Genomic DNA, 57,671 nt, shown 5'->3' on the forward strand with positions numbered 1-57,671 from the left:
CCGGGCCGCCGTGGGCGGCAAGCAGATACACGGCATCGACCTGCTGCACTTCGACGACACCGGCCGGATCAAGGAGTTCACGGTCATGGTCCGGCCGCAGTCCGCCGTCCAGGCCCTGGGCGAGGCCGTCCTCGCCGGGCTGGTGGCGGACGGCCTGGTCCCGGCCCCCGCCGAGCGGTGAGGGGGCAGCGCGTCGTCGGAAAACCTCCATAAGCCCGCTCCGGATGTCGGTTTTCCCGGTCCTGGCGGCTGTGGCTGGATCTGGCGGAGGCGGTGGCCGGAAGGTGGCGGCGGTGCCAGTCGAGTGCGGCATCGCCGCGCCGCCAAGGGAGAGGTCCGTGAACGCCACACCCACGATGAACGAGCCGAGAGAACGGCAGGTGGCCACGCTTGTCATGGCGTGCCTCGGGATGTTCGTCGCCTATCTGCCAGTGACCACCGTCTCGGTGAGCCTGCCCGCCATCCAGAACGCCCTGCACGCGTCGACCACCCAGCTGACCTGGGTGCAGTCGGCGTTTCAGCTGCCCATGGCCGCGTTCATCCTCACCGCCGGGGTCTTCGGCGACGTACACGGCCGCAAGAAGGTGTATCTGGCCGGTCTGGTGCTGGCCGCCGCGGGAGGGGCCATCGCGCTGTCGGCCGATTCGGTCGAGGTGCTGTGGGCCGGGCAGGCGTGTGCCGGTCTGGGCGCGGCCGCGCTGCTGCCGTCGACGCTGGCGCTGATCAGCCATGCCGTGCCCGACCCGCGTCAACGCGCCACGTTCGTCGGGCTCTGGGCGGCGTCCCTGATGGCCGCGCTGGCCATCGGCCCCATGCTCGCCGGTGTGATCCTCGACCACACCACCTGGCGCTGGATCTATCTGCCCGCCATCCCGGTGGCGGTCCTCACCCTCCTGGTCGCGGCACCGCTCGTGACCGACTCGCGCGCTCCAGGTGGGCGCAGGCTGGACTGGCCCGGTCAGATCACCGCGGCGGTGACGATCACCGCGCTGGTCTACGGCGTCATCGAGGGCGGTGCCACGTCGTTCTCCGAGGGGCGGGTGCTCGCGGCCCTGTCGCTGGCGGCGCTCAGCGCGGTCGCCTTCGTCCTGGCCGAACGGCGCAGCGCCAGCCCGATGCTGGACCTGTCACTCTTCCGCAGCGCGGCCTTCAGCGCCACGACCCTGATCGCCATGATCACCTTCCTGGGACTGATCGGTTTCTTCTTCGTCCTCAGCCTCTACTTCGGCCTGGTGCAGCGCCTGGACACGCTGCACGCGGGGTACCGGATGCTGGTCGTCACCGTGGTCTGCCTGATCGTGGGTGCGCTGGCGGGACGTCTGATGCACCGGATCCCGCCACGCGTCATGATCACCACCGGTCTGCTGGCCACCGTGGGCGCGCTGCTCTCCTTGACCGCGATCGACGCCGGGACCGGCTTCGGCCCGCTGGCCTGGCGGCTGGCCCTGCTCGGCCTCGGCCTCGGCATGGTGATCACCCCCATGACCGCCACCGCGGTCGCGGCGGTGCCGCACCATCTGGCCGGTATGGCGTCGGCGGGCAACAACGCCTTCCGGCAGGTCGGCGGCGCGCTCGGACCGGCCGTACTGGGCACCCTGCTGACCACCAAGAGCACCGACACCCTGCCCGGCCATCTGCACGACGCGGGGGTCACCGGACCGGTGGTGGACCGGATCACCGACGCCGTGAACGCCGACGGCCTGGGAGCGGCGGCCCGGATGAACCTGGGCGCGGACACCGGCCGGGCCATGGGCGCGCTGGGCGAGGCGTTCCTCGACGGCCTCCAGCTGTGCCTGATGGTGGCCGGGGGCCTGGCCCTCCTCGCCGCGCTCGTCGGGGTCGTACTGCTGCGCACTCCGCCGCGCACGGCGCCTGTCACCGCCGAGCCTTCCGCCGAGTTCGAGCCGGTGTCGGAGGTGGAGCCGGTGTCGGTGTCCATGTCGGAACCGGAGCTGGTCGGTGCTCAGGCCCGGGGGCGGTCGGGCGCGGTCGGCTCGGCGGCGAGCGGTGGCGCATTCGCTCCTGACAGCGGTTCGGGATCCGTCCTGTACGGCCGGATACTCGGGACGGCCGGGGAGGCCGTCGAGGGAGCCACGCTGACGCTGATCTCCCTGGGCGGACGGCAGCTGGGCCGGGCCGTGGCGCGCTCCGGCGGCCACTACCGCCTGGACGCGCCGGGTGCGGGATCGTACGTACTGATCGCGGCGGCGGAGGGCCACCAACCGCAGGCCTCCACCGTGGTGGTGGGCGAGGAGCCGCTGTCCTACGACGCCCTGCTGTCCGTGATCAGCGGGCTGGTCGGCACGGTGGTCACGGCCGGGGACGAGGCGCCCGTGGAGGGCGCCACGGTGGCGGTGATGGACGTACGGGGAGAGGCGCTGGCCGCCGAAACGACCGACGCCGCCGGTGAGTTCGCGTTCGGCGAGCTGCCGGAGGGCGACGTCACGGTGGTGGTGAACGCGGCCGGACACCGGCCCGCCGCACTCCCGGTGCGGGTGTCGGGGGCCCGGCTCGTCCGGCTGAACGTGGCGCTGCGTACGGGCGCCATGCTGCGGGGCACCGTACGGGCGGGCGCCGACCGCGAACCGCTGGGCGACGCGCGCGTCACGCTCGTGGACACGGCGGGCGACGTCATCGGCACGGCGACCACCGGGCCGGACGGTGTCTATGCCTTCACCGACCTGGACGCGGGGGAGTACTCGCTGATCGCCAGCGGTTATCCGCCGGTCGCGGCGCCGCTGGCCGTGGACGGCCCGGGGCTCACGTACGACGTGGAGCTGGCCCACGCGGAGGGCTGAGCCCGGGGGCTGAGCGCACCGGCCCTCCGGTCAGCGCTCCGGTTCGTACGTGAGCTGCTTGACCTGACGCAGGACGAGAGACGACTCGACCGCCTGAACGCCGTCGAGGGCGCCGATCGTCCTGCTCAGGTAGGTGTACAGCTCGTCGGGGCTCCGGAATCCGGCGGCGACGACGATGTTGGCCTGGCCGGTGGCGGCGGACGCGAAGTGCACTTCCGGGTGCGCGGCCAGGCTGCGGCCGACCTCGTCGAGCGCGCGCGGCGCCACCGTGAGCCAGAGCATGGCGCTGACGTCCTGCCCGATCGACTCGCGGTCGTACTGCACGTCGAAGTACAGCACGCCCGTGGAACGCAGCGCTTCCAGCCGCCGCTTGACCGCCGACTCCGACTGCCCGGTGACCTTCTGCAGGTCGGTGAGGGTGGCCCGGCCGTCGCGGCGGAGCAGCGCGAGAAGCGCCTCGTCGGCCGCGTCCAGGGTGACGGGAGTGTCGAACGGCTCCGGAGCGGGCGGCCGCAGAGCGGACTCCTGCTCGGGGGTGAGCGCGTTGGCCTTGTTGAGCCAGCCCGCCGAGCCGCCGAAGAAGGGGTGCAGAAGACACTGGGCGGTCACGCTGACGATCTGCCGGGTGCGTTGCAACCGGCCGAAGAGCAGCTCGTCCCGCTCCTTGCGGCTGCGGGGCTTCATGCCGCAGACGACCTCGGTGCCACCGGAGATCAGGGTCACATGGAGGGTGTCGGAGCGTTTGGCGAGCGCGGCCGCGAGGTTTTCCGCCACGTCCGGCACACAGCGCAGCCGTACGATCCAGGTCTGGCGGCCGAGCCGGTTCTCGTCCGTCATGCCGAGCACCCGCACGTTGACGGTGTTGTGCAGCCGCCGGTACCGCCGCGCCACCGTCTGGTCGGAGACCCCGAGGACATCGGCGATCCGGCTGAACGGCGCGCGCCCGTCGAGCTGCAGCGCCTGCAGCACCTTCAGGTCGAGGGGGTCGAGCGCGGGGACCGCCCCTCCGCGTGCGGAGCCGCCCGAGATCCCGGGGTGGGACCGGTCACGCATCCCTGACCACCCCTCGTCATCCCGTCCGACACTCACGCTCACGCCGCGAGAATACGACACCTAGGTTTACGCTCCTCCCGACCGCCATCTGTCGGGAGGGAGCACCATGCGCACCGGGAACCCACCGCCATCCCTCGTGTACATCGTCGACGACGACGAGGAGCTGAGCGAGTCCCTGGCCTGGCTCCTGGAGTCGGTCGGCATCCGCTCCGAGCGCTTCCAGGACGCCCGGACCTTTCTGCGCTCCTACGACCGGGACCGGCCCGCCTGTCTGATCCTCGATGTGCGCATGCCAGAACTCAGCGGTTTCGACGTCCAGCAGCTGCTGAACGAGACGGGCGCCCCGCTGCCCGTGGTCTTCGTCTCCGCGCACGGCGACATCCGCATGTCGGTGCGCGCCATGCAGAACGGCGCCGTGGACTTCCTGGAGAAGCCGTACGACCCGCAGCACCTGCTCGACGTCGTGCAGGCCGCGCTGCGCACCGCGCGGGAGCGCTTCGAGCGGGACGCGGTCCAGCGCGAACTGCGCGGGAAACTGGACAGCCTGACCTCCCGCGAACGGGAAGTGCTGGAGCTGGCCGTCGACGGCATGCCGAACAAGCAGATCGCGGCGCGGCTCGGCATCAGCGCCAAGACCATCGACGTCCACCGCGCCCGGATCCGGGAGAAGACCGGCGCCCAGAGCATGGCCACGCTCGTGCGTGATGTGCTCAGGCTGGGGCTGCGGCCCGCCGCCGACCGATGAAAGGCGTCCCATGAGCACTGCCGACATGAGCACTGTCGAACCGGCCGACTTCCGGGCGCTGATGCAATCCCTCAAGTACTGCGTCCTGCTGCATGACGCCGACACCTACGAAATCCTCTGGGCGAACCGGGCGGCCTGCGATCTGCTCGGCTGGTCGGTGGACGAGCTGAAGCCGCTCAAGGCGCCGGACATGAGCAGGAACGCCCGCGAGTACAGCCGCGAACTCGGTCTCCGCTGGCTCGGGCGTGCCGTCGAGGACGGGGTCAGCGCCACCGAGTGGTGTTACCGGGCCAAGTCCGGCGAGGAGTTCCTCACCGAGGCCATCGCGATTCGCGTCGACCTGCCGGGGCGGACCGTGGTGATGGTGCAGTTCCGGGACATCGCCGAGGAGATGGCGGTCCGGCGCGATCTGTGCCGCACCGAGAGCAGGCTGCGCACGTTTCTGGGCAGTCTCGCCGAGGGCATCGTCGTCCTCGACGACGCGGGCCGGGTCGTCTTCGCCAGCGAGTCGGCCGTCCGGCAGCTCGGCGAGGGCCTGCGCGGGGCGGACTTCGCCGACTACTGCGTGGATGGGCCCATCCCGGCCGCCGAGGGGCGCTACCGCTTCGCCGCACCCGGTGGCGGGCCCGGTGAAGCACCCGGTGGCGTACCCCGCTGGTACGCGTCGACCTGCCAGCACATCGAGATCGAGAGCGATCTGCGCGGCCGGATGCTCCTCTTCTACGACATCACCGACCGGGTCCGCGCGGAGGAGGAACACCGCCGCGAAACCCAGCACCTCGACCACCTCGCCCGGTACAACGCCATGGGCGACATGGCGATGGCGATCGCCCACGAGGTGAGCCAGCCGCTCGCGGCCGCGTACAACTTCGTCGAGGGAGCGCGCGGCCGCCTCGGCGGCGGAGACGGCGACGCGTCCGTGGCCTGGGGGCTGGACAACGCCGCCCGGCAGATCGAGCGGGCCCGCCGGATCCTGGGCAGTTTGCGGAGCTACGTGGGCAGGCTGGAACAGTCCGAGCGGCTGACCGACCTGGGCGCCATCGTGCGCGACTGCGCGTACTTCATCGAGCTGCGGGCGCGGGAGCACTCGGTGGCCGTGTCGTTCGACCTCACCGACGAGCTGCTGCCGGTGCGCTGTGAGAACGTGCTGATCGGGCAGGTCATCATGAACCTCGCTTTCAACGCTGTTGACGAGATGGCGCGTTGCCCGGTGTCCGAGCGCAGGGTGTGCGTCGCCACGCGTCCGGCGGAGGACGGCGGTGCCGAAGTGTCCGTACGCGACTGGGGGCAGGGCCCGCCGCCCGGCGACCGGGTCTTCGACGGGGTGTTCACGTCCAAGGAGAACGGCAGCGGCATCGGCCTGGCGCTGAGCCACCGCATCATCACCCGCCACGGCGGCCGGATCGACGCCGGTCCGAACCAGCCGCACGGCGCGGTCTTCCGCTTCACGCTGCCGGAGGCCGAGGAGGTCGGGTAGGGGAAATCCCCTACCGGACGCCTCCGAATCCCCCATGGCAGAGGGCCCGTTGCCGGGCGTAGCGTCGTCGCCAGGCGGGGGAGGCAACCGCCGGGCTACGCGAGGAGCATCGTCCATGACGCAGTCGCTGGATTCCCCGGACACGACCACGGACATGACCCACATCGACGAAGTGCTGGCCGTGGTGGCCGAACGGCAGCCGGAATTCGAGGAGAAACGGCATGTCCCACGGGATGTGATCGACGCGTTCAAGAGCGCGGGCATCTACCGGGCGAGCACACCGAAGCGATTCGGTGGTGACGCCCTTCCACCCGCACGATTCCTCTCGCTCATCGAACGGATATCGGCCGTCGACGGCTCGGCGGGCTGGGTCGCCAGTTTCGGCTCGTCCCTCGTCTACCTGGCCGCGCTGCCACTGGAGACCCAGGCCGAGCTGTACGCCGACGGCCCCGATGTGGTCTTCGCCGGGGGACTCTTCCCGGTGCAACCCGCCGAGCGCGTCGAGGGCGGCTACCGGGTCAGCGGCCGGTGGAAGTTCGCCAGCGGCTGCACCGGCGCGGATGTCCTGGGCGTGGGCATCAAGGCCGGTGAGGACACCACCGGCCGACCGCTGACCGCCGTGCTGCGGCCCGGGCAGGTGCGGATCGCCGAGAACTGGGACGTCGTCGGCCTGCGCGGCACCGGCAGCCACGACCTGGTGGTGGACGGCGCGATCGTCCCCGAGGAGTGGACGTTCGTACGCGGTGGCGAACCCACCGTGGACGAGGCGCTGTACCACTATCCGACCGTCCCGTACGCCGCCCAGGTCCTGGCCGTCGTCGGCCTCGGCGTGGCGCGCGCCGCGCTCGACCAGGCCATCGCCGCCGGGGGCCGCGCGGGCTACACCGGCGCCCCGAAGCCCGCCGAACGCGCCACCTACCGCATCGCCGTCGGCCAGGCCGAAGCCCAACTCCGCTCCGCGCGCGCCTTCTTCTACGAGGCCACCGAGGAGACCTGGGACACGGTGCGGGCGGTCGGCCACGCGAGCGCCCGGCAGATCGCACTGCTACGGCTCGCCTCCACCCATCTCGCGAAGGCGTCCTTCGAGGTCGTCCGGGCCGCGTACCAGCTCAGCGGCATCGCCGCCATCGCCGACGGCAGCCCTATGCAGCGCTATCTCCGCGACGCCTCGGTGGTCCCGCAGCACGCCTTCCTCCAGGAGGGCATGTACGACGGCGCGGGGGCCGTGCTCATGGGCGTCCAGCCCTTCCCCGGCTTCCTGTAGAACACCAACTCCACCAGAAACAAAGGAACGTGCCCCATGGCGGATGCCACTCCCGCGCCCCTGCGCGTGCTCTTCTGTATCGGTGTCAACCAGAACTTCTTCGACCTGCCCACCGGCCAGGGAAAGATGGTCTGGGACGGCTTCATGACCATGCTCACCCGGCTGCGCGAGCTGCCCGGGGTGACCGTCCTCGGCACCATGGACGACGACCAGCACATGGTCGGCCCCTCCGGCTCCTGGCCGTGGACCTCGTACGTCCTCGCCGACGTGGCCGACCAGCCCACGGTCGCCGAGGCCTGCAACCTCTTCCGCACCGTCCAGGTCGGCGAGTACGGGCTGTGGCGCTACATGAAGATCGAGGCGCGCGTCGGCCGCCCGCTGCCGGAGCCGGAGGCCACCCGATGACCCCGGCCGCCGGACGTGTCGCCCTCGTCACGGGCGCGGCCCGTGGGCTCGGCGCCTGCATCGCGGGCCGGATGTACGCCGCGGGCTACCGCGTCGCCCTGACCGACCTGGACGAGGCGGCCGCCATCAAGGCCGCGGCGGACCTCGACCCGACCGGGCGGAAGGCCATCGGCCTCGGGCTCGACGTGCGCGACAAGGACGCCTTCGTCCGCGTCCGTGACCAGCTCGTCGAGCGCTGGGACACCGTCCACGTCCTGGTCAACAACGCCGGGCACTCCAAGGTCGAGCCACTGATGGAGATCACCCCCGACAGCTTCGGCTCGGTCATCTCGTCCAACCTCGACGGCACGTTCTTCGGCTGCCAGGTCTTCGGCGCCTACTTCGCCGGGCGCGGCCATGGACGGATCGTCAACATCGCCTCCCTCGCCGGTCAGAACGGCGGCTCGGGCACCGGTGGCCACTACGCGGCCGCCAAGGGCGCGGTGACCACCCTGACCAAGGTCTTCGCCCGCGAACTCGGCCCGCAGGGGGTGACGGTCAACGCGATCGCCCCAGGAGCGCAGGATCTGCCCATCGTGCGCGAGCTGATGCCGCCGGACCAGCTCGCCCGCATCGAGGAGTCGATTCCCGTGGGGCGGCTCGGGCGGCCCGAGTTCATCGCGGACATGGCCGTACTCCTCGCCGCGGAACACGCGGACACGGTCACCGGAGCGTGCTGGGACGCCAACGGCGGCCTGTACATGCGCTGATGGTCCGCAGGAGACGGAGAGGAGCGGCACCGCTGTGACCCCCAGTCGGATCCCCAGTCAGAACCCCAGCCAGGCCGATTTCCGGGAGGCGATGGCGCACCTCCCGGCGGCTGTCAACATCCTGACGACGGACGGCCCGAACGGCCGCTGCGGTATCACCGTGAGCGCCGTCTGCTCCGTCACCGACGACCCGCCGACCGTCCTGGTCTGCGTCAACCGGGGCAGCGCCATGCACGATGTGTTCCGGGCCAACGGCCGGGTCTGTGTGAACGTCCTCGGTGGCGAACAGCAGGACCTGGCCCTGCACTTCGCCGGTGCCACGAAGGTGTCCATGGCGGAGCGCTTCACCTGGGACATCTGGGACCCCACCCAGGAGGTCCCGGTCCTCAAGGACGCCCTGGTGACCGCGACCGGCACGATCACGCACACGGTCCCGATGGGCACCCACAGCGTGCTCTTCGCCACCATCGACCGCATCCGTACCCGGGCGGACGGCCAGAGCCTCGTCTACTTCAACCGTGCGTTCCACCGGCTCGGGCGCAGCGGGCCTGGCTCGGCCGAGCCCGACCCGGCGCCCGCAGCCGCCACCATCCGCCGGTAGCGATCTCCATGGAGATACTCCGGCCACGGATCCCGTGCAATGGGTGCTCCGGACCGCGGACCTGGTGGCGACGCGGGTCAGACGCCGCGTGCACCGGCTGTGCTGTACGCGGCGCGCCAGGCAGCCGGGGGAGTGTTGACCTGGCGTCGGAAGAACGCGGTGAAGTTGCCGACGTCCCGGAAGCCGAGGCGCCGGGCGCAACTGCGGACCGGCACATCGGTGTGGGCCAGCAGTCTCTTGGCTTCCAGCAGGATGCGCTGGTCGAGGAATTCCTTGGCGCCGGTACCGGCGGCGGCGTGCGTTGCCCGGGTGAGGGTGCGCACGTCGTAGCCGAGTGCCCGCGCGTAGTCGGCCACGTGGTGCCAGTCGGTGAAGTGCTCTTCGACGCTGGCCCGGTAGACGCGAAACACCTCGGCGCGGGGGCCGCCGGACCGTGTCGCGCCGGTTGCGGCAGGGGTGTCGGGGAGCGCGCGCAGGATCAGGGCCGCCAGCAGGTGGGAGAGCAGCGCGGGGGACGCCAGGCGTGGCGTGTGCACCGCCGCGCCGTGCTCGTGGCCGAGGTGGTCGGCCGCGAGCAGCGCGAGGGGCAGGCGTTGCCGGTCCAGCTGCCAGCACACCGGTGTGCTGGCCTCCGCGGTGGTGAAGCCGTGCAGAGCACCGGGCCGGAAGAGGATCAGCGGGCCGTCGCAGCCGTCGATGTCGCTCCAGCGGTGCACCATGCCCGGCCGGATCCACACGGCGCTGCCTTCCCCCAGCCGGTAGTCGTGAAAGTCCGCCTCATGGGCGCCGGCTCCGGAGCCGACCAGCGCGAACACATGGAAGTCGGGGCGTTGCGGCTGGACGCGACGCTGGTGGACGTCCATCGCACGCAGCGCGGCGAAGGTGAGCGTCTCCACCCCGTACGCCGATCCGACGGCGGGCAGGTAGCGCAGTTGCCGCACGGCGCCGTGTCCGTTTTCCACAAGGAATGCGTTCCTTTCCGCCAAGGGGCGGGCATGCCCCCGCCTACCGTCGGGGCTGCATCTTACGGACGGCGGGAGCCGCCTTCCGAAGCCCACAGGAAAGGCGCGATGATGACGGAAAAGACAAGGACGGTTCCCGTGGCGGGCGGGTCCCTCGATGTGCGCACGGGGGGCCACACGGGGCCGACGCTGGTGTTCGTCCACTATTGGGGCGGCTCCGCGGACACCTGGAACGGTGTGCTCGGACACCTGCCGCCCACACAGGCGACGGTCCGCTACGACCAGCGCGGCTGGGGCACCTCGCGGGCGCTGCCCGGGCCGTATCACCTCGACCAGCTCGCCGACGATCTCGCCCGGGTGGCCGGGACGCGGGTGCCGGGGCCGTTCGTCCTCGTCGGCCACTCGATGGGCGGCAAGGTGAGCCAGCTCGTCGCCGCCCGCAGGCCGTCCGGGCTGGTCGGCCTGGTGCTCGTCGCCCCCGCACCGCCGCAGCCGCCCGCCACGGTGACCGAGGAGTACCGGCAGGGCCTGTCACACGCTTACGACTCGGCCGAGACGGTGCGGCACGCCCTCGACCACGTCCTGACCGCCACACCACTGCCCGCGGCGGTGCGGGCCACCGCGGTGCGCGACAGCCTCGCCGCGGGGCCCGAGGCCCGGCAGGAGTGGCCCCTGCACAGCATCGCGCACGACATCACCCTCGCCGCGCACGACATCGAGGTCCCGGTGACGGTGCTGGCCGGGGAGAACGACCTCGTGGAGCCGCCGGGCGTCTTGCGTGACCACCTCCTGCCGCACATCCCGCACGCGACCCTGACGACGGTCCCTGACGTCGGCCATCTGCTGCCGGTGGAAGCCCCCGGAGCCGTCGCGACGGCTCTCGGGGACGGCCTGGCGGCCCTTCAGCACTGACCGATTGACCAGGAGTTTCGTGGGTAGGGGCGGAAGTGATGGCACGAAAGATGATCTCCACGCCGCCCACACCGCCCACCTCGTTCGCCCGTGAGGAGCAGTCCGGCGATATCGCCATCGTCGGGCTCAGTTGCCGGTTGCCGGGTGGCATCACGGCGCCCGAGGGGCTGTGGCCCGCACTCGCGGCCGGGCACGATCTGGTCGGTGAGATACCGGCGGACCGGTTCGACGCGCGCCGGTTCGTGGACACCGATCCACGGCGGCCGGGCAAGGCGTACTCGGCGGCGGGTGGATTCCTGGAGGACATCACCGGATTCGACGCCGCGTTCTTCGGGCTGTCGCCCCGCGAGGCGAGCCGGATGGACCCGCAGCAGCGGCTGTTGCTGGAGATGGCCAGGGAAGCCCTCGACGACGCGGGTATCGACCCGGGGACCCTCACCGGATCGGACTCCGGGGTCTACGTCGGGGTGAGCAACGCCAACTACGGCCAGCTGCAGTACGCCCGCCCGGAGGCGATCACGGCGTACACCATGGCGGGGGCGGCGCTCTGCAACACCGCCAACCGGATCTCGCACCTGTTCGACCTGCGGGGGCCGTCCATGGCGGTGGACACCGCCTGTTCCTCCTCCCTGGTCGCCCTGCACCAGGCCTGCGCACAACTGCGTGAGGGAAACGGCGGCGTGGCTCTCGCGTGCGGGATCAACCTGCTGCTGAGTCCGGGGGACTTCATCGGGTTCTCGAAGGCGTCCATGCTCTCCCGGAGCGGCCGTTGCCGCTCCTTCTCCGCGGATGCCGACGGATACGTGCGCGCCGAGGGCGGCGGGGTGGTGGTGCTCAAGCGCCTCGCCGACGCCAGGGCGGACGGGGACACCGTGCACGCCGTGGTCCTCGGCACCGGAACGGGCGCGGACGGGCGCACCCCCGGGCTCTCGCTGCCCAGCGCACAGGCCCAGGAGCAGCTGATGCGCCAGGTGCACCACCGTGCCGGGGTGCGCCCCGAGGACGTGTCGTACGTCGAGGCGCACGGCACCGGTACGCAGGCGGGCGACCCGATCGAGTGCCGGGCGCTGGGCCATGCGTTCGGCGCGGGACGGGAGACTCCGCTGCCCATCGGCTCGGTGAAGTCGAACCTGGGCCACCTGGAGTCCGGGGCGGGCATGGCCGGGCTGCTTAAGTGCGTACTGATGCTGCGCCACGGGGTGATTCCGGCGTCGCTGCACGCCGAACCGCTCAACCCCGCCATCGACTTCGCCACGCTGGGCCTGGAACCGGTGACCGCGCCACGGTCCTTGGCACCGGGGGCGCTGGCGGTCAACTCGTTCGGGTTCGGCGGGGCCAACGCACACGCCGTCCTCGGCCCGCCGCCCGTGCCCCCCGTACCCCCGTCGCCGTCGCCGGGGGTGACGTCCCTGCCGGTGGTGGTCTCGGCGGCCACTCCGCAGGCGCTCACCGAGGCGGTCACCCGTACCGCCGCCCGGCTCCGGGACACCACCGACGCGTTCTACGACATCGCCTTCACCAGCTGCCGTCGGCGCGGACACCACCGCGAACGGGCCGTCGTACTGGCGGACAGCGCCGACGGGGCCGCCGCGCTGCTGGAGACGATCGCCGAGGGCACTCCCGTGGGCGGGGGCGCGGCGGCGGCCGCGAGCCCGGGGCCGGTGGCGTTCGTGTACTCCGGCAACGGCGCCCAGTGGGCGGGCATGGGCGCGGAACTGCTGGACGCCGAACCGGTGTTCCGCGCGGCCGTCACCGAGGTGGACGCCGAACTGGCCGGGCATCTGGGCTGGTCGGTACTGGCGGAGCTGCGGTCCGCGGAGCCCGAGCTGCACCGGACGGAGATCGCCCAGCCGCTGCTGTTCGCGGTGCAGGTCGGGCTGACCGCGCTGCTGCGGGAGCGTGGCATCCGGCCCGCCGCGGTGGCGGGACACTCGGTGGGCGAAGTGGCCGCGGCACACGCCGGTGGGGCACTGGACCTGGCGGCCGCCTGTCGGGTCATCGCCGAACGCGGCCTCGCGCAGGCGGACACGGCGGGTGGCGGGCGGATGGCGGCGGTCGGGCTCTCCGCCGACGAGGCCGCCGCGCTGATCGCCGACCGGGGCCTGGGGGCGGACCTGGAGCTGGCGGGGGTGAACAGCCCCACCGATGTGACCCTGGCCGGGTCCGCCGAACAACTTTCCGCGCTCGGCGACGAGTTGCTGCGTCGCGGTGTGTTCTTCCGGGAACTGGATCTGGATTACGCCTTCCACAGCCGGTCCATGGACCCGATCCGGGACCGGCTGCACACCGGACTGGCCGGGCTGGCATCGCGGTCCGGCACCGCGGCGTTCGTCTCCACCGTCACCGGTGGCACGCTGCCGGGCACCGAGCTGGGCGCCGGATACTGGTGGCGCAACATCCGGGAGCCGGTGCTGTTCGGCCCCGCCGTCACCACGCTGGTGGCCGAGCACGGCTGCGGCACGATCGTGGAGATCGGCCCCCATCCGGTGCTGCTCGGCTATCTGCGCAGGCAGTGCGCCACCGCGGACCGGCCGGTGACCACGGTCGGCTCGCTGTTCCGCGCGTCGGCCGGTGCGGCCGCGGTACGGACCACCTGCGCGGCCGTGCTCGCGGCCGGGGCCGACGCCGACTGGGACGCTTGGTTCCCGGTGCGCGGCCGGGTCGTACCGCTGCCCGCCTACCCCTGGCAGCGGGAACACCATGTCAACGGCGACCCCACCTGGTGGTCGGCGGGACCGGGCGCCGGGGAGGATTCGGGACACCCGCTGCTCGGCGACCGGCTGCCGAGCGTGGAACCCACCTGGCAGACACGGGTCGAGCCGTCGCGGCACGGCTGGATCGGCGACCACCGGGTCAGCGGGGCGGTGGTGATGCCGGGCGCCGCGTATCTGGAGATGGCGCTCGCGGCTGGTCGTCGAACCGGCCACGAGGGGCCGGTCGAGGTCACCGGCCTGGACATCGGCAAAGCGCTCGTCCTGCCGTGGGACGACCCGGACATGGACGTCACCGTGCAGACCTCCCTCTCCGGCGAGGTGGCCCGGATGGCCTCCCGCCGGGGCGGTGAGGACTGGCAGGAACACGCCCGGGGGCGGGTGCGCCGACTGCACACCGGGCCACCGGCGCCGCTGGACGTGGTCGCCCTCCGCGAGGCCGCTCGGACCGAGGTCTCCGGGGAACGCCACTACGCGCGGATGCGGCAGGTCGAGCTGGCGTACGGGGAGGCGTTCCGCGGTGTCCAACGGCTCGCCGTGGCCGATGACACGGTGCTCGCCGACTACGCCAACCCCTCGGGGGTACGGGAGTTCGCCGCCCACCCGGCCCTGATCGACGCCACGCTGCAGTCCATCGGGGCGTTGCTCCCGCACGCCGAGAACGGGCAGGTCCACCAGTTCCTGCCCGCCGCGCTGGAGCGGGTCCGGTTCTGGCGGACCCCCGCCGACCGGGGCGTGGCCCTGATCCGGGCGCGCGATCTGTCGCTGCGCGAGGCGGTGGTGGACATCACCGTCGCGGATCCGGATGGCACCGTGGCCATGGAGTTGCACGGTGTCCGGGTAGGCCGGAACAAGGGCGCGGCGAACGGAGTCGACTGCGTCGTCAGCACGCTGCGGGCCGCCCCGCTTCCCGGCGCCACCGGCCCGGCCGGGCTGCCGACGGCCACCGCGCTCGCCGCCGCGCGGGCAGCCGAGGTGGCGGCGCTGACCGTGGCGTTCCGCCACTACGACATCCGCGCCTTCGTCCGCCGCGTCACCCACCTGACCGGCCACTTCGTGGTGGCCGCGCTCGCTGAACTGGAGGCGAAGGGCGCGCGGCCGGCCAACCGGCCGCTGTACGAGAAGCTGCGGGCGCTCGCCGAGCGGGAAGGTGTGCTCGACCGGGCCCCGGAACCCGACCGGCTCCTGGCCGACCTGCTGCGGGACTTCCCCGGCATGGCGCCGGAGCTGCTGCTGTACGCGCGGTGCGGTCCGCAGCTGGCCGGGGTGCTCACCGGAGACGTGGATCCGGTGCGGTTGCTGTTCTCGGATACCGAGCGCCTCGCCGAACTGCACTACACGACCTCCCTGGCGCACCAGTACCTGAACCGGACGGCCAGGGAACTGCTCACCGAACTGGTCGAGGCGTGGCCCAAGGACCGGCCGCTGCGGATCCTGGAGGTCGGCGCCGGTACCGGGTCCACCACCGCCTGGCTGCTGCCCCGGCTGCCCGCCGACCGCGCCAGTTACGTCTACACGGACATCTCCAGCGCGTTCTTCCCCCGGGCCCGCCACCGGTTCGCCGACCACCGGTTCCTCGACTACCGGACGCTGGACCTGGACCGGGACCCCGCCGAACAGGGCTTCACCGCCGCCTCCTTCGACCTGGTCATCGCCGCCAACGTCCTGCACGCCACCACCGATGTGCGCCGGGCCCTCGGCCATGTCGCCGAACTCCTCGACAGCGGCGGGCGGTTGCTCGCCACCGAGTTTCACGACAACGACCTCTTCGCCCCCTGCTACGGGCTGCTCACCTCGGCGGCCGAGTTCACCGACACGGACCTGCGCGAGGACACGCTGCTCGCCCGTGAGCAGTGGCCCGAGGTGCTGCGCTCCACCGGGTTCGCCGACGTCGTGCAGCTCGGTGAGGAGCCCATCTGCTCGGTGCTCTTCGCCGACCGGGACGAACGCGAACAGCCCGCGCCGACGCCCGAGGCCGCCGCGCCCACCACACCCGGCCACTTCCTGGTGGCGACGGACGGCCTCGACGACCTGCCCGCAGCCGTCGCGGCGCGGCTGCGCGATCTGGGGTGCTCGGTGAGCCATGTCGACGCCTCGGGGGACCCCGCGCGATGGGGCGCCGCGCTGAACGACACCGAGGAGAGCACCGGGATCCTGGTCATGCTCGGGGAGGGGGCCGGGGAGGGCACCGGAGCGGATGACACCGGCCTGGTGGTCCGGCAGGCGGCGATCCTGAGGGCGATGGTCACCGCCTGCCAGACGCTGCCCGAGAGCCGTGAGGTGCGCGCCTGGGTACTGACGCCCGGTGCGCACACCGCGGTCCCCGAACGCCCCGCCCCGGCCGCCGCCTGGGCCCAGGCGCGTACCCTGACCAGCGAAAACCCCCTGCTGAAGGTCCGCAGGGTCGCGGTGGCCCCCGGTGCGACCGCGGCACACGTCTGCGCGGAGCTGCTCGCCGACACCGAGGAGGACGAGGTCGTGCTCACCGCGGGCGGGCGCTTCGCACCGCGGATCACCCAGCGCACGCCCGCCACCCGCACCGTCCGCCCCTTCGCCCTGGCCGTGGCGGACGACGGACCGGCGTGGACGGCCGTGGCCGAGCCCGAACCAGGCCCCGGAGAGGTGGTCATCGAGGTGCGGGCGGCGGCGCTCAACTACGCCGACATCATGGTCTCCCGGGGACTGGTGCCGCCCATGGCCGAGACACCGGACACCGGAACCCCGCTGCTGGGCCTCGAATGCGCCGGAGTGGTGATCCGCGTCGGTGCCGGTGTGACCGACCGGGCCGTGGGCGACCGGGTGATGGTCGCGCAATCCGGCAGCCTCACCACGCAGGTGCGCTGCCGGGCCGGGCTCACCGTTCCGATCCCCGAGGGCATGCCGTTCACCGAGGCGGCGACCATCCCGACGGTCTTCGCCACGGTGCACTACGGCCTCGACTACCTGGCCCGGCTCCGCCAGGGCGAGACGATCCTCGTACACGGCGCCGCCGGTGGCGTGGGCCTGGCCGCGCTGCGATACGCCGAACACGTCGGGGCCACCGTCATCGCCACCGCGGGCACCCCCGCCAAACGGCAGCTGCTGCGCCTGCTCGGCTACGAACACGTACTGGACTCCCGCGGACTCGGCTTCGCCGATGAGGTCCGCGAGATCACCGAGGGCCGCGGGGTGGACGTGGTGCTCAACTCGGTGGCGGGGGAGGCGCTGGGCCGTGGCATGGAGTTGCTGCGGCCGCACGGCCGGTTCGTGGAGCTGGGGAAGCGCGACATCCTCGCCGACAACGCGCTCGCCCTGCGGCCGTTCTCCCGCGACCTCTCCTTCTTCGGGGTCGACCTCACCAGTCTGCTCCAGGGCGACGGCCCGGTGGCCGGGCAGATGATCGCCGAACTGGCCGAGCGCGTGGCGTCCGGGGTGTACCGGCCGCTGCCGCATCTCACCTACCCGGCGCACCAGATCGCCGACGCCATGGCGCTCCTGCGGGACTCCCGGCACATCGGCAAGATCGTCATCACGCTCGACCCCGCCGAGCCGGTGCCCGTACGGGTTCCGCGGCCGCCCATGGCACTGGATCCGGCGGCCACGTACCTCGTCACCGGCGGGCTGGGCGGGTTCGGCGCGGCCACCGCCGTGTGGCTGGCCCGGTGCGGGGCGCGCCACTTGGCGCTGGCCTCCCGCAGTGGCGCCGCCCACCCGGAGGCCGCCGCGGTGCTCGCCCGCCTCGCCGAGGAGGGGGTGCGGGGGACCGCCTACGCTACCGATATCAGCGACCCCGGGGCCGTCCGGGAGCTGGTGGCCGCCATCGACGCCACCGGCCCTCCGCTGCGGGGCGTCATCAACGCCGCCATGGTGCTCGACGACGTCCTCGACGACGCCACCGCGGTGGAACTGGACGATGAGCGCACCCGCGCGGTGGTGAGCCCGAAACTCGACGGGACGTCACATCTGGACCGGCTCACCCGTGACCGGCCACTCGACTTCTTCGTCTTCTACAGCTCCATCTCCGCCCTCGCCGGAAACCTCCGGCAGAGCACCTACGCCGCGGGCAACCTGGCAGGCGAGGCGATCATCCGGCAGCGCCGGGCCGCGGGGCTGCCCGCACTCGCCGTGCAGTGGTGCGCCATCTCCGACACCGGCTACGCCGACCGGGCGGGCATGGTCGACACCATGCGGCAGGCCGGTTTCGGTGAACTCGATTCCACGACCGCCACCCGGGCCCTCGGTGAGCTGATCACCGATCCCGATGTGGACGTCATCATGGTGGGGAACACGGACTGGGCGCAGACCGCGAAGCTCCTCCCCGCCGTCGCCGCCCCGCGCTTCACCGACCTGCTGCTCGCGCCGGACGCCGATCCCCGTGACACCGACCGGAACATCCCGGAGCTGGTGCGCTCGGCTTCCGAGCCGGAGGCGCTGGGCATCGTCACCGAGGTGCTGGTCTCGGCGCTGGCCACGGTGCTGCAGACCACCCCGGAGCGGATCGACCCGGACACCCGGCTCGACCAGCTCGGCCTGGAGTCGCTGATGGCGGCCGAGCTGAGTTCCGTGCTGCAGCGCAGGCTGGACTGCGTCGTCCCGACGATGGAACTGGCCACCGCGGCCGGTGTCCGGCAGCTCGCCCCACGCCTGCTCGGGCGGGTCAGGAGGGGCGCCGCATGACCCCGCCCCCGCCGTTCCCCGCCCCACGGCTCAACCGGCTCACCGAACGGCAGACCGCGCGGATCCGGCTCTACTGCGTGCCGCCGTCCGGCACCGGGTCGGAGTTCTTCCTGCCCTGGGTCGCCGCGTTCTCCGAACTCTTCGACCTGGCCGCCGTCGACCTGCCGGGCCGCGGCACCCGCGCCGTGGAACCGTCGATCACCGATGTCGGCTGGGCGGCCACCGGCATCGCGGAGGCCATCGCCACGGACCTCAGCCACCGGCCACCCGCCGACGGCTTCTACGCCGTCTTCGGCCACAGCTTCGGAGCGCTGCTCGCCTACGAGGCCACCCACCGGCTCCGCGCGGTGGCGCACACCGAACCCGACCTGCTCGCGCTGTCCGCCGTCCCGCCACCTAGTCGCGATGGCCTCGACGACCACATCGCGCGCAACCTCGGCTCCGGGATCGCCGCCATCACCGAAGTCATGGGCTGGGAGCAGCCCACCACCGACGACGCGCTCACTCGCACCGTCTACACCCCGTTCCTCGCGGACGCGGTGGCCCTGCTGCAACACACCCGGCAGCCACGCCCCCCGCTGCGCGCGCGGCTGAGCGTCTTCGGCGGCCTCGACGACCCGATGGTCGGCCCCGGGACACTGCACGAATGGAGCACCCACACAACGGCCGACACCCGAGTCCACCACTTCCCCGGCGGCCACCACTACGTACGCTCCCAAGCCCCCGAGGTGGCCGACCGCCTCACGGACGACCTGCTGTCCGCGTACCGGAGTCCGGCTGGACACTAGGATCCAGGCGTGACGATCCGGTACGAGTGGCGAGGCGACATCGACAACGCCTCCCTCAACGCGCTGCACGCCGACGGTTTCGGCTCCCCGGTCGGTCGGACCGACTGGAGAGCCCGCCTTGAACGTCACAGCCTCGGCTGGGTCTGCGCGCGGGAAGACGCATCTCTGATCGGCTTCGTCAACGTCGCCTGGGACGGCGGAGCCCACGCCTTCCTCCTCGACACGGTGGTCGCCCGCCACCGCCGTTCGAGAGGAATCGGAGCCGCCCTCGTCGCGGCCGCGGCCAAGGAGGCCCGCGCCGCGAAGTGCGAGTGGCTGCACGTCGACTTCGAGGAGCACCTGCGCTCGTTCTACGTCGACGCCTGCGGCTTCAGGGAGTCGGGGGCGGGCCTGATCGCCCTCTGACGAAGACGGATCGCGGGCTCACTCCGGCAGGCCGATCAGGCCCCAGCCGTGGCGGGCGGCCTCCGTTACGACGTCGCCCCATTCGCGGATGAGGACGCTGAACGCCTCGTAGGTGTCCGGGCGTCCGGCCCAGCCCTCGCACTCCGCGGCGAAGGGGCCGCGCAGCTTCTCCAGACGCGGCGCCGCCCGCTCCCAGGCGAGGGCCTTGGCGCGCGTCACCTCTGGCGGGCAGACGAGGAGCAGGTTGCGCCGCCAGCGGTCGGTGGCGGGCGGGAAGAAGCCCCCACCGCCGGTCAGCATGGGGTCCTCGTCCGGGTCCTCGTCCCAGATCAGGCCGTTGAGGAAGTGGTCCATCACCTCGCGCAGCGAGGCGTCGGCGAGCGCCCGCATGTCGTCCCACGCATCACCTGCGCGACTGTGCCACCCGTAGGAGCCGGTGGTGCAGAAGAAGCGGTACTCGGCACACCACGCTGCCCCCTGTCCCGGCGGCCAGACCCACCCGTCGCCCGCGCCGTCCGCGCTGTCGAGGCCGCCGTCGAGACCGGTCGGCCAGAGGGCGTCGTCCAGCGCCGCGATGCGCTCCTCGACGGGCAACGCGCGGAGCCGTTCCCAGTCGGCCATGACCACGGTGAGATCCAGTCCCATGGCGGCAGCCTACGCAGCGGCAGGTGTCGGCGGCGGGATCAGGTTTTGGGGCGGATGTGGATGGCCGCGCGGTCGTAGGCGCCGTATGTGATCAGGTCCTCGGCCGTGAGCAGTGCCACCCAGGAGTTGCCGCGCTCCCACGCCAGGTACTTGTGCACGGTCTCCTCGTCGTCGGGGAGCTGGTACGTGCCCTCGGGGAGCGGGGGGCCCAGGCGGGTGGTGAGTAGGTCGGATACCCGTTGGTACTGGGCCTCGAAGTCCTCGGCCGTGGCCTCGGGGGTCACGTCCCGGCGGCTGTGGAAGGGGCCGAACTCGTTGTCCCATTCCTTGGGGTCCACCGGGTCGGTGAAGTACGCGAAGGGGTGTTCGACGAAGCAGCCCGTGCGGCAGTCGGAGTGGGCGCAGACCACGGTGGGGTCCGGGTCGCGGCGGCATCCGGGGGGTTCACCGAGCAGGAGCCACCAGTCGTCCACGCCTTCCTCGCCACTGATCCACCAGGGCTCTTCCCAGGCCACGCCCGGCTCGTCGGGGTCCTCGCCCGCACACCAGCCGTTGCGTGCGAAGGCGTCCTCGTAGGCCTGTCGGCTCCAGGGCAGGTCCGCGAGTTCGATCACGCGGTCCAGTAGGGCATCGCCGAAGGGCAGCAGTTGCATGGCCATAGAAGGACGCTATCGGACGCGCCGGGCGCGCAGGAGCGTGGTCAGCAGTGGCGGCAGCAGTACGCACTGCACCGCCACCGCGGCCCAGAACAGACCGGCGTGGTCGGCCCGTTCGGCCACCTGGTAGCCCTCGCCGCCCGCGACGCCGCTGGCGAACGCGCCGATTCCGGCCGCGAGGCGCTGGCGGCCGAAGACCACGGCGGGGGAGCGGGGCGAGCGGGCGAGGGCTTCGAGGTCGTTCTTGAGGAAGAGGATGACCTCGGCGCAGCAGATGAGCAGGGCCCCGGCCAGGATCGCGGCGTGGCTGCCGAGACCGAGCGTGGCCATGCCGGTGGCCATCGCGGCGAAGCCGATCCGCAGGGCGCGGCCGTACGGCAGACGGGCGATCCAGCCCGAGGCGAGGGGCTGCGCCACCACGAGGAGCAGGGCGTAGAGCGCGAGGACGAGGCCGTAGTACGTGGCGGACGTCCGGGGCACGGCGTAGAGGGCGAGGTAGTGCTGGAAGAACATGAACAGGTACAGGCTCAGCACGGTGGCCGCGAACGGCAGGGCACCGTGTCGGGTGGCGCCGGGTCGGGTGGTGTTCTCCTCGGTCTCCTCATGCTCCGGTCCGACCGGGGTGGGCTCGGTGACTTCGGCGGGCAGCAGCGCGTGGCCCACCGTGATGGCCGCGAAGAGCACGGCGACGGCGGTGAAGAGCCCGGCCGAGGAGCTGAGCACGAAGGGCGCGGCGGCCAGCGGCCCCAGCGCGATACCGGCGTTGAGCGCGGAGCCGCTCGCGGACAGCAGCAGGGGGCGCCGGGCCTCCTCGACACCGTGCACCAGATACGCCTTGTTCGCCGGGAGGTAGAGCGCCGCGCCGCAGGAGACGAGGAAGAGCGCGGCGACGGCCACGTACGCGTGGCGCAGCCCGGGCAGGAAGGCCGCGAAGCCCACGGTACGGATCACCAGGGCCAGCAGCATGGTGCGCCGCAACCCGAGGCGTTCGGCGGCGGCGCCGCCCACCACCCCGCCGGAGAACTGCACCAGCGAGGCGGTGGCGAGCACCACGCCGACCGCGCCGAGCCCCATGCCCAGCCGCTCGTGGAGCAGTACGGACATGAAGGGCAGCACGGCGAAGCTGCCCAGCGGGATGAGGAACGACCCGGCCAGCAGGAACCGTTGCGGGCCGGTGAAGCCCGCCAGACGGCCGGAGCGCGTGCTCACGGCCGGTGGCCGTCGGCGATGAGCGGCCGTACGCTTCCGGCGGCGCTGAGCGCGCGGTGCAGGGCGAGTTCGGCGGTGGCGGCCTCGGCCAGCACGATGCCGGTGCAGCCACGCTGGTCGGCCAGGTGCTCGACGCGGTCCCCGGGGGCGGCGGTGGGATACCACTCGGGCGCGCCGGGGAAGGTGGCCAGGGTGTCCAGCCCGGACCAACCGGTGAGCGTGCCGGGCCGGTCGGGGTAGCGGAGGACGAAGGCCGTGGCGGGACCGGCGGGGGCCGGGGCGTCGAGGAGAGCGGGGCGCCGCCCGAGGGCGACGTCGACCATGGCCTCGTACACGTTGGTGTCCAGGGCGCGGCACAGGGCCTCGCCGACGAGCGCGCCACCGATCCGCCGGTTGATCTCCACCAGCTCCGGGCCCTCGGTGGTCAGCACGAATTCCACATGGGCGAAGCCGCTGTCGTGTCCGGCCGTGGCGAGGACCCGGCCCACCCAGTCGTGGATCAGGATGTGCGGGGACGAGGGCAGGGCGACGGGGAACGCGGCGGCCTCCTCGCGCACGGCGGGCTCGGGCGAGAGCTGGCGGCTGAGGACGCCCAGCAGCCGGGTGCGCCCCGCCCAGCTCAGGGTTTCCGCGCTGTAGACGGGCCCGGCGAGGAACGGTTCGGCGAACAGGCCGCCCTTGAAGGCCTGTTGCCCCGCTTCGGCGAGCGCGGCGCGCAGCTGGTGTTCGTCGCGTACGACCCATACGTTGCGGGAGGAGGTGCCCGCGGAGTCCTTGAGGACGGCGGGCAGGCCCGTCCCGCGTATCACCTCGGCGGCCGCGTCGGGATCGGTGGCGGTGACGGCCGCGGCGCGGCCACGGCTCAGTCCGTGGTCGTGGAGGAGGTCGCGTACGCGGTGCTTGTCGCGCAGCAGACGTACGGAGGCCGGGTCGGGGCCGGGCAGGCCGAACCGGGCGGCGAGGTCGGCGCCCGGCACGCTCCAGGTGTCCGTGGAGTTGATGAGTCCACGCAGGTCGGGCAGCGTGGTCAGGACCTTGGCGCATGCCTCCTCGTCCCCGGTGTCGACATCGACGATGTCGAGCGCGGCGCCGGGCGGTAGATGGGCCAGCTCATGGTGGTAGACGTGGCGGTCCCGGGTGAGGAGGGCCAGCCGGTGTCCGGCGTCCGTGGCCGCTTCCACCAGCCGTCCCAGGCCGAAGGTGAGGGCTTCCAGGGCGGCGATGGTCACGACGCGCTCTCCTCCTTGGTGAGTGTCCGGGTGACGTCGTAGGGGCGCCGTCGCCAGTCCATGACCGACCAGGGCATGGCGAGGTCGGCGAGCGTGGCGATCTGCCGTGGCCACAACATGGCGGGGTCCGGTGCCTCGCGGTGGCGCGTGAACACCTTCTCGGCGTACCGGTGTCCGGTGTCCGCGCCGATGACCAGGTGGGTGCGCTCGGGGTGGCGTACGGCCTCCCAGCCCGCCACGAGGTGGGCCGCGCCGGTGGACAGCCCCGCGAACACCGCGTGGTCGCGCAGCAGGCCGACGGCGCCCGCCATGGCGTGGCGGAAGTCGACCCAGTGCAGGGTGTCGTAGAGGTGGTGGCGGACGTTGTCGAAGGGGATGGAACTGCCGATGCCCGCGATGATCGCCTCGGGGTCCTGGAAGGCCTCGCTGCCGAAGGTGACACTGCCGAAGGGCTGCACGCCCAGCAGCGCGACCTCGCGGCCCCGCTCCCGCAGCGGCTGGACCAGTCCGCCGGTGGAGGCGCCGGTGCCCACGGCTCCGACCACCGTGAGCAGCGCGCCGGGGAGCGCGTCGTCGATGAGATCCGCGAGTTCCCGGTATCCGGCGTAGTGCACGGTGTCGTGGTACTGGCGCATCCAGTGCATACCGGGCCGCTCGGCGATGAGCTGCCGTACGCGGCGCACTCGCCGCTCCTGGTCCAGCCTCAGGTCCGCCGAGGGCGGCATCTGGTCCACGGTGGCGCCGAGGATTTCCAACTGGGCGCGCATGGTGGCGTCGACGGTGGTGGAGGCCACGATGTGGCAGTGCAGTCCGTAGCGGTGGCAGGCCATGGCGAGCGCCAGCGCGTAGATGCCGCTGGAGCTGTCCACGAGGGTCTGACCGGGGGCGATGGTGCCGCGCTCCAGCAGGGTGCGGACGGCGCCGAGCGCGGCGTAGATCTTCATCGTCTCGAAGCGGGCGAGGACGATGTTGTCGCTCAGCCGGAGCAGGTCGGGGGCCTTCATGGCGTCGGTGATGTGCTGATGGACGACGGTGGCGGCCGTCGGGGCGGCTTCGGTGTGCAGCGGTGTCATCGGCGCGGTCACCGCCCCACCGAGCGCAGATAGCGGCCCAGGTCTTCGGCGCCCTTGACGTTGCGCGGCCCGCTGACGGCGTCGCCGTACGACATGACGAAGAAGCGCCCGTTCTTCACCGCCGGGACGGATCGCAGCGCGGGCAGCGACTTCAGGTACTTGATCTTGTCCTTCGCGGGCTGGTCCGCGTAGTCGACCACGACGATCACCTCGGGCTTGGCCTTGACCACGGGCTCCCACCCCACGCTCGTCCACCCCTTGTCGAGGCCGTCGAGGACGTTGCGGCCACCGGCGGCGCGGATGATGTCGTTGGGGGCTGCGTGGCGTCCCGCCGTGAACGGCTGGTCGGTGCCCGAGTCGTAGACGAACACCTTGGCGGGGTCGCCCTTCGTCGGCCAGGTCTTCTTCAGCGCCGCGACGCGGTGCTTGAGACCGCTGACGAGCCGGTCGGCCCGCCGCTCGACGCCGAAGATCCGGCCCAGGTTGTCCAGGTCGGTGTAGAGCGCTTCCAGCGGTGTGACGTCCAGCTTCTCGCCGCCGTAGTCCCAGCAGGTCTCGGTGTGCACGTACGAGGCGATGTCCACCTTCTTGAGGAGGGCGGGGGTGATGCCCCGGTCCTCGCCGAAGCCGGAGTTCCAACCGGCCAGCACCCAGTCGGCCTTGGCGTCGATGACGATCTCGCGGGTGATGCGCTCGTTGCCCAGTCGGTCGACTTCTCCGTAGTCGCCGCGCCAGGGGGATCCGGCGATCGCGGGGTCGCCGAGCTTGTTCATGACGTAGCCGCGCATCCGGTCCGCCAGCCCCAGGGAGAACATCTTCTCGGCGCCGCTGACGTCGTAGGCCACCGCCCGCTCGGGGCGGGTGTACGTGACCTTCTCGCCGCAGTTGGAGACGGTGACCCGCGTGGGCTCGCCGTCCTTGGCCGTGGATTCGACGTCGGCGCCGCAGCCGGTCGTGGTCGCCAGCAGCCCGGCCGCGAGGAGCCCGGCGGCCAGGGCGCGGGGGGAGCGCGGGGATCTGATCACGAGCGTGTTCCTTCCGGAAGGGCATCGGCGGGTGTGGCGTCGCCCGGTGAGGTCGAGGTGTCCGTGGGCACGAGGTCGTACAGCAACTGCGGGACCCCGGTGCGCGGATGGGGTACGACGGTGGCGGCGACGCCGAACACCTTCCGCACCAGGCCGGGCGTCAGGACATCGGCCGGAGGCCCGTCCGCGACGAGGGTGCCGTGGCTCAGCACCGCCACGCGGTGGCACACGGCGGCGGCCAGGTTCAGGTCGTGCAGCGCGGTCAGGACGGTCAGCCCGGAGCCGCGCAGGAACGACAGCAGCCCCACCTGGTGGCGGATGTCGAGGTGGTTGGTGGGTTCGTCCAGCACCAGAACACGCGGCTCCTGCACCAGGGCCCGGGCGACGAGCACACGCTGACGTTCCCCGCCGGAGAGGGTCAGCACGCTGCGGTCGGCGAGGTGTCCGATGTCCATGCGGTCCATCGCCTCGTGGCACAGCTCGCGTTCCCCCGGGGTCAGCGGCCGGTTGCCGCGCGAGTGCGGGGCGCGGCCCAGGGCCACCACCTCGCCTGCCGTGAAGTCGAGTTCGGACCGGCTCTCCTGGGTCAGCGCGGCGATCTGCCGGGCGCTGTCGCGCAGCGAGAGCGTGGCCAGGTCCGTGCCGTCCAGCAGCACCGCGCCGGAGGTCGGCTTCAGGGCCCGGTACACGCAGCGCAGTGCGGTCGACTTGCCGCTGCCGTTGGGCCCGACCAGGCCGACCACCTCGCCCTCCGCCACCTCAAGCGCCAGCCGGTCGACCAGGGCGCGACCGCCCGCCTCGACCGACATGGCACGCAGACACAAAGACATCTACCGGCCTCCGAACTGGTAGCCCCGCCGCCGCATCAGCGTGATGAACACCGGCACCCCGATCAGCGCGGTGATCACCCCGAGTGGCAGTTCCTCCGGGGCGAACGCGGTACGGGCCAGCAGGTCGACCCAGACCATGAAGCAGGCCCCGGCGAGCGGGGCGACCGCCAGCACCCGGCGGTGGGTGGCGCCGACCAGGATGCGTACGACATGGGGGAGCACCAGCCCGACGAAGGCGATCGCCCCGCTCACCGCCACGATCAGCCCCGTGACGGCGGCGGTGAGCACGAACAGCGCCCGCCGCAGCCGCTCGGCGTCCACCCCCAGACTGGCCGCGGTCTCGTCCCCCATCGACAGCACATCCAGCGACCGGCTCTGCCGCAGCAGCACCACGACCATGACCAGGACCCCGGCGGCCGCCAGCGGCAGCGACTCCCACGACGCCGACCCGAGGCTCCCCAGCAGCCAGAACAGCACGGTGCGGGCGGCCTGCCCGTTGGGGGAGAGGAAGACCAGCACGCTCATCAGGGCCTGAAAGCCGTACCCCAGCGCGACACCGGTCAGCACCAGCCGCAGCGGGGTCAGCCCCAGCGGTGTGCGCGCCGCCACGTACACCAGCACCGTGGCGCCGAGCGCCCCGAGGAACGCCGCCGCCGACAGCGCGTACACCCCCAGCGAGGCGAACACCCCGAAGACGACGACGGCCGTGGCGCCGACCGAGGCGCCCGACGAGATGCCCAGGACGAACGGATCGGCGAGCGCGTTGCGCACCAGCGCCTGCACGGCGACGCCCACGACGGCGAGCCCCGCCCCGACCACGCAGGCCAGCAGGACGCGTGGCGTGCGCACCTCCCACACCACGGCGTACCCGGTCGCGTCCGCCGCGTCGATGGTGCCCCCGGTGACGGCGGCCACGAGGAAGCGCAGGACGTCCCCGGGCGGGACGACCGTGGGGCCGAGGGCGATACCGGCCAGCACGGAGACCACGAGGACGACGGAGAGCACCGCGAGCATGGTCGGCAACCGGCCGCGCCCGTCCCGGGTGGCGGATGCCGCGTGCTCCGATCTGGCGGTGTCCTGTGCGGTGTTGGCCATGGAACCTTCCTCAAGGGCGGCCCAGCACCGCCGTCTCCTCAGTGGTCGGCCGCCGGGGCGTCGGAGTTCCCGGAACCTGCTGAATTGTTCAGCGGGCGGGTGCCGCGCACGATGAGCCGCCGCGCGTGCTGGTCGTACGGAGCGCCGTCGAAATCGCCGTAACACTCCACGTCCGTGAAGCCCGCCTGCTCGAACAGCGCCCGCAGCTCGGTCGCGCTGTAGAGGAACGAGGTGATCGACGCCTCCCGCGCCGTGCCGCCCCGTACCAGCGTCCAGTCGGTGCGCAACCGCGCCCAGTCGTCGAGGATGGTGTCGCGCTGCACCACGTACGCGCCGCCCTCCAGCTCGACCAGCTGGGGACGGCCGATCCACCCGGCGAGCACTTCCTTGCCCATGACGTCGATCAGCAACGTTCCGCCCGGCACCAGCGAGTCATGGGCGTTGCGCAGCACCCGGAGGTTGTCGCCCGGGTCGTCGAAGTAGCCGAACGAGGTGAAGACGTTGAGTACGACGTCGTACGACTCCGGCTCGATGTGCTCCAGCATGTCCGCGCGCACCAGCCGGACGTCGGCTCCGGCCTCGGCGCAGACGGCCCGCGCCCGCTCCAGCAGGGCCGGGCTGAGGTCGACGCCGGTCACCGCGTAGCCGCGCCGCGCCAGTGGCACTAGATAGACCCCCGGGCCGCAGCACAGATCCAGCACCCGGGCCCCGGCCGGGAAGGCCAGGAGCGGTGATGTCGCCACGATGTCCGCTGTTTCGGCGCGTCTGCGCCCGGAGAACATGGTCTCCGAGAATTCCGACCAGAACGCCTCGTCCTCGTACCAGTGCATGCTGCCGTGCTCCCGATTCCCGCGCCGCTGTTCCTCGCTGCCCTTCACGTCCCGGTAGTCGGATGGAAGGTGCGGCTGGTTCCCGGCATGTGCCGTGGCCCCTGCTCCGGGTCGCGAATCCCGGATGCGACCATGAGGCGGTCATGAGAGCTGGCCAGGGTCTTCGAACGGTACGAGCCGCGGTGTTCGCGGCCGTCTGTGTGCCGCTCGCTGCCCTGGGCCACGCCATGATGTCCGGCACCGGAGTCCCGTGGTGGTCCCTGACCGCCGCGCTCGTCGCCACCGTCGCCGCGGGCTGGTCCTGTGCGGGGCGGGAACGCGGACGGGTCTTCGTCACCGCGTTCACCGTCGGCGCCCAACTCGCCCTGCACTCCTTCTTCTCGCTCGGCCAGACGACGGCCGGGGCCGCGTCGTCCGGCGGAGGTTCCTTCGCCCGGCAATGGGCGGGTGAGCTGCTGTGCGGCCCCGTCCGCGCCGCGACACTGACCCCCGCGGAGGCCGAACACATCGTGCGCTCGGCGGGCCTCGGCCACCATCTGGCCCACCCGCCCCCGGGAACACACTCCATGGGGTCCATGGCGGGGACAGAGCACGCGGACATGTCCTCCATGGCGGATGGCAGCGGCGTCGGCATGATCGTGGCCCACTTGATCGCGGCGCTCGTGTGCGGCCTGTGGCTCGCGTACGGCGAACGCGCCGCGTTCCGGATCGGCCGAGCGCTGGCGGCCCGGCTGTTCGCACCGCTCCTCCTGCTGATCCGCGTCGCCGAGCCACCGCACCGGCCCCGGATCCGCGCCCGTCGCCACCCCGTCGCACACCGGCCGCGGACACTTCTTCTCGCTCACGCCATCACCACCCGGGGGCCGCCCCACGGGCCCGCTGTCGCCTGACAGCTGACGCCACCGACTTGTCACCGGGCCGCCCGAGGCTGCCCGGATTCAACGAAGGACCTCAGGTGATGACCCCTGCCCTGCCACCCGTCCTGACCGGCGCGGGCCCCGTGGAACGCCCCTCCGGGGCATACGACGACGACCCGGCCACCAGGCTGGCCCTGACCGCGCGTGACGGCGACGCCGACGCGGTCGACGAGTTCATCCGCGCGACCCGCCATGATGTGCGGCGATTCGTGACGTACCTCAGTGCCGATCCGCAGGCCGCCGACGATCTGACACAGGAGACGTATCTCCGTGTCCTGCGCAGTCTGCCGCGCTTCCAGGGCCGCTCGTCGGCGCGCACCTGGCTGCTGACCATCGCCCGCCGCGTCGTGGCGGACCGCATCCGGACCGCCGCGGCCCGGCCCCGGCTGTCCGCCACCACCGACTGGCAGTCCGCCGCCGAACGCACCCAGCCGCGCGGGCTGCCGGGCTTCGAGGAGGGCGTGGCCCTGAGCGAGTTGCTGGCCGCGCTGCCGGACGAGCGGCGCGAGGCGTTCTACCTGACGAGCGTGCTCGGCCTGCCGTACGCGGAAGCCGCCACCGTGGCCGGGTGCCCGATCGGCACCGTACGGTCGCGCGTGGCGCGGGCCCGGACGTCGCTGATCGACGCGCTGGAGAGCTGCGACCGGGAAAGCGCCGCCCGCGAGCCGGTGGCCCTGGCCCCCGCCGGGGCCTGACCACCGGCACGTCCCCGGGGCCGACAGCCGTACCGTCGGCCCCGGGGCTGGCGAATTTCCCGCGCCCCTCGCGGCCAGCGGCGCTGTGCGAGGCCGCCGATGGCCCAGGCGGCGGCCTGCGGGGCGACGCCGCCCGCGAGCAGGCCTCGCCAGCATGGCTTCGCTGACGCGCAGGGTTTCCCGGTCGCCGGGGGCCATGGCGAGCGCGGCGCGCCACGCCGGGGCGCGGGCCGGGCGGGTCGGCCGCGTGGCCGACACCCACGCGGCCCCGACCGGGGTGGTCGTCTGGGCCGCCGAGACCGCCGAGACCGCCGAGACCGCCGAGACCGCCATGGCCACCGTGGCCGATGCCGGTCTCGAACCGCTCTGCACCCGTGGGCGGGCGCGCCCTCGGTCAGTCGGCCGTAGCGGATGTCGCCCGGGTGCCCGTTCCGCCGAGGCCGGGCGCGGCCACGAGGAAGGTGTCGAGGACTCCGTCGGCGACGCGGACCGGGCCCTCCGGGCGGGTCTCGCCCGGGATCGTACGGATCCGCCCGGCCTGCTTGGCCAGCGACGACGCCTCGGCGAACCACCGCTCGGCCTGCCCGGTGTCGCCGTCGAGCCGGGCGCCCAGCGCGTCCAGGGTGCGTTCGAAGGCACGGCCCCACAGCGTCAGCGCGTCCAGCCAGGGCGCGCTGTCCGCCACGAAACCACGGTCGGCCACGTCCGCCCTGATGGTGGCGGGTGTGGTGGCGAGCAGCGTCGCGGTGGGGCGCAGGGCGTCCAGCGCCGCCCGCTGCCGTCCGGCGTCCCAGTCGGTACGGAACTGGGCCAGCCGCGCGGCCAGTTCGGGGGCCTGCGGCTGCCACGGTTCGTCGCCGAAGGTGGGCGCGAGGTGCTGGGTGTCGAAGAAGGCCAGCAGCGCGGAGACGGTGGCCGCGTCCGCGTCGTTCCCGGCCAGATACGCGGCGGCGGCCCGCCATGTGCGATCGGGGTCGTACGCCGTGTCGTTCCACGCGAAGTCCGCGCCGCCGAAGAGGGCGACCTTGCTGGCGGCGGCCTGGTTCATCGGGTTGAGGACCAGCCCGGAGAGCTGCTGGTGCAGACCGGGCTCACGGGCGTCGTACGGGGCGAGCAGCAGCCGTCCCTCGGCCTGGCCGTAGTCGTTGACCGGGTAGTTGTCCCAGACGAACACCTTGCGCCCCCAGACCGTGGCGGCGCGCGTGGCGTCGGCCACGGTGATGTGCGGCGGCACCACGTCGGTCCCGGTCCACATGACCTCGACCCGCGCGTCCAGCCGCTCGCGCAGGGTCTGCTTGTACGCGGTGTCGGCGAGGTCGCCGTACTCGGTCGGCACCATCTGGAGCGGCGCGGTGCCCTCGCGCGCGTCCAGGAACTGCTTCTGCACCCGGTTCAGCAGATCGGCCTGCGCCGCGCCCGCGGCCCGCTGCGAGGGCTCGCCGTAGGCGGCGCGGTCGGCGGCACAGTTCCACCGGGTGTAGCTGATGTCGTCCAGCGGCACCGAGAAGCTGCGCACCCCGAGGTCGTACATGGCCCCCAGCTTGGCCTGGAGCGCCGTGAACTCGGCGGGATCGCTGTAGCAGAGGGAGTTGCCGGGGGAGAGGGCGAAGGTGAACCGCACATGGTGGGCGGTGGCCTGCCGGACCAGCTCACCGAGCTGGGCGAGCTTGTCGGCCGGGTACGGCTCGCGCCACTTCTCCCGGTGGTACGGGTCGTCCTTGGGCGCGTAGACGTACGTGTTCATCTTGACGTCCCCGTAGAACGCCAGCTGATCCATGCGCTCGGCGTGGGTCCACGGGCTTCCGTAGAACCCCTCGATCACCCCGCGCAGCGGCATCAGCGGATGATCCACGACGGACACCGAGGCGATCGCGCGCCTGCCGGTGGCCCGGGGGCCGGTGACCAGCTGACGCAGCGTCTGCGCCGCGTAGTACGTCCCGTCGGCGTCCGCGCCCGCGAGCGCCACCGCCCTGCCCCGCGCGGCGAGCGCGTACCCCTCCGCGCGCAGCTCCCCGGGCACCCGGCCCCCGGCGGCCCGCAGCGCCGCCGCGACCCGGGCGTCGGTGATCCGCCCGACGGTCACCGTCAGCCCCGGCCCGGAGCCGCCCCGCAGGTGCCGCGCCCCCGCGCGGCGCAGTACGGAGGCGACGAGGTCGCGCGTGGGCTGGTCCACCCCGTCGCCGTAGACCACCCGCACCGTGGCGGGCACCGCGACGTCCGGGCCGAGCCGGGTCATCGTCTGCGGACGCGGGACGACGGGTGGCAACGCCCTGGCCCCGCCCGCCGCCGGGGCCCCGGCGGCGGTGGCGGTGGTGCCGAGGGGCAGCAGTAGCCCGAGGAAGGTGAGGAACGCGATCACAGCGGCCAGAGGGCGGGAGCGAGGGCGCATGGGACATCTCCTCCGTGGCGTGGCGTGGCGTGGCATACGGCGGCGGTGCACGGCGGTGACACGTGGAGCGGAGTGAGCGACGGGGCGGATCATACCCATGACCCGGGACCGGCGAATCCCGGCGCGGCCGTTCAAGTAGAGGGACGGCAGACTGCCAACAGCTGTCTGGTATCCGATATATGACGCTACGTCAGCATCGATTCCCTCTCGGCTGCCTTCGCGGCCGCGCGCGGACGCCCTCCGGTTCCCAGGAAGGTCGCGGCGACGGAGGCGAGGGCGACCGCGGCGATGCCGAGCCACTGCGGCCAGGCCAGCCGCTGGCCGAGGATGAGGAGGCCGAACAGGGCCCCGGCGGCGGGCTCCAGGCTCGTCAGGACGCCGAACACACGCGGTGGGATCCGCCGCAGTGCCTCCAGATTGAGCGAGTACGGCAGTACGCTGGCCGCCACCGCCACCACCGCGGCCACCCACAGCACCTGGGGGTCCAGCAGCGCGGTTCCGGCGTGGGTGATGCCGTACGGGGTGCTCAGCAGGGCCGCCCACAGCACCGCCAGCGCCAGGCCCTGGCCGCCGCTGAGGCGTCGTGCCATCCGGGCGGAGACGAGGATGTAGCCGCCCCAGCAGGACGCCGCCACCGCGGCCAGGGCGAGGCCGACCGGGTCGAGGGGTACGCCACCCCCACCGAGCAACAGCACGCCGGCGGCCGCCAGGCATGCGGGCAGCAGGTCGATCGCGCGTCGTGATCCGGCCAGGGCGATGGCGAAAGGGCCGAGGAATTCGATCGTGGCCACGGCGCCCAGGGGGATGTGGTTCACGGCCTCGTAGAACGCGAGGTGGTGCCCCGCGAGCAGGGCTCCGGCGCCGATCACCGTTCCCCAGGCGCCCCGCACCGAGGCCAGCGTCCGCCGCCGGGGCCGCCACACCAGGCAGAGCACCACACCGGCGATCAGCAGCCGGAGGAACACCACGCCTGGCGCCCCCACCTGCGGGAATATCTGGGGCGAGAAGGCCGCGCCGAACTGGATTCCGCACACACCGCCCAGCACCAGCACGGGAGCGGGAATGTTCCCCACGACCCCGGTGAAGCCACGGGGTGCACCGCTGTCGTTCATTCCTCGGTCCACGTTCCTCTCGCCTTGTGCGGTTGCCAGCAGTGTTCAATGAAAAGCGAACACTGGGGACTGTAAGATATTCATCGAACACTGGGCAAGGCGGGAGCAAGGTGAGGTGGGGCATGGTGAACCAGGCCACAGGTGGCGGTCACCGCGCCGCACCCGTGCACACGGACCCCGGCGAGGTGTCCGTCCTGACCGCGCTGTCCGCGCTCGCCGATCCGGTGCGCATCCAGCTGGTCCGCGAGCTGGCGGGCTCCGCCGAATGGACACGCAGCTGCGGCAGCTTCGACGTGTCCGTCGGCAAGGCCGCGCTCAGCCACCACTTCTCGGTCCTGCGCGGCGCCGGTCTGGTCGAGCAGCGCGACCAGGGGCCCCGGCGGGTCAACCGGCTGCGCCGCGAGGAGTTCGACGCTCACTTCCCCGGGCTGCTCGACCTGGTTCTGCGCCCCGACGCGATGGCCGATTGACGCGCGCGGCCTCCGCCGTCAGGTCACAGGGAAACGGGAAGGGACCGCAGGCTGCGGCTGCGCAGCGATGCCGTCCACCGCAGGTCGTCGGCGGAGCCGAGCAGCGCGAGCTGCGGGAAACGCCGGACCAGGGATGTCACGGCGATGGTGTTCTCCATGCGGGCCAGGGCCGCGCCCGGGCAGAAGTGGGAGCCGTGCCCGAACGACAGGTGCTTGGTGTCTTCACGGTGGGGGTCGAACGCGTCCGGTTCCGCGAAGCGGGCGGGGTCGCGGTTGGCCGCCGCCCAGGACAGCCAGACGCGCTCACCGGCCGGGATGGCGGTGCCGTCTATCTCGATGTCCTCGGTGGCGAAGCGCCGGACGGCGAGCATGGTCGGCGGATTCCAGCGCAACACCTCCTCCGTCACCGCGTCCATGGCCAGCTCGCCGGTACGGACGGCCACCAGGTGCCGTGGGTGGGTCAGCAGCGCCAGCACGCTGGTGGTGATCAGGCTCGCCGTGTTGTCGTAGCCGCCGAAGAGCACCAGGAAGGCCATGGCCACCAGCTCGTCCTCGCTCAGCCGGTCTCCCTCGTCGCGCGCCGCGATGAGGGCCGACAGCAGGTCTTCCCCCGGCGCCACGCGTTTGCGGTCGATGAGGTGTGCCAGGAAGCGGTGCATCTCCCGCATGGCCTCGCGGGAGCGCTGGGGAGCGCCGGGCTCGGAACTCAGCAGGGTGTCCGTCCAGCGCCGGAAGTCCGGGCGGTCGTCGGACGGAACGCCCATCAGGTCGCAGATCACCGTCATGGACAGCGGAATGGCCAGATCGGTGGCGACATCGGCGCGGTCCTTCGAGGCCATCGTGTCCAGCAGCTGGTCGGCTGCCTGCCGCACCGCCTCCCGCAGGCTCTCCGTGCGGCGAGGGGTGAACGCCGTGCCCACCAGGCGGCGCAGCCGTGCGTGAGTGGCGGGGGCGCTGTTGAGCAGGTGCGCGTCCAGCTCGGCGGGCATGGAGTGCACATGGCCGCGGGCGGCCCGCGCATACCGCTTGCTGACCGACAGCCGCCGGTCCGCGGCGGCGGCGCGGACGTCCTGGTAACGCGTCACCAGGAAGAGCGGGCCTCCGTCGGGATCGACGGCCCGGTGCACCGAACCGGTTCGGCGTAAGGCGGCATAAGAGGCGTGCGGGTCCGCGAGGAAATCCCCGCCCAGCGGTAGGGGGTTCTGTGGCGTGGACATGGGTTCTCCTCCTGTGAAGGGGCATGAAAATGCCTTGCCGGTCATGGCGCGGTGACAAGAGAATGCCGGATCATGGGACATCTGGAGGCCGCGCATCTCGCCTACTTCCTGCCGGACGGGCGGTTGCTGCTCGGCGACGTCTCGTTCCGGGTGGGCGAAGGCACCGTCGCCGCGCTGGTGGGGCCGAACGGGGCGGGCAAGACCACGCTGGTGCGGCTTCTCTCGCGCGAGACGGAACCCCATGAGGGGACGGTGACCGTCAGCGGCTCACTGGGGGTGATGCCGCAGTTCGTCGGTTCCGTACGGGATGAGCGGACCGTGCGGGACCTGCTGGTCTCGGTGGCGCGGCCCGCCGTACGGGAGGCGGCCCGAGCGGTCGACGCGGCGGAACTCGCGGTGATGGAGCGGGACGACGAGGCCGCCCAGATGGGGTACGCCCAGGCGCTCAGCGACTGGGCCGAGGTGCGTGGCTACGAGGCCGAGACGCTGTGGGACATGTGCACCACGGCCGCCCTCGGGGTGCCGTACGAGAAGGCGCAGTGGCGATCGGTGCGCACGCTCAGCGGGGGCGAGCAGAAGCGACTGGTGCTGGAGGCGCTGCTGCGGGGCCCGGACGATGTCCTGCTGCTGGACGAGCCGGACAACTACCTGGATGTGCCGGGGAAGCAGTGGCTGGAGGAGCGGCTCCGGGAGACAGCCAAGACCGTGCTGTTCATCAGCCACGACCGGGAACTGCTGTCCCGCGCGGCCGAGCGCATCGTCAGTGTCGAGCCCAGCCCGGCGGGCAGCGACGTATGGGTCCACGGCGGCGGTTTCGCCACGTATCACACGGCCCGCGACGAGCGGTTCGCACGGTTCGAGGAGCTGCGGCGCCGCTGGGACGAGAAACACGCCCAGCTGAAGCGTCTGGTGCTGGACATGCAGCGGTACGCGGCGCGCAGCGATGAGATGGCGTCGCGCTATCAGGCCGCGAAGACCCGGCTGCGGAAGTTCGAGGAGGCGGGCCCGCCCCCGGAGCCACCGCGCAAGCAGGACATCACGATGCGGCTGGCGGGCGGACGCACCGGGGTGAGGGCGCTGACCTGCCGGGGGCTGGAGCTGGAAGGGCTGATGCGCCCCTTCGACCTGGAGGTCTTCTACGGCGAGCGGGTGGCCGTGCTGGGGTCCAACGGGTCGGGCAAGTCCCACTTCCTGCGGCTGCTGGCCGGTGAGCACGTCGCCCACCGGGGGGAGTGGAAACTGGGCGCGCGCGTCGTGCCCGGCCACTTCGCGCAGACCCATGCCCGCCCCGAGCTGACCGGCCGCACCCTCGTCGAGATCCTGTGGACCGACCATGCCCGGGACCGGGGCCGGGCGATGAGCGCCCTGCGGCGGTACGAGATGGAACGCCAGGGCGACCAGCTCTTCGACCGGCTCTCGGGCGGCCAGCAGGCCCGTTTCCAGATCCTGCTGCTCGAACTGGCCGGGACGACCGCGCTGCTGCTGGACGAGCCGACCGACAACCTGGACCTGGAGTCGGCGGAGGCGCTTCAGGAGGGGCTGGAGGCGTACGACGGCACGGTGCTGGCCGTCACCCACGACCGCTGGTTCGCACGCTCCTTCGACCGCTTCCTGGTCTTCGGTTCGGACGGTGTCATCCGCGAGACAGCGGAGCCGGTGTGGGACGAGCGCCGCGTCGACCGGCTCCGCTGACACGGAATCACACCAGCTGCCACGGACTCATACGAAGGCGCTCTGGCCGGTGATCGACTTGCCGACGATCAGGGTGTTCATCTCCCGGGTGCCCTCGAAGGAGTAGATGGCCTCGGCGTCGGCGAAGAACCGGGCGATGTCGTGGTCCAGGAGGATGCCGTTGCTGCCGAAGATCTCCCGGCCCCAGGCCACGACCTCCCGCATCCGGGCGGTGACGAACGCCTTGGCCAGTGCGGAGTGTTCGTCGCGGAAGATGCCGCTGTCCTGCATCCGGGCGAGCTGCGTCAGCATGCCCCAGGACGCGGTGACATTGCCCAGGCTCTTGACCAGCAGATCCTGCACGAGCTGGAAGCCACCGATCGGGCGGCCGAACTGGTGGCGCTCCCGGGCGTAGTCCAGCGCCAGTTCATACGCACCGGCCATCACACCCAGCGCCTGCCACGCCACCCCGCCTCGGGTGGCGCGCAGGATCTCCGCGACGTCCCGGAAGGAGTTGATGTTCCGCAGCCGGTCGGCCTCCGGCACCCGGACGTCGGTCAGGGTGATCTCGGCGTTCTCCACGATCCGGAAGGCGAGCTTGTTCTCGATCTTCGCGGGGCTGAACCCGGGTGTGCCCTTCTCGACGACGAAGCCCTTGACGTGGTTGTCGCCGACGTCCCGGGCCCACACCACGACGTAGTCGGCGAAGGTGGCGTTGCCGATCCACTTCTTGGCGCCGTTCAGGACCCAGGTGTCGCCCTCGCGCCGGGCGGTGGTGCGCATGCCGCCCGCGACGTCGGAGCCGCCGAGCGGCTCGGTCATGGCGAACGCGCCGATCTTGTCCATCGCGGCCATCGCCGGGAGCCAGCGGTCGCGCTGCTCCTGGTCGCCGCCCGAGTGGATGGAGTACATCGCCAGGCCGTTGTGGACGCCGAAGAAAGTGGACACCGAGGCGTCGGTGCGGGCCATCTCCATCGCCAGCATGCCGCTCAGGAGGTTGCTGACGGCGGGGCGGTGGGCGCCGTAGCCCTCGTACGGCAGGCCCGCGAGGCCGCTGTCGCGGAACAGGGCGATCAGCTCGCTGGGGAACTCGCCCTTGGCCCAGTTCTCGTTCACCAGCGGCTTGACCTGGTCGCGCAGAAGGGCGCGGGCCCCCAGGAGGATCTTGCGTTCCTCGTCCGGCAGCAGCGACTCGTAGTGGTAGAAGTCGGCGGTCAGTTCGTCCGCGATCGGTCCGACGGCCGACGGCTGCGCGGGGGTGGTCATCTCAGGCTCTCCTCCTCGGAAGTGGTCGTGCTTCATGTCGTGTCTCACCGCCCCGTCCACCGCGCGGGGCGGCGTTCGGCGAAGGCCGTCATGCCCTCGCGGACGTCGGCCGAGGCCATCAGCGCCGCCATCTCCCCGCGCTGGAAGGCGAAGGCGTCGGCGTCGGACGCGCCGTCCGCCGCGCGGACGACGCGCTTGACGGCGGCCAGCGCGAGCGGGGCGTTGCCGCCGAGTCGTTCGGCGAGCTGAAGCGCCTCCGCGACGGTCTGTCCGGCGGCGGTGACGCGGTTGGCCAGGCCCAGTTCGGCGGCGCGGCGGCCGTCGACCGGCTCGCCGGTCAGCAGCAGCTCCATGGCCAGGTGGTACGGGATGCGCTGGGGCAGCCGGATCACACCGCCACCCGCCGCGATCAGCCCGCGCTTGACCTCGGGCAGGCCGAACCGGGCGTCCTCGGCCGTGACGATCAGGTCGCAGGCCAGGGCCAGTTCGAAGCCACCGCCCATGGCCCAGCCCTCCACGGCGGCGATCAGTGGCTTCTCCCGGTCGGCCTCGGTCAGGCCGCCGAACCCGCGGCCCGCGACCTCGGGCGACTCGCCGCGCACCGCCGCCTTGAGGTCCATCCCGGCGCTGAACGTGCCTCCCGCACCGGTCAGGACACCGGCCCGGAGCGCGGGGTCGGCCTCCAGTTCGTCCAGGGCGCCGGTCAGACCGGCGGCGACCGCCGCGTTCACGGCGTTGCGGGCCTCGGGGCGGTCGAGGGTGATCAGCAGGGTGGAGCCGATCCGCTCGGTGCGTACGGGGTGTGCGGGGGGAGTGCTCATGGGGGTCCTCGTCAGAGCGGTGGTGTGTTGGGGACGGCGGCGCTCAGCGCGTGGCGTCGAACTCGGCGAACACGTCCTCGGTGTCCTGGCCCGCGACCGGCGCCAGACGGCGGATCGAGCCGGGAGTGGCGGAGAAACGCATCGGGATGCCGATGGTGCGGACCGTGCCCTCGGTCGGGTGCTCGACGGTGTCCAGCAGATGGCCGTCCCGGACGTACGGGTCCTCGTGGGCGCGGTCCAGTTCCAGCACCGGGGCCATCGGGATGCTGTGCTTGGCGCACACCTCGGTCCACTCCGCGGTGGTCAGCGCCGGGGCGCAGGCGTCGATCAGCGCGGCCAGGCCCTCGTAGTCGTCCCGGTCGATCTCCTCGCCGCACACCCGGGGGTCCTCGGCCAGGTCCGGGCGTCCGGCGGCCGCGAAGAAGTCCCGGTAGTTCCGCGGGTTGTACGGGATGACACAGGCCAGACCGTCCTTGGTGCGCACCGCCTTATGCCCCTTGGTCATCGACAGATGGAAGCCGGTGGGGCCCATCTCGGGCTCGTAGGTGTGGCCCGCCAGATGCTCGACCAGGTTGAACGCGATCAGCGTGTCCGTCATCGGGACCTCGACGAGCTGACCCCGGCCGGTCCGGTCCCGGTGCAGCAGGGCGGCGAGGACGCTGTAGGCGATGGTCAGCGAGGAGACCTTGTCGCCGATGATGGTGGGGAGGTAGACGGGCTCGCCCAGGGCGCGGTCGGCGATGTCGACCAGGCCGGAGGCGGCCTGCACGGTCTCGTCGTAGGCGGCGTTCCCGGCCCGGTCCGAGTCGCCGCGGAAGCCCTGCGCGTGCGCGTAGACGAGGCGCGGATGGCGGGTGGCGAGGTCGTCGTAGGACAGGCCCAGGCGGCCCAGCGCACCGGGCCGCATGTTCGTGATCAGTACGTCGGCGGTGTCGATCAGTTCGAGCGCCCGCTCCCGCTCCGTCTCGTCCTTGAGGTTGAGGGTCACGCTGCGCTTGTTGCGGTTGACGTTGAGGTTCAGCGCGGTCATGCCCGGCGTGGTGCGGTAGTGGCCCACCCGCACGGTGTCGGCGGGCGACTCGATCTTGATCACATCGGCGCCCAGGTCCCCGAGGATCTGGGCCGCGTAGGGGCCCATCACCACGGTCGAGAGGTCGATCACGCGCACGCCTTCCAGGGGACCGGCGATGGTATCCGTGATGTCCGTCATCGTTGTGCCTTCACTCCTTGCTCCGCCGCTGTATGTGCATCTGGAAACTAAATTAGCAAGGGGGTGGCGAAGACGGAATGATCATGTTGCGAAAAGCGGTATGACCGCAGTGGTCATGCCGCCCTGTGAAGGTTAGGCGTGGAGTGGTTCGGCGAATATCTCACGGGCGGCGGAAGCGACTTCTTCCAGGTCACCGCCGTCCGCGCGGTCCTGTCGCCAGAGCAGTCCGGTCTCCAGCTGGGGATGGAAATCGGAAAAGGGGAGGACGGTCACATTGTCAAGACGGTAATTCTGCAGAGGGCTTCTCGGGTCCAGCATGGAAATGGAGAATGCCAGACCGCTCGACACTATTTCGGAAACCGCGTCGAAGCTCGCGCTGTTCAGTTTGATGCGCTTCTTGAGGCCGAGATCGGACAGCTGCTGGTCGAGTCCGCGGAAATACGCGTGGGTCACCGCCACCGGAGAACCCGCGTAGGCGAGGTCGGCCAGCTCCGCCAGCGCGACCGACTCCCGCCCGGGGAACCCGTCCCTGGGCACGACCGCGCCGAGCCGTTCCGACATCACCGGCAACTGCTCCAGCGCCGGGTCGCCGCAGACCGGGAGCCGGGCCAAGGTCAGCCCCAGTCTGCCGTCGCACACCGCGTCGACCAGGCGGTCGGTGGCACCCGGCCACCGTTTGATCTCGAACCGGTCGCGGACCCGCTCGGCGAGGGCGTCGATACGTTCCCGCAGGTCCGGGTGGATGCCGGTGGGTACGCCGAGCAGTACGGTGGTCCGCTGCGGCCGGGTCGTCTCGTCCAGCCGCCACTTGATGGAATCGACCTGCTCCAGCACACCGCGCGCGATCGGCAGCAGCGCGCTGCCCGCCGGGGTGAGCCGCACATGGTGGGTGTCGCGGTCGAAGAGCCGGTGTCCGAGTTCGTTTTCGAGATCCTTGATCCGCCGGCTCAGCGGGGACGCCGCCATGTGCAGTTTGCGGGCCGCGGTGGAGAAGTTCAGTTCCTGGGCGACGGCGGCGAAGTAACGCAGGTGTAGAAGCTCCACGGAACCCACCCTAGGGCGTGCCACGGACGCGCAGCGCGTCCGCGAGCGGGGCCGGGTCGGTGGTCAGCCAGTCGTAGTCGATCCCGTTCCAGAAGGAGCACTGGTGTTGTGCCGCATACGCCTTCGCGCTGACGGTCTTGCTGCTGTCGCCCGGCAGCAGCGACATCAGACGGCCGCTGCGGTACGACGGCCACGCCACCTGCCCCCGCGTCGTGGGGTCCGCGTCCCGTACGAACGCCCCCCAGTGGCGCACCATCGTCCGCGACAGTTTCCGCTGCTCCGGTGTGAGGGGTTTCTGGGCCATGCTGGGCCACAGATAGGCGAGTTCGGTGGCGTGGCTCGCGCCCGCCGCGAAGCCCGGGGGAACGGGGCCGGGGGAGGGGGTGTCGCGGTCGCCGAATTCGTAGAAGTACGTCCTGGGCTGCTGGGACGCGAAACGGCCCGCGAGGCGTTGGTACTGGCAGCCGCCCATCCCGTAGAACACGCTGCTGTCGGTCCACACCGCGCTGAGGGCGTACGCCGCCTTGTACCGGCCGGGCCGGGCGCCGTACGGGTAGCGGGCGAGCACACCGCCGGCGTGCGGGCCGTAGTGCTGCCGGATCACCCGCTCGTACTGCGCCCTGGTCGCGTTCGCGAACGGGGGTGACCACTTGCGTGTCTCGTCGCGGTTGGCGCCGATGAGGAGCGGGACATCGGCGGACCGGCCGGTTCGCACCGCGACCCCTGGCGCGACCGGCAGTTCGGGAACGCCGGACACCGGCAGGGGGCCGTTCAGGATGCCGCCGAAGTCGCGCCCGGCGGCGAGCACGTCGTCCGGCCGCTTGGCCCGCAGACAGGACACGGCGGTGGCGGAATCGCGGCAACCGGCGGCGGTGGCAACGCTTCTGCCACGCACCCTGGCCTGCGCGGGCGTGAGGCTCGGACACCCACCGCTCTGGATGATCGCGCGGTCGAACAGACCACGGGCCGGTGGCGAGGCCAGCAGGGAACACACGGACTGGCCACCGGCCGACTCGCCCGAGAGGGTCACCCGGCCGGGATCCCCGCCGAACGCGGCGATGTTCCGCTGGGTCCAGCGCAGCGCCGCCGTCTGGTCGAGCAGGCCGTAGTTGCCCGCGCCGCGCGCGCTCAGCCCGGGCAGATCGAGGAAGCCGAACACGCCGAGCCGGTAGTTGATGGTGACGACCACGATGTTGTTGGTCCGCGCGAGCTGCGAGCCGTCGTAGAGGTCGCCCGAACCGCTCATGAAGCCGCCGCCGTGAATCCAGAACAGCACCGGCAGCGGGCGCTGCGTGCGCCGCTCGGGGGCGTAGACGTTGAGGTACAGGCAGTCCTCACTCGTGCCCGGGCCGTCGCCGGTGGCCGTCTGGACGCAGCGCGCGCCTGGGTCGTGCGCCGAGCGCACCCCCGGCCACTCGGCGGCGGGCGCGGGCGGCTGCCAGCGCCGGTCGCCGACCGGTGGCGCGGCGTACGGAATGCCGAGGTACCGGCCGACCCCGCCCGCGGCGGACCCCGCGACCTCGCCCTTGTCGGTGGACACCGTCAAGGGGCGCGACACGGTGGGCGCGGCCGAGGGGACGGTGAGCAGCGCGGCCAGGGCCACCGCGGCGGCGAGTATGCGTCGGATCATGGAACGTCCTGGACCTCCCGGAAACAGGTGTCCATCGAATCATGTGGCGCACCCGCGCCTCGATCCCCCCATAGACACTGCGGCCCATACCCACTGCGGGTGGAGGTTGTTTGCGGGTGCCCGCCAGGGGCAGGCGCATGGATGTGCTTCGGAACGGAGGCACGCCCACGGGAGCGGTTCGGCTGCTCCGGGGTGTGCTCTGTCCGCCACCCCGGTCAGCCGGATTCTCCCACGCCGCCCACGCCACGAGGGAGAGACCGGCGCATGACTGCCGTACGCACACGGAGCAAGCACTCGCACGACGACGCTCCCGACACCGCCGCCCAGTTCGAGCGCATCGCCGAGCTGCCCGACGGTCCCGAGAAGGAGGCGCTGCGGCAGGACGTGGTCCGCGCGTGGATGCCGATGGCGGAGCGGCTGGCGCGGCAGTTCCGCAACCGCGGTGAGCTGGCGGAGGATCTGCGGCAGGTGGCGATGCTCGGCCTGGTGAAGGCCGTCAAGCGGTACGAGCCGGACCGTGGCAGCGCGTTCGCGAGCTTCGCCGTGCCGACCGTCGTCGGTGAGATCAAGCGCCACTTCCGCGACCACATGTGGGGCGTCCATGTGCCGCGCCGCGTACAGGAGTTGCGCAACCGGGTGCGCGCCGCCGCGCAGGAACTCACCCGCACTCCCGACGACCGCCGCCCGAGTGTGCGGGACATCGCCGAGCACACCGGGATGAGCGAGGAGGACGTACTGCTGGGGATGGAGGCGATGGAGAGTTTCTCCGCGCTGTCCCTGGACGCCGAACTGCCGGGCGCGGAAGACGGATACTCGCTCGCCGACACCCTCGGCGCCACCGAGCCCTCCTATGAGCGCGTCATCCAGCGCGAAGCCCTCAAGCCCAAGCTGCGCGCCCTGCCCGAACGCGAGCGCCACATCCTCTACCTGCGCTTCTTCCGCGAGGAGACACAGGGCCGGATCGCCGAGCAACTCGGCATCTCCCAGATGCACGTCTCCCGGCTCATCAACCGCACCTGCGCCCGGCTGCACGACCAGATCGAGGCCACGGCCGCGTGACGGGCGTCCGCGACCGCTCCGGCCCCGGACACGGCGCGGTGGGGGCCGCCGGGCGGCGGCCCCCACACGTTCACACCAGCCCGTCCCAGCCCCAGCGGGGCGTCGGGCCCGGCTCGCCGAGGTCGTCACCGGGCGATCCGGCCGAGACGTCGCGGGCGATCCGGGTTCCCCAGTCGAAGTACTCCAGGGCCCGGCGGCGCAGCAGTTCGTCGTCCGGGAACTCCTTCTCGACCGCGATGGCCATCAACTCCATCCAGCGGAGCCGCTGTTCCTCGGTGATGGACTGGCCCAGGTGGGAGCGGAGCAGGGCCTGGTGGCCGCCGAGCCGCGCCGTGAAGTCGGCCGGGCCGCCGAAGACTTCGGCGAGCCAGACGGCGACATGATCGATGTGCGTCCGGGTGAAGTTCGCGAAGACCGGGGCGAGCAGCGGGTCCGCGAGGACGCCCTCGTAGAAGGTGTCGCTCAGCCGCCGCAGCGCGTCCATACCGCCGACGGCGTCGAACAGGGACTCGGTGCGCCCGGTCATGCCGCCCCTCCGGTGGCGGACACGACGGGCGTCCTCGCGTAGTGCTTCATCTCCTCGATGTCCTGGATGTAGGAGCGAATCGAGGCCAGGAACGGCGGGAAGTGCGGGCCGCCGCGAAATCCCTGCAGGTGGTCCTCGACGGAGGTCCACTCGATCCGCAGGATGTAGCGCTCGGGCTCCTCGACACCCTGAGACAGCTCATAGCCCAGGCACTGCGGGGCGAGGTCCAGCTGCTCGGCGGCGGTCGCGTAGTCCTTTTCGAAGGCGGCTCTTCGCTCGGGGGCGGTGATGCGGTAGCGGATGTATTCCACTGTCACGGTCATCCTCCATGGCTTGATTCCGCCAGGATTGACGACCGGCGCCCCGGAGCCCAGGGGGTTCGCCGACGGCGCACCAACTGGATTGGGCCGTTCCCGCAGCCACCCCCGCAGCCGCCCCCGCAGCGTCCCACCACTCGCCGCTGGGACAGCTGAGACTCCTGAGGTGACTGCGGTAGATATATGCCAAGTTTGTTGCCCGGAAGGGGGACATGGGGGCACCATCCGTGCCACACTGAACGTAGGCCCTCACCGCATCCCCCGTCGGTGAGGGCCATTCTCTTTCCCGCTACCGCCGCAGCGCCGCCAAATGCGCCGTGCGGACTTCCGAGGTCTGGCCCTGGACGACGAGGAACAGGCCCTCCCGGGCGAGGCGCTGCGCCGGGTGGGAGAGGCCGAAGGCCCGGCCGCCGCCCGCCGCGATCGCGGCCGTCGTGGCGGCGCGCATCACGTCGTACGCCCGGGTCTTGGCCGCGAGCCGGTCGTCCAGCCGTTCGGCGGGCGGCACCTCGTCCACCAGGGCGTAGGCATCGCGGCGTACGGCGTCCAGGCGTGTCCGCAGGACGCCCGCCGTCTCCTTCGCCTCGCCGTCCCCCGAGGCGTCGACGAGGTCGAGCGCGGCGCGGGCCACGCCGAAGACGGCGGGGTTGGTGTTGGTGTTCTTCGGGCGGTCGTCCGTCGCCCAGCGCTCGTGCGGCAGGCGCACCGCGACCGCCTCGTCGGGCACCACGAGCCCGTCGAGCAGCAGCCCGACCGTGTGCGACCCGGTGAGCGCGGCGAGCTGGAGCGGGCCGGTGGCGGTGAGGCCCGGCTGCTCACGCGCGTCGACGACGCCGAAGACCACCTCGCCGTCCTCGGTTCCGCCGCCCAGCAGGAACAGGTCGTTCAGCCCCCAGCCGGTGTACCAGGGCACCCGCCCGTCGAAGCGCCAGCCGTCCGCCACCCGGGTGGCCCGCACGGGCAGCTTCGGGTGGGCGCGCAGATGCGAGAAGGCGATCCCGGCGAGCAGCGTGCCGTCGCTCAGCGGCCGCAGCCAGCGCTCGCGCGCCGCCTCCTCGCCCGTGGCCAGGGTCCGCACCGGCGTGTGGTGCTGGGCCTGGATGAAGAACGTCGAGCAGCAGGCGCCGGAAAGGATCTCGGCGATCTCCCGGCCCACGGCCGCCGGGGCCTCCGCGCCGCCGTACGCCGCCGGGGCGTTCACCCCCAGTACCCCCGACGCCTTGACGGCGGCGATGGCCTCGGGCGTGACGCCCTCCCGGTCGTGCGCCTCGGCGGCGGGGGCGAGGACGTCGTCGGCCAGCCGGTGGGCCGCGGCGACGAGGGGGTGGTCGGGCGTGGCGGTCATGCGGTGTGCTCCTCTGTGGTGGACCGAGGGGAACGGGGCTCGCCCAGGGTGAGCATCAGACGGTTGGCCCAGGCGAACACGGCGACGACGTGGACGAGGTCCAGGATCTCCGTATCGTCCAGGCCCGCGTCCGTCCGCAGCGCCGTGAGACCGAGCGGCTGATGGGGCTCGCGGGTGAGGCGCACCGCGAAGTCGGCCACGGCGCGTTGCCGCGCCGTGCCCAGGTCCGCGCCGGGGCCCGCGTCGAGGAGCGCCCGCGCGGGGCCCTCGTCCTTGGCGAGCTGCGCGAAGCGCCGGGCGTGCACGGACGCGCAGTACACGCAGCCGTTGACGTGCGACACGGCGAGCGCGGCGATCTCCCGGTCGCGGCGGTCGAGCCCGCGCGGCGCGTACATGATGGCGTTGTAGAGCCGCGACCGCTCGCGCAGCGCCGTCACATCGTGGACGAGCGCCAGGTAGTACGGCGAGGTCTTCGCCGTCGGCAGCGACTCCTCCAGCACGGCGATCTGCTCGGGCGTGGCGCGGTCCACGTCCACCGTCTCCACCCAGGCGTCCCACTCCAGCGCGTCGAGCGTGAACGGGCGCCCCTCGCTCGCCACGCCGTACGCGGGGACCTCGCCGCCCTCCGCCGGGAGCCCGCCGAGCGCCCGCAGCCCGGCCGCGAGCCGTGCCTGGTACGTGACGAACGCGACGAGCTGCGAGGCCGCGACCACATCGGGCGCGTCCCAGCCCGCCTCCGTCAGCGCCGCGATGTCCTTCGGACCCGCCGTGGAGGGGCTGAGGACGAGGAGTTCGGCGTGGCGCAGCAGCGCGTCGAAGCGCGCGGACGGCTCGGGCGCCGGGGCCAGGCCCCGGTAGTGCGCCGCCAGCGCCCGCGCGCCGTCCCGCTCGGCGGCGTGGGCGGCGAGCGCCGCGCGCTCGGCGCGGGGCAGGCTGGCGGTGCCGGTCAGCAGCGCGTCGTGGGCGCCCTGGGTGCGGTCGTACGCCGTGTCGCGGTACGTCCGCAGGGTGGCGGGCGTACCGGCGACGGCGTCGATGACGTCGAAAGCTACAGACGTTTCAACCACAGTTGATGCCTTTCGGGATTTCCTGGGGCCGTGCTGATCAATGGGGCCGTGCTCAGCCCGTCGCGTCCTCGCTGGCCCGGTACGCGCGCAGATACAGCCGCGCGCCCGCGACCAGGAGGATGGCCACGCACACCGCCAGCGCGGAGGCGAGACCGAGGTCCTGATCGGCGAAGGCCAGCTTCCTGATCTCCAGCGGGACGGTCGTCGAGGTGTCCATCGGGCCGCCGCCGGAGAGCAGATAGGGCAGGTCGAAGTCGTACGCCGTCCAGATCGTGCGCATCAGCATGGCGATGATCAGCGCGGGCGCGATCCACGGCAGCGTCACATGCCGGAAGATCCCGAACCGCCCCGCGCCGTCCAGCGACGCCGCCTCGCGCAGTTCGCCCGGCAGGGTCTGGAGGCGGGCGAGGACGACGATCACGATGAACGGCACGTACTTCCAGCAGTTCACGGCGACCAGCGCGAACATCACCGTCGCCGGGTCGGCGAACGGGTTCACCAGGGTGTCGCTCAGCCCGAGCGTCCGCAGCAGATAACCGGCCATGCCCGAGGTGTCGTTGAACGCGAAGCGGAACACCATCGCGGCGACCACGGCGGGCACGACGTACGGGAAGAGTACGAGCCCCCGGGCCAGGGTCTGGCCGCGCAGCCCCGCGTTGAGGAGCAGCGCGACGGCGACCCCGGCGGCGGCCTGGATCACCATGTTCCCCGCGACCCATAGCACACTGCGCCCGAACGCGCCGCGCACCGACGGGTCCTCCCACAGGCGGCGGTAGTTGTTGAGGCCGAGGAAGGTGTGTTCGCGGGTGAGGAAGTCGACGCGGAAGAAGCTGTCGAAGACCGACGCGAAGAAGGGGTAGACCGCGAAGACGAGCAGCAGCAGGAGCGCGGGCACCAGCATGAGGGTGCCGAGCGCGCGGTCGGACAGCCCCCGGCGCCGGGCCCGGTCGGGCTCGCGGGCGCTCGTACGGGACGTCTGGGATACGGCAGTCACTTCACGGCCCCCTGTCCGATGCCGCCGACGAGGAACTTCTGGACGAGCACGAACAGCACCAGCACGGGCGCCACCACGATCAGCGCGGCGGCCATCAGCACGCCCCACGAGTAGACGCTCGTCTGGTCCATGAGCAGCGAGAGCCCCGGGCTGAGCGTCAGCTTGTCCGGCTCCGCCATCAGCGTGGAGGCGAAGAGGTATTCGCTCCAGGCCGCGTTGAAGGCGAACACGGCGGTCGCGATCAGCCCCGGCACCGACTGCGGCAGGACGACCCGTACGAACGCGCCGAACCGGGTGCAGCCGTCGACCATCGCCGCGTCCTCCAGCTCGATGGTGAGCCCGTGGAAGTACGAGCGCAGCGTCCACAGCGCGAACGGCAGCAGCGTGGCCGTGTAGATCACGATCAGCGCGAGGAGGTTGTTGGCGAGCCCGAACCGCGCCACCAGCTGCGAGACCGGCACCAGCACCAGGATCGGCGGCACCAGATACGCGAACAGCGACAGCTCCCCGACCCACCGCAGCCCCGGTATCCGGAACCGGACGAGCGCGTACGCGGCGCAGGTGCCCAAGCCGACGACCAGCAGCGTGGCGGCGGTGGCCACGATCAGCGAGTTGGTGAGATACGTGCCGAACGACGAGATCTCGAAGAGCGTGCGGAAGTTGTCGAGCGTGACCGTGTCCGGGAAGAACGTCGGGGGATAGGAGATGATCTCCTCATCCGGTTTGACCGCCGTGAACAGGATCCACAGCAGTGGCAGATCGGCGATGAGCACGACGGCGGCCAGCGCCACGTACTGCGACACACGCCCAAGACGCAGAGTCCTCATGCCGCGGGCCTCCACTCCGGGTTGGCCGACTTCCAGTCGCGGGCCGCGAAGGCGAACTGGTCCACGGCCCGGCGCCACGCCTCCTCGGGGTCGTCGCCGCGCAGCAGGATCGACTGCACCATCGAGGCGTCGGCCGGTGGCGGCGCCCACGCCTTGCCCGCCCAGGGGCAGGGGTTGGACAGCTTGCCGTCGTACCGCCCGTTGACGACCGAGCCCATGGCCATGTCGGGGCTCAGCGCGTTCGGCACGAGATCGAGGATGGTGCGCACCCACTCGCCGTGTTTCCGCAGGTACGGGTCGTCCGAGACGCCGATCTCCGCGCGCAGCCGCTCCCCTACGGACTTCAGCGGCGGCACCAGGTGGCCGGGGACGGTGAGGGAGAACTTCAGCGCGTTCTCGCCGGTGGTCAGCTCCTTGAGGAACGCCCTGGCCGCGCGTCTGTGCCGGGTGTGAGCGAAGACGCTGTACTGGTTCTTGCCGCCGTACGCCAGCCGCCCGGTGCGGAACGGGCCCGCGGGGACCGGCAGGACGCCGGTGACCTCGGCGATCCGCGGGTTCTGCTCGGCGAGGTTGACGCCGAGCCGGCCCGCCATCGTCGCGAAGGCGGCCTTCCCGGAGATGTAGGTGTTCATCAGGTCCGGGTAGTTGGTGTTGTACGCGCCCTTGCGCGCGTACCGCATGATCGCGACGTGCCGTTTCACGCCGTCGAGCACCTCGTCCTTGCCGAACAGCACCTCGCCGTCCGGGCCGTAGTAGTCCCAGCCCGACTGGTAGACGTACGGGGAGAGGAACTGGGTCGTCATCCCGGGTGTGTTTCCGGCGCCGGACGAGATGCCGTCGATGCCGTCCCTGCCGTGCAACTCCCGTACCGCGCCCAGGAATTGGCCGTAGGTGCGGGGCGGCTCGATGCCCGCCTTGTCGAGCAGGTCCTTGCGGTAGTACAGGACGGAGGCGTTGGCCTGGAAGGGCATCGCGTAGTCCTCGCCGCGGTGCACGATGCGGGTGCCGGGCAGGAAGTCGTCCTCGCCGATGTCCTCGATCATGCCGCTGAGGGGCAGCAGATAGCCCTTGACGGCCCAGTCGAGGATGTTCGCGGCGGGCGGCGCGAAGACACCGATGTCGGTGCCGGTCTGCATGGCCGTCTGGAGGTACTGGAGCTGGTTCTCGTCCGAGTACAGCGTCATCTTGACGGTGACACCGGGGTGGCTGCGCTCGAACCGCTTGATCACGGAGCGGTAGAAGGCGAGTGATTTGGGGTCCGACTCGGTCGTGTAGAAGGGCACGACCGTGCCACCGGAGTCGGTGTCGGCGCATGCGGACAGCAGCGCGGAACCGGAGGAGGCAGCGGCCAGCGACAGCAGGCCGCGCCGCGATACGCGGGCGGAGGGCATGGTGGTCCAGGGGAGGGAGCGCGGCGAAAGGTCGGGGGAGCGGGCAGGAACCGCTCAACATCCCGTCGTGGTGGACCTGCGGAGGTCGAGATACCGGCGCTTGGTGAGAAGCAGAGTCCGCACAGCAGCCCCCTCGAATCCGTGTGCGATACAGGTGACCTTGAAGCTATGCGGTGGGTCGTCCGCTGTCAAAGCTGTCTTGAGGTGCGGGCTGTCTTGAGGTGCGGGCGGAGAAGGCGCCGTGGTGCGGTCGGGTGTGCGAATGGAATGATGGCGGCGGGGGCGGATCTCCCCGACACCAGAGACCGGCGACCGGCGACCGGAGAGAGGGAGGGCCCGCCATGTCCACGAGGCTGCCTGGAGAGACGGCCGAGCCGACCGGCGACCCACTGGACGAAAGCCCACGCCGCGGCTCGGTGCAGTGCCGCCTCGTCGTGTGCCGGGACTGCTGCTGCGGCAGCGCCAAGCTGTCCCACGTCGACCACGCGGCCCAGACCGAGCGGCTGCGCGAGGTCGCCCCGGTACGGATCTCCGACTGCCTCGACGTCTGCGACCACGCCAACGTGGTCGTCGTACAGCCCTCCGCCGAGGGCCGCGCGGCCGGTGCCCGGCCGGTCTGGCTGGGGCTGGTCAATGACCCGGCCGCGAACGAGGACATCGCCGCGTGGGTCCGCGCCGGTGGCCCCGGTATCGCGCCACTGCCGGAGATCCTGGACCTGTACACGATCCTCCCGCCGGGGCGTCGTACGGCGTCCTGAGCACTGAAAGCCTTACCGCTTTTCTTCGTAGGCCATGTTTTCTTCGTAGGTCATGCGCCACCGCACCCATCGCCGTCATCCGGATCGACGATCGGAGTCCGAGCATGTCCCAACCTCCCTCCCGCCGCCGGGCGTTGAGGCTCGCGGCCGGAGCCGCGGCCGCCGCCCCGCTCGTACCCGCCCTGCCGCGGGCACACGCGGCGGCCACTCCCACATCGACCCAGGCCGAGTGGTCGGTGCACCCCTTCCCGCTGGGTCACGTCACCCTCGGCGACGGGGTGTTCCGCCGCAAGCGCGACCTCATGCTCGACTACGCCCGGTCCTACCCGGCCGACCGCATCCTGGCCGTCTTCCGGGCAACCGCCGGGCTCGACACCCGTGGGGCCAGGCCGCCCGGCGGCTGGGAGACCTCCGACGGCAATCTGCGCGGCCACTACGGCGGCCACTTCCTCACGCTCATCGCCCAGGCCTGTGCCGACACGGGGGAGCCCGCGCTCAAAGCCAAGCTCGACTATCTGGTCGACGCGCTCGGCGAGTGCCAGCGTGCCCTGGCGGAACACGGCACGCCCAGACCCAGCCACCCCGGCTATCTGGCGGCGTACCCGGAGACCCAGTTCATCCTGCTGGAGAGCTACACCACGTACCCGACCATCTGGGCCCCGTACTACACCTGCCACAAGATCATGCGCGGGCTGCTCGACGCCCACACCCTGGCCGGGAACGAACAGGCGCTGAAAATCGCCTCGGCGATGGGCGACTGGGTGCACAGCAGGCTCGGCCACCTGCCGAAGGCCCAGCTGGAGCGGATGTGGTCCATCTACATCGCCGGTGAGTACGGCGGGATGAACGAGGTGATGGCGGACCTGTACGCGCTCACCGACCGCCCCGAACACCTCGCCGCCGCCCGCTGCTTCGACAACACCACCCTGCTGAACGCCTGCGCCGAGGACCGCGACACGCTGGAGGGCAAGCACGCCAACCAGCACATCCCGCAGTTCACCGGCTATCTGCGGCTGTTCGACCACACCGGCCAGGACACGTACGCCGACGCGGCCCGCAACTTCTGGGGCATGGTCGCGGGACCCCGGATGTACAGCCTGGGCGGCACGGGGCAGGGGGAGATGTTCCGGGCCAGGAACGCCATCGCGGCCACCCTGGGCGACAAGAACGCCGAGACCTGCGCCACGTACAACATGCTCAAGCTGAGCAGGCAGCTGTTCTTCCGCGAGCCGGACCCCGCGTACATGGACTACTACGAGCGCGGCCTGACCAACCACATCCTCGCCTCCCGCCGGGACGCCCCCTCCACCACCAGCCCGGAGGTCACGTACTTCGTCGGGATGGGCCCGGGGGTGCGGCGCGGGTACGACAACACCGGCACCTGCTGCGGCGGCACCGGCATGGAGAACCACACCAAGTACCAGGACTCGGTGTACTTCCGCTCCGCCGACGGCACCGCGCTCTACGTCAACCTCTCCCTCGCCTCGACCCTGCGGTGGCCGGAGCGCGGCTTCGTCATCGAGCAGACCAGCGACTACCCGGCCGGGGCCGCCCGCACCCTGACGTTCCGCGACGGCACCGGGCGGCTCGACCTGAAACTCCGGGTCCCGGCCTGGGCCACGGCGGGCTTCACCGTCACCGTCAACGGGGTCCGGCAGCGGGCCGATGCGCGGCCCGGCAGCTACCTCACCCTCAGCAGGACCTGGCGGCGCGGCGACCGGGTCCGGATCTCCGCGCCCTACCGCCTGCGGATCGAGCGGGCCGTGGACGATCCCACCGTGCAGTCGGTGTTCTACGGTCCGGTCCTGCTGGTCGCCCGGAGCGCGGAGACGGCGTTCCGCCCGTTCTCCTTCTACAAGGACTTCACGCTGCGGGGCGACCTCGCCGACGCGATCACACCCGGCGAGCGGCCGATGCACTTCACCACCCACGGCCTGACCCTCGCGCCGTTCCACCTCGCCGACGACGCCCCGTACCACGCCTACTTCCGGCGCGTGGAACCCGTCGTCGCCTTTGGCGCCGCCGACTCCGGCGTGCCGAACCGCGCCCGAGGGGACGGGCTCACCTTCCTCGACGTGCTCTGGGAGCAGGCCCCCTTCGCGACCTCCGGCCGCTTCGTCCGGGCGGTGCGCACCCTCGCCGACACCTGGCTGGGCGAGGGGCTGTTCAGCCGGGCCGAGCGGGACGAGGTCATCGCGGCGGCGGTCGGGGCGGACCTCCGGAGAGGTGAATAAGGTGCGGAGACCCGGCTTATCCGTCCGCGCCCTCGGCATCCTGCTCGCGACCGCCGCCGCCCTCGGCGTGGTCGTAGCCACCGGAACCGAATCCTCCGCAGCCACCCGGACCGCAGCCCAGGCCACCCAGGCCACCACGCCCCCTGCCCCGCGCTCCTCCGTCGTCACCTGGGGCTCCAGCGCCTACCCGGCGGGCACCGCCGCCCAGGATCTGACCTACCGGTTCGTCATCCGCACCAGCGTCGGCGGCCGCGACCTGCGCATCCGGCTCTCCAACGCCTACGGCGACCAGCCGGTGACCTTCGGGCGCGGCTACGCGGGCGTCCGCGCGTCCGGGGCCGCGCTCGTGCCCGGCAGCAACGCGCGGCTGACCTTCCGGGGCGCGTCGTCGGTGACCGTACCGGCGGGCGGCGTCGTCTACAGCGACCCGCTGCCGGGCCGCCGGGTCGAGGCCCAGTCGGACCTCGCGATCAGCCTCTACGTACGCAGCGCGGGCACCCTCGCGACCGGCCACAAGGGGGCCCGCTCGACCCAGTACGTCGCACCGGCCGGTGACCACGCCGCGGAGGAGGGCGCCGCTCCGTACACCCAGCAGATCACCTCCTGGTACTACCTGGACGCGGCCGTGGTGCGGCCGCGCCCGGGCACCGGCGCCGTCGTCGCCTTCGGCGACTCGATCACCGACGGCTCCGCCTCCACCACGGACACCAACCGCCGCTGGCCGGACTTCCTCGCCCGCCGCCTGCTCGCTGACCCCCGCACCCGGATCAAGGGCGTCGCCAACGAGGGGATCAGCGGCAACAAGATCCTGGCCGACGGCTCCGCCGAGAGCGCGCTGAAGCGGCTCGACCGGGACGTGCTCTCCCAGGCCGGGGTGCGCACGACGATCCTGCTGGAGGGCATCAACGACATCAAGGCCACGCCGGGCCCCACCGCCGCCGACTTGATCGCCGGTTACCGGCAGATCATCGCCAGGTCCCACGCGCGCGGCGTCTGCGTGGTCGGGGCGACCGTCATGCCGTACGAGGGCTGGCGGGAGTACGAGGCCGTCGACGAGACGGTCCGCCAGCAGGTCAACTCCTACATCCGCACCAGCGGCGAGTTCGACGCGGTCGTGGACTTCGACCAGGTCGTACGGGACCCCGCCGCGCCCTCCAAGATGCTCCCCGCCTACGACAGCGGCGACCACCTCCACCCCAATGACGCCGGTATGCGGGTGATGGGCGACGCCATCTCCCTCCGCGACCTGCGCTGCGGCCGCTGACCCCTGCGCCCGCTCGGCCCCCGCCCCCGGCACCGCGCGTGCCGGGGGCTTCAACTCGCCCCACAGCACGGCATCTTGGCAACGCCCCGCCCGCCCTTTACCGTCACGAGCACCAGTGCAATGTCACACAGCGCCCCATCGGTGGCCCAGCTCAGTCAGGCCCAGCCCCGAAAGAAGGCACAGTGAATAGATCGCACTCGCTCCGGATCGCCACGCTGACCTCATCGCTGGCCCTGGCACTCGTCGCCTGCTCCGGCGGCGGTCCGCAAGGCCCGACCTCCGCGGCCGGACCCGGCGGCAAGGCGGCCAAGGGCGGCACCGTACGCGTCCTGACCAACGTGGCGTTCTCCCACCTCGACCCCGCCCGTGGCTTCGACGGCGGCGTCAACAACTTCTACCGCCTCATCTACCGCACCCTCACCACCCAGGGAGCGGCGCCCGGCAAGGCCGGTACGGCCATCCGCCCCGACCTCGCCACCGACACCGGCACGCCCTCCCAGGGCGGCAAGACCTGGACGTTCACCCTGAAGAAGGGGCTCCGCTTCCAGAACGGCGACCCCATCACCAGCGCGGAGGTGAAGTTCGGCGTCTCGCGGGCCTGGGACCCCGAGATCGGCATCGGCTCCCCGTACGCCAGGCAGCTCATCGACGCCCCGAGCGGCTACCAGGGCCCGTACGCCTCCGGCGACCTGCCAACGATCGAGACCCCGGACCCGCGGACGATCGTCTTCCAGCTGAAGAAGCCCTACGCGGACTTCGGCAGCGTCGTCGCCCAGCCCACGTTCACCCCCTTCCCCAAGGGCACCGGCGGCAAGGGGGAGTTCGACCGCGCGCCCATCGCCTCCGGCCCGTACCGGGTCGCCTCGTACAAGCGCGGCGCCTCGCTGACGCTGGACCGCAACGAGCACTGGGACCCCGGCACGGACACCGTCCGCAAGGCCCTGCCCGACCACTTCGCGTGGACCTTCGGACTGGACGGCGCCACGATCGACGAGCGCATGATCGCGAACCAGGGCGACGACGCCAGCGCCCTCGCGGGCGGGTCCGGCATCCAGCCCGCCACCGTCGCCCGGATCCAGACCCCCGCGGTGCGGGCGCGCACCCTCTCCGGGCTCACCGGCTGCACCACCTACCTGGGCCTGAACACCACCAGGAAACCCCTCGACCAGGTGAAGGTGCGCCAGGCCATCGCGTACGCCGTCAACAAGGCGACCCAGGTCGACGCGGTCGGCGGCACGGCCAAGGCGCAGCAGGCCACGTCCATCCAGCCGCCGACCGTCGTCGGCCGCAAGAGCTACGACCCGTACCCCAGCGAGGGCGGCAAGGGCGATCTCGCGGCCGCGCGGCGGCTGCTCGGCGAGGCGGGCGCCCGGGGCGGCTTCGCGCTCACCCTCGACATCCGCTCCCAGCCGTATATGCAGCAGCAGGGCGTGGCGATCCAGCAGGCGCTGGCCCCGCTGAAGATCAAGGTCAAGCTCAACACCATCGACACCGCCACCTACTACGAGGCCATCGGCACCCCGTCCCAGCAGCACGACGCGGCGATCACCGGCTGGTGCCCGGACTGGCCGTCCGGCGCCACCTTCCTGCCGCCGCTGTTCGACGGGCGGCACATCTCCGCCAAGGGCAATCAGAATCTGGCGCAGCTGGACGACAAAGCGGTCAACGACCGGATCGCCGCGATCGCCGCCATGAAGGACCTCGACCAGCAGAACGCGGCCTACGGCGAGCTGGACGAGCAGATCATGAAGCTCGCTCCGGTCGTGCCGCTGATGTACGAGAAGTACGTCGGCGTCGTCGGCGGCAACATCGCGGGGGCGTACCTCCACGCGGGCTTCTCCGGCGGCATCGACCTCGTGTCCGTCGGCCTCGCGGACCCGGACAAGTCCTGATGAGCCTCGTCGGCACACCGCTCCCGGATGCCGAGGCGCAGGGCCTGGCGTCCGTTTCGTCCCCGACGTCGGGCCGCCGCGTCGTCGGCGCCCTGCGGCGCGACCGCGCGGCGGTGGCCGCCGCCGCGTTCCTCGGGCTGCTCTGCCTGATGGCCCTGGGCGCCCCGCTGATCACCGCGCTGACCGGCTGGGGCCCGTACGCCTTCGACTCCGCCGCCGTCGACACCGGCCTCGGCGGGGTGCCCAGGGGCTCGTACGGCGGTATCGGCGCGGACCATCTGCTGGGCGTCGAACCGCAGAACGGCCGGGACATCCTGGCCCGCATCGTCCACGGCGCCCGGGTGTCCCTGCTGATCGCGCTCTCCTGCACCCTGCTCACCGGGGTGCTCGGCGTGGTCCTCGGGATGCTCGCCGGGTTCTACCGGGGGTGGGTGGACCAGGTGATCTCCCGGCTCATGGACTTCCTCATGGCGTTCCCCGCGCTGATCTTCATGATCGCGATCCTGTCCTCCCTGCCCGCGGGGAACCGGCCGGTGCTGCTGGTGGTGGTCATCAGCGGCTTCGGCTGGCCGTATCTCGCCCGCGTCATCCGGGGGCAGACGATGGCGCTGGCGAGCCGGGAGTTCGTGGAGGCGGCCAGGGCGTCGGGCGCCCGCGACCGTGACCTGGTGTTCCGCGAGATCCTGCCCAATCTGCGCGGCCCGATCACCGTCATGGCCACGCTCGCCGTGCCCGGCTACATCGGCACCGAGGCCGGGCTGTCCTTCCTCGGCGTCGGCCTCACCCCGCCCACCCCGTCCTGGGGCCAGATGATCGCGAACTCGGTGAGCTGGTACCAGGTCGACCCGATGTACTTCGTGATCCCGGGCACGTTCCTCTTCCTCACCGTGCTGTCGCTGACCGTGCTCGGGGACCGGCTGCGGCACGCCATCGACGAGGGGGAGGCCGCCGCCTGATGCTCCGCTACCTCCTCGGACGGCTCGCCGGTGTCGTCCTCATCCTCTTCGCCGTCTGCCTCTTCACCTACCTCATCTTCTTCCAGCTCTCGCCCGACCCGGCGGTGATGATCTGCGGCAAGACCTGCACCGAGGAGCGGATCGACGCCATCCGCACGGCCCTTGGCCTCGACCGGCCGTTCCTCAGCCAGTTCGGTGCGTTCCTCGGCGGGCTCTTCGCGGGCCGGGATTACGGCTCGGGCGCCACGCTCGTCCACTGCCCGGCGCCCTGCCTCGGCTACAGCTTCCAGACCGACGAGTCCGTCTGGTCCATGATCACCGCACGGCTGCCGGTCAGCGCCACCCTGGCCATCGGCGCCGCGGTGCTGTGGCTGCTCGTCGGGGTGGCCGCCGGGCTGCTCAGCGCCGTCCGGCAGGGGAGCTGGTGGGACCGCGGCGCGATGGCCCTGGCTCTCGGCGGGATCAGCGTCCCGAACTATGT

General features: G+C 71.9%; 49 protein-coding genes (2 of these 49 cut by a window edge). 23 read left to right on the top strand and 26 right to left on the bottom strand.

Features of this window, described 5'->3' with window-relative positions; genetic code table 11:
* Together ACFV9T_RS07000 and ACFV9T_RS07005 are read left to right on the top strand one after the other, a co-directional pair.
* A protein-coding gene (locus ACFV9T_RS07000) for a nuclear transport factor 2 family protein (RefSeq protein ID WP_385437232.1) crosses the window boundary here: on the top strand, positions 1-181 show its end. Its footprint begins 266 nt before the window's first position; only the last 181 of its 447 coding nucleotides appear in the window; the start codon falls outside the window, past its left edge; its stop codon occupies positions 179-181.
* A 157-nt stretch (positions 182-338) separates the two neighbouring features.
* Positions 339-2,798, top strand: a complete 2,460-nt coding sequence (locus ACFV9T_RS07005; protein ID WP_385437233.1) for an MFS transporter — start codon at positions 339-341, stop codon at positions 2,796-2,798.
* A 30-nt stretch (positions 2,799-2,828) separates the two neighbouring features.
* Here ACFV9T_RS07005 and ACFV9T_RS07010 read toward each other — a convergent pair whose 3' ends face one another.
* Positions 2,829-3,851, bottom strand: a complete 1,023-nt coding sequence (locus tag ACFV9T_RS07010) for an Lrp/AsnC family transcriptional regulator (RefSeq protein ID WP_385437234.1) — start codon at positions 3,849-3,851, stop codon at positions 2,829-2,831.
* 106 nt (positions 3,852-3,957) lie between these two features.
* Here ACFV9T_RS07010 and ACFV9T_RS07015 point away from each other — a divergent pair, with 106 nt between their 5' ends.
* The 6 genes from ACFV9T_RS07015 to ACFV9T_RS07040 all read left to right on the top strand — a co-directional run bounded on the left by ACFV9T_RS07015 (position 3,958) and on the right by ACFV9T_RS07040 (position 9,092).
* Positions 3,958-4,596, top strand: coding sequence for a response regulator transcription factor (locus ACFV9T_RS07015; RefSeq protein ID WP_385437236.1), 639 nt, complete (start codon positions 3,958-3,960; stop codon positions 4,594-4,596).
* A 25-nt stretch (positions 4,597-4,621) separates the two neighbouring features.
* Entirely contained in the window at positions 4,622-6,073 is a 1,452-nt protein-coding gene (locus ACFV9T_RS07020; protein WP_385437237.1) for an ATP-binding protein, read from the top strand.
* A gap of 115 nt (positions 6,074-6,188) precedes the next feature.
* Positions 6,189-7,337 carry an acyl-CoA dehydrogenase family protein gene (locus ACFV9T_RS07025; protein ID WP_385437238.1) on the top strand — a complete coding sequence of 383 codons (1,149 nt, stop codon included), beginning with the start codon at positions 6,189-6,191 and terminating at the stop codon, positions 7,335-7,337.
* A gap of 36 nt (positions 7,338-7,373) precedes the next feature.
* Positions 7,374-7,742: a hypothetical protein gene (locus ACFV9T_RS07030; RefSeq protein WP_385437239.1), complete on the top strand. Its 369-nt coding sequence runs from the start codon at positions 7,374-7,376 to the stop codon at positions 7,740-7,742.
* A complete protein-coding gene (locus ACFV9T_RS07035) occupies positions 7,739-8,491 on the top strand; it encodes an SDR family NAD(P)-dependent oxidoreductase (RefSeq protein WP_385437240.1) in 753 nt (250 codons plus the stop codon). The genes ACFV9T_RS07030 and ACFV9T_RS07035 overlap by 4 nt, the downstream gene beginning before the upstream one ends.
* Positions 8,492-8,525: 34 nt before the next feature.
* Positions 8,526-9,092 carry a flavin reductase gene (locus ACFV9T_RS07040; protein ID WP_385437242.1) on the top strand — a complete coding sequence of 189 codons (567 nt, stop codon included), beginning with the start codon at positions 8,526-8,528 and terminating at the stop codon, positions 9,090-9,092.
* 77 nt (positions 9,093-9,169) lie between these two features.
* Here ACFV9T_RS07040 and ACFV9T_RS07045 read toward each other — a convergent pair whose 3' ends face one another.
* Positions 9,170-10,054, bottom strand: coding sequence for a helix-turn-helix domain-containing protein (locus tag ACFV9T_RS07045; protein ID WP_385437243.1), 885 nt, complete (start codon positions 10,052-10,054; stop codon positions 9,170-9,172).
* Between the two features lie 108 nt (positions 10,055-10,162).
* On the opposite strand from ACFV9T_RS07045, the gene ACFV9T_RS07050 reads away from it, so the two are divergent.
* From ACFV9T_RS07050 to ACFV9T_RS07065, 4 genes are read left to right on the top strand one after another with little or no spacing between them, the layout of a single operon-like run.
* On the top strand, positions 10,163-10,966 hold the full coding sequence (locus ACFV9T_RS07050) for an alpha/beta fold hydrolase (RefSeq protein WP_385437244.1): 804 nt from the start codon (positions 10,163-10,165) through the stop codon (positions 10,964-10,966).
* Positions 10,967-11,004: 38 nt separating this feature from the next.
* Positions 11,005-18,333, top strand: coding sequence for an SDR family NAD(P)-dependent oxidoreductase (locus tag ACFV9T_RS07055; RefSeq protein ID WP_385437245.1), 7,329 nt, complete (start codon positions 11,005-11,007; stop codon positions 18,331-18,333).
* Positions 18,330-19,121, top strand: a complete 792-nt coding sequence (locus ACFV9T_RS07060) for a thioesterase II family protein (protein WP_385437247.1) — start codon at positions 18,330-18,332, stop codon at positions 19,119-19,121. Before ACFV9T_RS07055 ends, ACFV9T_RS07060 begins: the two co-directional genes overlap by 4 nt.
* 9 nt (positions 19,122-19,130) lie before the next feature.
* The gene (locus ACFV9T_RS07065) at positions 19,131-19,526 is read left to right on the top strand and encodes a GNAT family N-acetyltransferase (RefSeq protein WP_385437249.1); all 396 of its coding nucleotides are present in this window, start codon (positions 19,131-19,133) and stop codon (positions 19,524-19,526) included.
* Positions 19,527-19,544: 18 nt separating this feature from the next.
* On the opposite strand, the gene ACFV9T_RS07070 is transcribed toward ACFV9T_RS07065, so the two are convergent.
* From ACFV9T_RS07070 to ACFV9T_RS07110, 9 genes are read right to left on the bottom strand one after another with little or no spacing between them, the layout of a single operon-like run.
* A complete protein-coding gene (locus ACFV9T_RS07070) occupies positions 19,545-20,171 on the bottom strand; it encodes a hypothetical protein (RefSeq protein WP_385437251.1) in 627 nt (208 codons plus the stop codon).
* A 38-nt stretch (positions 20,172-20,209) separates the two neighbouring features.
* A complete protein-coding gene (locus tag ACFV9T_RS07075) occupies positions 20,210-20,830 on the bottom strand; it encodes a hypothetical protein (protein WP_385437252.1) in 621 nt (206 codons plus the stop codon).
* 9 nt (positions 20,831-20,839) lie between these two features.
* Positions 20,840-22,036, bottom strand: coding sequence for an MFS transporter (locus ACFV9T_RS07080; protein ID WP_385437254.1), 1,197 nt, complete (start codon positions 22,034-22,036; stop codon positions 20,840-20,842).
* On the bottom strand, positions 22,033-23,265 hold the full coding sequence (locus tag ACFV9T_RS07085; RefSeq protein WP_385437255.1) for an ATP-grasp domain-containing protein: 1,233 nt from the start codon (positions 23,263-23,265) through the stop codon (positions 22,033-22,035). Before ACFV9T_RS07085 ends, ACFV9T_RS07080 begins: the two co-directional genes overlap by 4 nt.
* A complete protein-coding gene (locus ACFV9T_RS07090) occupies positions 23,262-24,338 on the bottom strand; it encodes a pyridoxal-phosphate dependent enzyme (RefSeq protein ID WP_385437257.1) in 1,077 nt (358 codons plus the stop codon). The genes ACFV9T_RS07085 and ACFV9T_RS07090 overlap by 4 nt, the downstream gene beginning before the upstream one ends.
* Before the next feature lie 8 nt (positions 24,339-24,346).
* A complete protein-coding gene (locus ACFV9T_RS07095; RefSeq protein WP_385437258.1) occupies positions 24,347-25,363 on the bottom strand; it encodes an ABC transporter substrate-binding protein in 1,017 nt (338 codons plus the stop codon).
* Positions 25,360-26,193, bottom strand: coding sequence for an ABC transporter ATP-binding protein (locus ACFV9T_RS07100; RefSeq protein WP_385437259.1), 834 nt, complete (start codon positions 26,191-26,193; stop codon positions 25,360-25,362). Before ACFV9T_RS07100 ends, ACFV9T_RS07095 begins: the two co-directional genes overlap by 4 nt.
* Positions 26,194-27,288, bottom strand: coding sequence for a FecCD family ABC transporter permease (locus tag ACFV9T_RS07105; RefSeq protein WP_385437261.1), 1,095 nt, complete (start codon positions 27,286-27,288; stop codon positions 26,194-26,196).
* A gap of 38 nt (positions 27,289-27,326) precedes the next feature.
* The gene (locus ACFV9T_RS07110; RefSeq protein ID WP_385437262.1) at positions 27,327-28,118 is read right to left on the bottom strand and encodes a class I SAM-dependent methyltransferase; all 792 of its coding nucleotides are present in this window, start codon (positions 28,116-28,118) and stop codon (positions 27,327-27,329) included.
* Positions 28,119-28,261: 143 nt separating this feature from the next.
* Here ACFV9T_RS07110 and ACFV9T_RS07115 point away from each other — a divergent pair, with 143 nt between their 5' ends.
* Both ACFV9T_RS07115 and ACFV9T_RS07120 read left to right on the top strand, forming a co-directional pair.
* Entirely contained in the window at positions 28,262-29,008 is a 747-nt protein-coding gene (locus ACFV9T_RS07115) for a hypothetical protein (RefSeq protein ID WP_385437264.1), read from the top strand.
* 68 nt (positions 29,009-29,076) lie between these two features.
* Positions 29,077-29,730, top strand: a complete 654-nt coding sequence (locus tag ACFV9T_RS07120; RefSeq protein ID WP_385437266.1) for a sigma-70 family RNA polymerase sigma factor — start codon at positions 29,077-29,079, stop codon at positions 29,728-29,730.
* Between the two features lie 394 nt (positions 29,731-30,124).
* Here the strand turns inward: ACFV9T_RS07120 and ACFV9T_RS07125 are convergent, their stop codons facing one another.
* Both ACFV9T_RS07125 and ACFV9T_RS07130 read right to left on the bottom strand, forming a co-directional pair.
* On the bottom strand, positions 30,125-32,119 hold the full coding sequence (locus tag ACFV9T_RS07125; RefSeq protein WP_385437267.1) for a beta-N-acetylglucosaminidase domain-containing protein: 1,995 nt from the start codon (positions 32,117-32,119) through the stop codon (positions 30,125-30,127).
* A 185-nt stretch (positions 32,120-32,304) separates the two neighbouring features.
* Positions 32,305-33,231, bottom strand: coding sequence for a DMT family transporter (locus ACFV9T_RS07130; RefSeq protein ID WP_385437268.1), 927 nt, complete (start codon positions 33,229-33,231; stop codon positions 32,305-32,307).
* Positions 33,232-33,353: 122 nt separating this feature from the next.
* Here ACFV9T_RS07130 and ACFV9T_RS07135 point away from each other — a divergent pair, with 122 nt between their 5' ends.
* The gene (locus ACFV9T_RS07135; RefSeq protein ID WP_385437269.1) at positions 33,354-33,701 is read left to right on the top strand and encodes an ArsR/SmtB family transcription factor; all 348 of its coding nucleotides are present in this window, start codon (positions 33,354-33,356) and stop codon (positions 33,699-33,701) included.
* 23 nt (positions 33,702-33,724) lie between these two features.
* On the opposite strand, the gene ACFV9T_RS07140 is transcribed toward ACFV9T_RS07135, so the two are convergent.
* Complete coding sequence (locus tag ACFV9T_RS07140; RefSeq protein WP_385437270.1) at positions 33,725-34,918, bottom strand: cytochrome P450; 1,194 nt, start codon at positions 34,916-34,918, stop codon at positions 33,725-33,727.
* Positions 34,919-34,990: 72 nt separating this feature from the next.
* Between ACFV9T_RS07140 and ACFV9T_RS07145 the strand changes: the two genes are divergently transcribed.
* Positions 34,991-36,610, top strand: a complete 1,620-nt coding sequence (locus ACFV9T_RS07145; RefSeq protein WP_385437272.1) for an ABC-F family ATP-binding cassette domain-containing protein — start codon at positions 34,991-34,993, stop codon at positions 36,608-36,610.
* Positions 36,611-36,637: 27 nt separating this feature from the next.
* Here the strand turns inward: ACFV9T_RS07145 and ACFV9T_RS07150 are convergent, their stop codons facing one another.
* From ACFV9T_RS07150 to ACFV9T_RS07170, 5 genes are all read right to left on the bottom strand, one after another.
* Positions 36,638-37,855: an acyl-CoA dehydrogenase family protein gene (locus ACFV9T_RS07150; RefSeq protein ID WP_385437273.1), complete on the bottom strand. Its 1,218-nt coding sequence runs from the start codon at positions 37,853-37,855 to the stop codon at positions 36,638-36,640.
* Between the two features lie 44 nt (positions 37,856-37,899).
* The gene (locus tag ACFV9T_RS07155; protein WP_385437274.1) at positions 37,900-38,676 is read right to left on the bottom strand and encodes a crotonase/enoyl-CoA hydratase family protein; all 777 of its coding nucleotides are present in this window, start codon (positions 38,674-38,676) and stop codon (positions 37,900-37,902) included.
* Positions 38,677-38,719: 43 nt separating this feature from the next.
* Positions 38,720-39,886, bottom strand: coding sequence for a CaiB/BaiF CoA transferase family protein (locus ACFV9T_RS07160; protein WP_385437275.1), 1,167 nt, complete (start codon positions 39,884-39,886; stop codon positions 38,720-38,722).
* A gap of 132 nt (positions 39,887-40,018) precedes the next feature.
* Complete coding sequence (locus tag ACFV9T_RS07165; protein ID WP_385437276.1) at positions 40,019-40,930, bottom strand: LysR family transcriptional regulator; 912 nt, start codon at positions 40,928-40,930, stop codon at positions 40,019-40,021.
* A gap of 10 nt (positions 40,931-40,940) precedes the next feature.
* A complete protein-coding gene (locus ACFV9T_RS07170; RefSeq protein ID WP_385437277.1) occupies positions 40,941-42,560 on the bottom strand; it encodes a carboxylesterase/lipase family protein in 1,620 nt (539 codons plus the stop codon).
* A gap of 264 nt (positions 42,561-42,824) precedes the next feature.
* Between ACFV9T_RS07170 and ACFV9T_RS07175 the strand changes: the two genes are divergently transcribed.
* Positions 42,825-43,619 (top strand): SigB/SigF/SigG family RNA polymerase sigma factor, encoded by a 795-nt coding sequence (locus ACFV9T_RS07175; RefSeq protein ID WP_385437278.1) that lies wholly within the window; start codon positions 42,825-42,827, stop codon positions 43,617-43,619.
* A gap of 70 nt (positions 43,620-43,689) precedes the next feature.
* On the opposite strand, the gene ACFV9T_RS07180 is transcribed toward ACFV9T_RS07175, so the two are convergent.
* From ACFV9T_RS07180 to ACFV9T_RS07210, 7 genes are all read right to left on the bottom strand, one after another.
* A complete protein-coding gene (locus tag ACFV9T_RS07180; protein WP_385437279.1) occupies positions 43,690-44,145 on the bottom strand; it encodes a group II truncated hemoglobin in 456 nt (151 codons plus the stop codon).
* Positions 44,142-44,468 carry a putative quinol monooxygenase gene (locus ACFV9T_RS07185; RefSeq protein ID WP_385437280.1) on the bottom strand — a complete coding sequence of 109 codons (327 nt, stop codon included), beginning with the start codon at positions 44,466-44,468 and terminating at the stop codon, positions 44,142-44,144. The genes ACFV9T_RS07180 and ACFV9T_RS07185 overlap by 4 nt, the downstream gene beginning before the upstream one ends.
* Before the next feature lie 283 nt (positions 44,469-44,751).
* Positions 44,752-45,807 (bottom strand): acyl-CoA dehydrogenase family protein, encoded by a 1,056-nt coding sequence (locus tag ACFV9T_RS07190; protein ID WP_385437281.1) that lies wholly within the window; start codon positions 45,805-45,807, stop codon positions 44,752-44,754.
* Complete coding sequence (locus tag ACFV9T_RS07195; protein ID WP_385437282.1) at positions 45,804-46,874, bottom strand: peroxidase-related enzyme; 1,071 nt, start codon at positions 46,872-46,874, stop codon at positions 45,804-45,806. The genes ACFV9T_RS07190 and ACFV9T_RS07195 overlap by 4 nt, the downstream gene beginning before the upstream one ends.
* A 52-nt stretch (positions 46,875-46,926) precedes the next feature.
* Positions 46,927-47,868, bottom strand: coding sequence for a carbohydrate ABC transporter permease (locus tag ACFV9T_RS07200; RefSeq protein WP_385437284.1), 942 nt, complete (start codon positions 47,866-47,868; stop codon positions 46,927-46,929).
* The gene (locus tag ACFV9T_RS07205; protein ID WP_385437286.1) at positions 47,865-48,695 is read right to left on the bottom strand and encodes a carbohydrate ABC transporter permease; all 831 of its coding nucleotides are present in this window, start codon (positions 48,693-48,695) and stop codon (positions 47,865-47,867) included. Before ACFV9T_RS07205 ends, ACFV9T_RS07200 begins: the two co-directional genes overlap by 4 nt.
* The gene (locus tag ACFV9T_RS07210; protein WP_385437288.1) at positions 48,692-50,086 is read right to left on the bottom strand and encodes an ABC transporter substrate-binding protein; all 1,395 of its coding nucleotides are present in this window, start codon (positions 50,084-50,086) and stop codon (positions 48,692-48,694) included. Before ACFV9T_RS07210 ends, ACFV9T_RS07205 begins: the two co-directional genes overlap by 4 nt.
* A 341-nt stretch (positions 50,087-50,427) precedes the next feature.
* On the opposite strand from ACFV9T_RS07210, the gene ACFV9T_RS07215 reads away from it, so the two are divergent.
* From ACFV9T_RS07215 to ACFV9T_RS07240, 6 genes are all read left to right on the top strand, one after another.
* Entirely contained in the window at positions 50,428-50,844 is a 417-nt protein-coding gene (locus ACFV9T_RS07215) for a (2Fe-2S) ferredoxin domain-containing protein (protein WP_385437289.1), read from the top strand.
* A 104-nt stretch (positions 50,845-50,948) separates the two neighbouring features.
* Positions 50,949-53,078: a glycoside hydrolase family 127 protein gene (locus ACFV9T_RS07220; RefSeq protein WP_385437291.1), complete on the top strand. Its 2,130-nt coding sequence runs from the start codon at positions 50,949-50,951 to the stop codon at positions 53,076-53,078.
* 1 nt (position 53,079) lies between these two features.
* Positions 53,080-54,342, top strand: coding sequence for an SGNH/GDSL hydrolase family protein (locus ACFV9T_RS07225; RefSeq protein ID WP_385437293.1), 1,263 nt, complete (start codon positions 53,080-53,082; stop codon positions 54,340-54,342).
* Positions 54,343-54,524: 182 nt separating this feature from the next.
* Positions 54,525-56,234: an ABC transporter substrate-binding protein gene (locus ACFV9T_RS07230; protein WP_385437294.1), complete on the top strand. Its 1,710-nt coding sequence runs from the start codon at positions 54,525-54,527 to the stop codon at positions 56,232-56,234.
* Positions 56,234-57,190 (top strand): ABC transporter permease, encoded by a 957-nt coding sequence (locus ACFV9T_RS07235; RefSeq protein ID WP_385437296.1) that lies wholly within the window; start codon positions 56,234-56,236, stop codon positions 57,188-57,190. The genes ACFV9T_RS07230 and ACFV9T_RS07235 overlap by 1 nt, the downstream gene beginning before the upstream one ends.
* Positions 57,190-57,671, top strand: partial view of an ABC transporter permease gene (locus ACFV9T_RS07240; protein WP_385437297.1) — the start only. The gene runs 508 nt beyond the window's last position; only the first 482 of its 990 coding nucleotides appear in the window; its start codon is at positions 57,190-57,192; its stop codon lies off the right edge, out of view. The genes ACFV9T_RS07235 and ACFV9T_RS07240 overlap by 1 nt, the downstream gene beginning before the upstream one ends.

The organism is Streptomyces sp. NPDC059850 (assembly GCF_042731515.1).
GTDB lineage: Bacteria > Actinomycetota > Actinomycetes > Streptomycetales > Streptomycetaceae > Streptomyces.

Coding starts and splice junctions, on each gene's coding strand:
- ACFV9T_RS07035 (WP_385437240.1), top strand. CDS start 7,739: ATGACCCCGGCCGCCGGACGTGTCGCCCTCGTCACGGGCGCGGCCCGT.
- ACFV9T_RS07185 (WP_385437280.1), bottom strand. CDS start 44,468: ATGACCGTGACAGTGGAATACATCCGCTACCGCATCACCGCCCCCGAG.
- ACFV9T_RS07170 (WP_385437277.1), bottom strand. CDS start 42,560: ATGATCCGACGCATACTCGCCGCCGCGGTGGCCCTGGCCGCGCTGCTC.
- ACFV9T_RS07115 (WP_385437264.1), top strand. CDS start 28,262: ATGAGAGCTGGCCAGGGTCTTCGAACGGTACGAGCCGCGGTGTTCGCG.
- ACFV9T_RS07100 (WP_385437259.1), bottom strand. CDS start 26,193: ATGTCTTTGTGTCTGCGTGCCATGTCGGTCGAGGCGGGCGGTCGCGCC.
- ACFV9T_RS07155 (WP_385437274.1), bottom strand. CDS start 38,676: ATGAGCACTCCCCCCGCACACCCCGTACGCACCGAGCGGATCGGCTCC.
- ACFV9T_RS07205 (WP_385437286.1), bottom strand. CDS start 48,695: ATGAGGACTCTGCGTCTTGGGCGTGTGTCGCAGTACGTGGCGCTGGCC.
- ACFV9T_RS07140 (WP_385437270.1), bottom strand. CDS start 34,918: ATGTCCACGCCACAGAACCCCCTACCGCTGGGCGGGGATTTCCTCGCG.
- ACFV9T_RS07210 (WP_385437288.1), bottom strand. CDS start 50,086: ATGCCCTCCGCCCGCGTATCGCGGCGCGGCCTGCTGTCGCTGGCCGCT.
- ACFV9T_RS07055 (WP_385437245.1), top strand. CDS start 11,005: ATGGCACGAAAGATGATCTCCACGCCGCCCACACCGCCCACCTCGTTC.
- ACFV9T_RS07150 (WP_385437273.1), bottom strand. CDS start 37,855: ATGACCACCCCCGCGCAGCCGTCGGCCGTCGGACCGATCGCGGACGAA.
- ACFV9T_RS07110 (WP_385437262.1), bottom strand. CDS start 28,118: ATGCACTGGTACGAGGACGAGGCGTTCTGGTCGGAATTCTCGGAGACC.
- ACFV9T_RS07020 (WP_385437237.1), top strand. CDS start 4,622: ATGAGCACTGTCGAACCGGCCGACTTCCGGGCGCTGATGCAATCCCTC.
- ACFV9T_RS07030 (WP_385437239.1), top strand. CDS start 7,374: ATGGCGGATGCCACTCCCGCGCCCCTGCGCGTGCTCTTCTGTATCGGT.
- ACFV9T_RS07180 (WP_385437279.1), bottom strand. CDS start 44,145: ATGACCGGGCGCACCGAGTCCCTGTTCGACGCCGTCGGCGGTATGGAC.
- ACFV9T_RS07120 (WP_385437266.1), top strand. CDS start 29,077: ATGACCCCTGCCCTGCCACCCGTCCTGACCGGCGCGGGCCCCGTGGAA.
- ACFV9T_RS07070 (WP_385437251.1), bottom strand. CDS start 20,171: ATGGGACTGGATCTCACCGTGGTCATGGCCGACTGGGAACGGCTCCGC.
- ACFV9T_RS07145 (WP_385437272.1), top strand. CDS start 34,991: ATGGGACATCTGGAGGCCGCGCATCTCGCCTACTTCCTGCCGGACGGG.
- ACFV9T_RS07010 (WP_385437234.1), bottom strand. CDS start 3,851: ATGCGTGACCGGTCCCACCCCGGGATCTCGGGCGGCTCCGCACGCGGA.
- ACFV9T_RS07075 (WP_385437252.1), bottom strand. CDS start 20,830: ATGGCCATGCAACTGCTGCCCTTCGGCGATGCCCTACTGGACCGCGTG.
- ACFV9T_RS07050 (WP_385437244.1), top strand. CDS start 10,163: ATGATGACGGAAAAGACAAGGACGGTTCCCGTGGCGGGCGGGTCCCTC.
- ACFV9T_RS07090 (WP_385437257.1), bottom strand. CDS start 24,338: ATGACACCGCTGCACACCGAAGCCGCCCCGACGGCCGCCACCGTCGTC.
- ACFV9T_RS07215 (WP_385437289.1), top strand. CDS start 50,428: ATGTCCACGAGGCTGCCTGGAGAGACGGCCGAGCCGACCGGCGACCCA.
- ACFV9T_RS07125 (WP_385437267.1), bottom strand. CDS start 32,119: ATGCGCCCTCGCTCCCGCCCTCTGGCCGCTGTGATCGCGTTCCTCACC.
- ACFV9T_RS07105 (WP_385437261.1), bottom strand. CDS start 27,288: ATGGCCAACACCGCACAGGACACCGCCAGATCGGAGCACGCGGCATCC.
- ACFV9T_RS07130 (WP_385437268.1), bottom strand. CDS start 33,231: ATGAACGACAGCGGTGCACCCCGTGGCTTCACCGGGGTCGTGGGGAAC.
- ACFV9T_RS07235 (WP_385437296.1), top strand. CDS start 56,234: ATGAGCCTCGTCGGCACACCGCTCCCGGATGCCGAGGCGCAGGGCCTG.
- ACFV9T_RS07135 (WP_385437269.1), top strand. CDS start 33,354: ATGGTGAACCAGGCCACAGGTGGCGGTCACCGCGCCGCACCCGTGCAC.
- ACFV9T_RS07220 (WP_385437291.1), top strand. CDS start 50,949: ATGTCCCAACCTCCCTCCCGCCGCCGGGCGTTGAGGCTCGCGGCCGGA.
- ACFV9T_RS07175 (WP_385437278.1), top strand. CDS start 42,825: ATGACTGCCGTACGCACACGGAGCAAGCACTCGCACGACGACGCTCCC.
- ACFV9T_RS07015 (WP_385437236.1), top strand. CDS start 3,958: ATGCGCACCGGGAACCCACCGCCATCCCTCGTGTACATCGTCGACGAC.
- ACFV9T_RS07060 (WP_385437247.1), top strand. CDS start 18,330: ATGACCCCGCCCCCGCCGTTCCCCGCCCCACGGCTCAACCGGCTCACC.
- ACFV9T_RS07025 (WP_385437238.1), top strand. CDS start 6,189: ATGACGCAGTCGCTGGATTCCCCGGACACGACCACGGACATGACCCAC.
- ACFV9T_RS07190 (WP_385437281.1), bottom strand. CDS start 45,807: ATGACCGCCACGCCCGACCACCCCCTCGTCGCCGCGGCCCACCGGCTG.
- ACFV9T_RS07160 (WP_385437275.1), bottom strand. CDS start 39,886: ATGACGGACATCACGGATACCATCGCCGGTCCCCTGGAAGGCGTGCGC.